The organism is Thermostichus sp. MS-CIW-15, from assembly GCF_054060575.1.
This window is the reverse complement of sequence record NZ_JBSSDI010000003.1, coordinates 56,680-112,421: the sequence shown is the minus strand read 5'-3', so window position 1 is coordinate 112,421 and position 55,742 is coordinate 56,680. Positions and strand designations below refer to the sequence as shown.

The 55,742-nt window shown below is 61.4% G+C and carries 52 protein-coding genes, 1 tRNA gene and 1 pseudogene; 28 read left to right on the top strand and 26 right to left on the bottom strand.

From position 1 onward, the window contains the following. Window positions 1–704: 704 nt before the first annotated feature. From ACVW0R_RS01975 to ACVW0R_RS01960, 4 genes are all read left to right on the top strand, one after another. Window positions 705–1,913, top strand: coding sequence for a methionine gamma-lyase family protein (locus ACVW0R_RS01975; protein WP_206336972.1), 1,209 nt, complete (start codon window positions 705–707; stop codon window positions 1,911–1,913). Between the two features lie 136 nt (window positions 1,914–2,049). After that, window positions 2,050–2,805, top strand: coding sequence for a hypothetical protein (locus ACVW0R_RS01970; RefSeq protein ID WP_099812830.1), 756 nt, complete (start codon window positions 2,050–2,052; stop codon window positions 2,803–2,805). A 321-nt stretch (window positions 2,806–3,126) separates the two neighbouring features. After that, complete coding sequence (locus tag ACVW0R_RS01965) at window positions 3,127–3,342, top strand: hypothetical protein (RefSeq protein WP_011431243.1); 216 nt, start codon at window positions 3,127–3,129, stop codon at window positions 3,340–3,342. Window positions 3,343–3,369: 27 nt separating this feature from the next. Further along, window positions 3,370–3,687, top strand: coding sequence for a TMEM14 family protein (locus tag ACVW0R_RS01960; protein WP_041438567.1), 318 nt, complete (start codon window positions 3,370–3,372; stop codon window positions 3,685–3,687). A gap of 83 nt (window positions 3,688–3,770) precedes the next feature. Here the strand turns inward: ACVW0R_RS01960 and ACVW0R_RS01955 are convergent, their stop codons facing one another. Next, window positions 3,771–4,400, bottom strand: a complete 630-nt coding sequence (locus tag ACVW0R_RS01955) for a DUF4384 domain-containing protein (RefSeq protein ID WP_240527818.1) — start codon at window positions 4,398–4,400, stop codon at window positions 3,771–3,773. Between the two features lie 218 nt (window positions 4,401–4,618). Here ACVW0R_RS01955 and ACVW0R_RS01950 point away from each other — a divergent pair, with 218 nt between their 5' ends. Further along, complete coding sequence (locus ACVW0R_RS01950; protein WP_011431247.1) at window positions 4,619–5,056, top strand: tetratricopeptide repeat protein; 438 nt, start codon at window positions 4,619–4,621, stop codon at window positions 5,054–5,056. Here ACVW0R_RS01950 and ACVW0R_RS01945 read toward each other — a convergent pair. The 3 genes from ACVW0R_RS01945 to ACVW0R_RS01935 form a co-directional block, all read right to left on the bottom strand. Then, window positions 5,037–5,231: a hypothetical protein gene (locus ACVW0R_RS01945; RefSeq protein WP_011431248.1), complete on the bottom strand. Its 195-nt coding sequence runs from the start codon at window positions 5,229–5,231 to the stop codon at window positions 5,037–5,039. The genes ACVW0R_RS01950 and ACVW0R_RS01945 overlap by 20 nt on opposite strands. Before the next feature lie 112 nt (window positions 5,232–5,343). Beyond that, window positions 5,344–6,456, bottom strand: a complete 1,113-nt coding sequence (gene thrC, locus ACVW0R_RS01940) for a threonine synthase (RefSeq protein ID WP_457501561.1) — start codon at window positions 6,454–6,456, stop codon at window positions 5,344–5,346. Window positions 6,457–6,555: 99 nt separating this feature from the next. Then, window positions 6,556–7,983, bottom strand: coding sequence for an isochorismate synthase (locus ACVW0R_RS01935; protein ID WP_240530367.1), 1,428 nt, complete (start codon window positions 7,981–7,983; stop codon window positions 6,556–6,558). A 464-nt stretch (window positions 7,984–8,447) separates the two neighbouring features. Here ACVW0R_RS01935 and menA point away from each other — a divergent pair, with 464 nt between their 5' ends. The 6 genes from menA (at window position 8,448) to ACVW0R_RS01905 (ending at window position 18,304) form a co-directional block, all read left to right on the top strand. Then, a complete protein-coding gene (gene menA, locus ACVW0R_RS01930; RefSeq protein ID WP_041438574.1) occupies window positions 8,448–9,314 on the top strand; it encodes a 2-carboxy-1,4-naphthoquinone phytyltransferase in 867 nt (288 codons plus the stop codon). A gap of 141 nt (window positions 9,315–9,455) precedes the next feature. Further along, on the top strand, window positions 9,456–11,294 hold the full coding sequence (locus tag ACVW0R_RS01925) for an LptA/OstA family protein (RefSeq protein WP_011431252.1): 1,839 nt from the start codon (window positions 9,456–9,458) through the stop codon (window positions 11,292–11,294). Between the two features lie 77 nt (window positions 11,295–11,371). Next, complete coding sequence (locus tag ACVW0R_RS01920; protein WP_099887344.1) at window positions 11,372–12,550, top strand: LptF/LptG family permease; 1,179 nt, start codon at window positions 11,372–11,374, stop codon at window positions 12,548–12,550. Between the two features lie 80 nt (window positions 12,551–12,630). Further along, window positions 12,631–15,882 carry a hypothetical protein gene (locus tag ACVW0R_RS01915; protein WP_457501560.1) on the top strand — a complete coding sequence of 1,084 codons (3,252 nt, stop codon included), beginning with the start codon at window positions 12,631–12,633 and terminating at the stop codon, window positions 15,880–15,882. Window positions 15,883–15,979: 97 nt separating this feature from the next. Then, window positions 15,980–17,215, top strand: a complete 1,236-nt coding sequence (locus ACVW0R_RS01910) for an LL-diaminopimelate aminotransferase (RefSeq protein ID WP_457501559.1) — start codon at window positions 15,980–15,982, stop codon at window positions 17,213–17,215. A gap of 120 nt (window positions 17,216–17,335) precedes the next feature. Then, entirely contained in the window at window positions 17,336–18,304 is a 969-nt protein-coding gene (locus ACVW0R_RS01905) for a Gfo/Idh/MocA family protein (protein WP_099812824.1), read from the top strand. A 28-nt stretch (window positions 18,305–18,332) separates the two neighbouring features. Here the strand turns inward: ACVW0R_RS01905 and ACVW0R_RS01900 are convergent, their stop codons facing one another. The 3 genes from ACVW0R_RS01900 to dpsA all read right to left on the bottom strand — a co-directional run bounded on the left by ACVW0R_RS01900 (window position 18,333) and on the right by dpsA (window position 19,844). Then, the gene (locus ACVW0R_RS01900; protein ID WP_041438576.1) at window positions 18,333–18,896 is read right to left on the bottom strand and encodes a (2Fe-2S) ferredoxin domain-containing protein; all 564 of its coding nucleotides are present in this window, start codon (window positions 18,894–18,896) and stop codon (window positions 18,333–18,335) included. Further along, window positions 18,880–19,146: an Asr1405/Asl0597 family protein gene (locus tag ACVW0R_RS01895; RefSeq protein ID WP_041438578.1), complete on the bottom strand. Its 267-nt coding sequence runs from the start codon at window positions 19,144–19,146 to the stop codon at window positions 18,880–18,882. Before ACVW0R_RS01895 ends, ACVW0R_RS01900 begins: the two co-directional genes overlap by 17 nt. 146 nt (window positions 19,147–19,292) lie before the next feature. Continuing rightward, window positions 19,293–19,844 (bottom strand): DNA starvation/stress protection protein DpsA, encoded by a 552-nt coding sequence (dpsA, locus tag ACVW0R_RS01890; RefSeq protein WP_457501558.1) that lies wholly within the window; start codon window positions 19,842–19,844, stop codon window positions 19,293–19,295. A gap of 248 nt (window positions 19,845–20,092) precedes the next feature. On the opposite strand from dpsA, the gene ACVW0R_RS01885 reads away from it, so the two are divergent. Beyond that, window positions 20,093–21,346: a YcjF family protein gene (locus tag ACVW0R_RS01885; RefSeq protein WP_457390674.1), complete on the top strand. Its 1,254-nt coding sequence runs from the start codon at window positions 20,093–20,095 to the stop codon at window positions 21,344–21,346. A 7-nt stretch (window positions 21,347–21,353) separates the two neighbouring features. Here the strand turns inward: ACVW0R_RS01885 and ACVW0R_RS01880 are convergent, their stop codons facing one another. Both ACVW0R_RS01880 and hslO read right to left on the bottom strand, forming a co-directional pair. After that, complete coding sequence (locus ACVW0R_RS01880) at window positions 21,354–22,376, bottom strand: glycosyltransferase family 2 protein (RefSeq protein ID WP_457501557.1); 1,023 nt, start codon at window positions 22,374–22,376, stop codon at window positions 21,354–21,356. A gap of 49 nt (window positions 22,377–22,425) precedes the next feature. Continuing rightward, the gene (hslO, locus tag ACVW0R_RS01875) at window positions 22,426–23,388 is read right to left on the bottom strand and encodes an Hsp33 family molecular chaperone HslO (protein WP_011431262.1); all 963 of its coding nucleotides are present in this window, start codon (window positions 23,386–23,388) and stop codon (window positions 22,426–22,428) included. A gap of 373 nt (window positions 23,389–23,761) precedes the next feature. Here hslO and ACVW0R_RS01870 point away from each other — a divergent pair, with 373 nt between their 5' ends. From ACVW0R_RS01870 to ribB, 5 genes are all read left to right on the top strand, one after another. After that, on the top strand, window positions 23,762–24,049 hold the full coding sequence (locus ACVW0R_RS01870) for a DUF6464 family protein (protein ID WP_011431263.1): 288 nt from the start codon (window positions 23,762–23,764) through the stop codon (window positions 24,047–24,049). Window positions 24,050–24,330: 281 nt separating this feature from the next. Further along, window positions 24,331–24,819: a M67 family metallopeptidase gene (locus ACVW0R_RS01865; RefSeq protein WP_011431264.1), complete on the top strand. Its 489-nt coding sequence runs from the start codon at window positions 24,331–24,333 to the stop codon at window positions 24,817–24,819. Window positions 24,820–25,029: 210 nt separating this feature from the next. After that, window positions 25,030–25,311: a MoaD/ThiS family protein gene (locus tag ACVW0R_RS01860; RefSeq protein ID WP_011431265.1), complete on the top strand. Its 282-nt coding sequence runs from the start codon at window positions 25,030–25,032 to the stop codon at window positions 25,309–25,311. Between the two features lie 2 nt (window positions 25,312–25,313). Then, entirely contained in the window at window positions 25,314–26,477 is a 1,164-nt protein-coding gene (gene moeB, locus ACVW0R_RS01855; protein WP_011431266.1) for a molybdopterin-synthase adenylyltransferase MoeB, read from the top strand. 183 nt (window positions 26,478–26,660) lie between these two features. Continuing rightward, on the top strand, window positions 26,661–27,902 hold the full coding sequence (gene ribB, locus ACVW0R_RS01850) for a 3,4-dihydroxy-2-butanone-4-phosphate synthase (RefSeq protein WP_099812823.1): 1,242 nt from the start codon (window positions 26,661–26,663) through the stop codon (window positions 27,900–27,902). Here the strand turns inward: ribB and ACVW0R_RS01845 are convergent. From ACVW0R_RS01845 to ACVW0R_RS01835, 3 genes and pseudogenes are all read right to left on the bottom strand, one after another. Further along, window positions 27,891–28,316 carry a hypothetical protein gene (locus ACVW0R_RS01845; protein WP_011431268.1) on the bottom strand — a complete coding sequence of 142 codons (426 nt, stop codon included), beginning with the start codon at window positions 28,314–28,316 and terminating at the stop codon, window positions 27,891–27,893. The genes ribB and ACVW0R_RS01845 overlap by 12 nt on opposite strands. Window positions 28,317–28,452: 136 nt before the next feature. Further along, complete coding sequence (locus tag ACVW0R_RS01840; protein ID WP_457390778.1) at window positions 28,453–29,439, bottom strand: GntR family transcriptional regulator; 987 nt, start codon at window positions 29,437–29,439, stop codon at window positions 28,453–28,455. Further along, window positions 29,439–30,440, bottom strand: a pseudogene (locus tag ACVW0R_RS01835) (RNA-guided endonuclease InsQ/TnpB family protein). Before ACVW0R_RS01835 ends, ACVW0R_RS01840 begins: the two are co-directional and overlap by 1 nt. Window positions 30,441–30,871: 431 nt before the next feature. Between ACVW0R_RS01835 and ACVW0R_RS01830 the strand changes: the two are divergent. Next, entirely contained in the window at window positions 30,872–31,450 is a 579-nt protein-coding gene (locus ACVW0R_RS01830; protein ID WP_041438584.1) for a DoxX family protein, read from the top strand. A 38-nt stretch (window positions 31,451–31,488) separates the two neighbouring features. Here the strand turns inward: ACVW0R_RS01830 and ACVW0R_RS01825 are convergent, their stop codons facing one another. From ACVW0R_RS01825 to ACVW0R_RS01815, 3 genes are read right to left on the bottom strand one after another with little or no spacing between them, the layout of a single operon-like run. Beyond that, window positions 31,489–33,720, bottom strand: coding sequence for an RNA degradosome polyphosphate kinase (locus ACVW0R_RS01825; RefSeq protein ID WP_457501556.1), 2,232 nt, complete (start codon window positions 33,718–33,720; stop codon window positions 31,489–31,491). 1 nt (window position 33,721) lies between these two features. After that, on the bottom strand, window positions 33,722–34,681 hold the full coding sequence (locus ACVW0R_RS01820; protein ID WP_011431272.1) for a branched-chain amino acid ABC transporter permease: 960 nt from the start codon (window positions 34,679–34,681) through the stop codon (window positions 33,722–33,724). Further along, window positions 34,681–35,538 carry a branched-chain amino acid ABC transporter permease gene (locus ACVW0R_RS01815; RefSeq protein ID WP_457501555.1) on the bottom strand — a complete coding sequence of 286 codons (858 nt, stop codon included), beginning with the start codon at window positions 35,536–35,538 and terminating at the stop codon, window positions 34,681–34,683. The genes ACVW0R_RS01820 and ACVW0R_RS01815 overlap by 1 nt, the downstream gene beginning before the upstream one ends. Window positions 35,539–35,643: 105 nt before the next feature. Here ACVW0R_RS01815 and lptC point away from each other — a divergent pair, with 105 nt between their 5' ends. After that, a complete protein-coding gene (gene lptC, locus ACVW0R_RS01810; protein WP_011431274.1) occupies window positions 35,644–36,645 on the top strand; it encodes an LPS export ABC transporter periplasmic protein LptC in 1,002 nt (333 codons plus the stop codon). A gap of 82 nt (window positions 36,646–36,727) precedes the next feature. After that, window positions 36,728–38,392 carry a sulfatase gene (locus ACVW0R_RS01805; RefSeq protein ID WP_099835766.1) on the top strand — a complete coding sequence of 555 codons (1,665 nt, stop codon included), beginning with the start codon at window positions 36,728–36,730 and terminating at the stop codon, window positions 38,390–38,392. A 3-nt stretch (window positions 38,393–38,395) separates the two neighbouring features. Here the strand turns inward: ACVW0R_RS01805 and ACVW0R_RS01800 are convergent, their stop codons facing one another. After that, window positions 38,396–38,884 (bottom strand): DUF3531 family protein, encoded by a 489-nt coding sequence (locus ACVW0R_RS01800; RefSeq protein WP_011431276.1) that lies wholly within the window; start codon window positions 38,882–38,884, stop codon window positions 38,396–38,398. Between the two features lie 413 nt (window positions 38,885–39,297). On the opposite strand from ACVW0R_RS01800, the gene fabG reads away from it, so the two are divergent. Continuing rightward, window positions 39,298–40,059, top strand: coding sequence for a 3-oxoacyl-[acyl-carrier-protein] reductase (gene fabG, locus ACVW0R_RS01795; protein ID WP_011431277.1), 762 nt, complete (start codon window positions 39,298–39,300; stop codon window positions 40,057–40,059). On the opposite strand, the gene ACVW0R_RS01790 is transcribed toward fabG, so the two are convergent. The 5 genes from ACVW0R_RS01790 to panB form a co-directional block, all read right to left on the bottom strand. After that, complete coding sequence (locus ACVW0R_RS01790; RefSeq protein WP_414402090.1) at window positions 40,056–40,757, bottom strand: HAD family hydrolase; 702 nt, start codon at window positions 40,755–40,757, stop codon at window positions 40,056–40,058. The two genes, fabG and ACVW0R_RS01790, sit on opposite strands and share 4 nt — an antisense overlap. A gap of 45 nt (window positions 40,758–40,802) precedes the next feature. Further along, window positions 40,803–41,465 (bottom strand): YqiA/YcfP family alpha/beta fold hydrolase, encoded by a 663-nt coding sequence (locus ACVW0R_RS01785; protein ID WP_414346160.1) that lies wholly within the window; start codon window positions 41,463–41,465, stop codon window positions 40,803–40,805. A 14-nt stretch (window positions 41,466–41,479) separates the two neighbouring features. Beyond that, on the bottom strand, window positions 41,480–41,719 hold the full coding sequence (gene secG / locus ACVW0R_RS01780; protein WP_011431281.1) for a preprotein translocase subunit SecG: 240 nt from the start codon (window positions 41,717–41,719) through the stop codon (window positions 41,480–41,482). Between the two features lie 566 nt (window positions 41,720–42,285). Further along, window positions 42,286–42,417, bottom strand: coding sequence for a hypothetical protein (locus ACVW0R_RS01775; protein WP_255322492.1), 132 nt, complete (start codon window positions 42,415–42,417; stop codon window positions 42,286–42,288). A 137-nt stretch (window positions 42,418–42,554) separates the two neighbouring features. Beyond that, complete coding sequence (panB, locus tag ACVW0R_RS01770; protein ID WP_457501554.1) at window positions 42,555–43,340, bottom strand: 3-methyl-2-oxobutanoate hydroxymethyltransferase; 786 nt, start codon at window positions 43,338–43,340, stop codon at window positions 42,555–42,557. Window positions 43,341–43,506: 166 nt separating this feature from the next. On the opposite strand from panB, the gene ACVW0R_RS01765 reads away from it, so the two are divergent. Both ACVW0R_RS01765 and ACVW0R_RS01760 read left to right on the top strand, forming a co-directional pair. Then, window positions 43,507–43,593 (top strand) — tRNA-Ser (locus tag ACVW0R_RS01765). A 227-nt stretch (window positions 43,594–43,820) separates the two neighbouring features. Beyond that, on the top strand, window positions 43,821–44,570 hold the full coding sequence (locus ACVW0R_RS01760) for a phycocyanobilin:ferredoxin oxidoreductase (RefSeq protein ID WP_099812816.1): 750 nt from the start codon (window positions 43,821–43,823) through the stop codon (window positions 44,568–44,570). Window positions 44,571–44,576: 6 nt separating this feature from the next. On the opposite strand, the gene ACVW0R_RS01755 is transcribed toward ACVW0R_RS01760, so the two are convergent. Further along, a complete protein-coding gene (locus ACVW0R_RS01755) occupies window positions 44,577–45,404 on the bottom strand; it encodes an ACT domain-containing protein (protein ID WP_206336831.1) in 828 nt (275 codons plus the stop codon). 425 nt (window positions 45,405–45,829) lie between these two features. Here ACVW0R_RS01755 and prmA point away from each other — a divergent pair, with 425 nt between their 5' ends. The 4 genes from prmA (at window position 45,830) to ACVW0R_RS01735 (ending at window position 50,427) form a co-directional block, all read left to right on the top strand. Further along, complete coding sequence (gene prmA, locus ACVW0R_RS01750) at window positions 45,830–46,762, top strand: 50S ribosomal protein L11 methyltransferase (RefSeq protein ID WP_457501553.1); 933 nt, start codon at window positions 45,830–45,832, stop codon at window positions 46,760–46,762. Further along, on the top strand, window positions 46,732–47,550 hold the full coding sequence (locus ACVW0R_RS01745) for a 16S rRNA (uracil(1498)-N(3))-methyltransferase (protein WP_011431287.1): 819 nt from the start codon (window positions 46,732–46,734) through the stop codon (window positions 47,548–47,550). The genes prmA and ACVW0R_RS01745 overlap by 31 nt, the downstream gene beginning before the upstream one ends. Before the next feature lie 80 nt (window positions 47,551–47,630). Next, window positions 47,631–48,890, top strand: a complete 1,260-nt coding sequence (gene hisS, locus ACVW0R_RS01740; protein WP_099812814.1) for a histidine--tRNA ligase — start codon at window positions 47,631–47,633, stop codon at window positions 48,888–48,890. 7 nt (window positions 48,891–48,897) lie between these two features. Next, window positions 48,898–50,427, top strand: a complete 1,530-nt coding sequence (locus ACVW0R_RS01735) for a hypothetical protein (protein WP_457501552.1) — start codon at window positions 48,898–48,900, stop codon at window positions 50,425–50,427. 14 nt (window positions 50,428–50,441) lie between these two features. Here ACVW0R_RS01735 and ACVW0R_RS01730 read toward each other — a convergent pair whose 3' ends face one another. The 4 genes from ACVW0R_RS01730 to ACVW0R_RS01715 all read right to left on the bottom strand — a co-directional run bounded on the left by ACVW0R_RS01730 (window position 50,442) and on the right by ACVW0R_RS01715 (window position 55,033). Next, on the bottom strand, window positions 50,442–51,278 hold the full coding sequence (locus ACVW0R_RS01730; RefSeq protein WP_457501551.1) for a universal stress protein: 837 nt from the start codon (window positions 51,276–51,278) through the stop codon (window positions 50,442–50,444). Between the two features lie 101 nt (window positions 51,279–51,379). Then, window positions 51,380–52,231 carry a hypothetical protein gene (locus tag ACVW0R_RS01725; protein WP_457501550.1) on the bottom strand — a complete coding sequence of 284 codons (852 nt, stop codon included), beginning with the start codon at window positions 52,229–52,231 and terminating at the stop codon, window positions 51,380–51,382. A 76-nt stretch (window positions 52,232–52,307) separates the two neighbouring features. After that, the gene (locus ACVW0R_RS01720; protein WP_457501549.1) at window positions 52,308–53,417 is read right to left on the bottom strand and encodes a hypothetical protein; all 1,110 of its coding nucleotides are present in this window, start codon (window positions 53,415–53,417) and stop codon (window positions 52,308–52,310) included. Then, on the bottom strand, window positions 53,414–55,033 hold the full coding sequence (locus tag ACVW0R_RS01715) for a hypothetical protein (RefSeq protein WP_457501548.1): 1,620 nt from the start codon (window positions 55,031–55,033) through the stop codon (window positions 53,414–53,416). Before ACVW0R_RS01715 ends, ACVW0R_RS01720 begins: the two co-directional genes overlap by 4 nt. A gap of 297 nt (window positions 55,034–55,330) precedes the next feature. Between ACVW0R_RS01715 and ACVW0R_RS01710 the strand changes: the two genes are divergently transcribed. Further along, a complete protein-coding gene (locus ACVW0R_RS01710; protein WP_457501566.1) occupies window positions 55,331–55,711 on the top strand; it encodes a cupin domain-containing protein in 381 nt (126 codons plus the stop codon). The last annotated feature ends 31 nt before the right edge of the window (window positions 55,712–55,742 follow it).

Below are 55,742 nucleotides of genomic sequence, written 5' to 3'. Positions count from 1 at the left end.
CCCTAGGAAACAGCCCCCACCTCAGGCATGATCGCGGCCCGGCAACTTGCAGAAAGGGCTACGCCAGAAGATGAAGATCGGCTTTGGCATCGGCACTAACCTCTTGGGTTAAGTCTAAGTTAACATCTCCCCCAGGGATCTGGTTCAGGGGTTAAGAATAAATTTAGGCCGTCTTCATTTTTAAGGGATTGGGAGCCAGCACCACTTCTCAGGCAAGGAGAGGTTCCCTGAATTCGGAACTCCAAATTCAAGTGGAGAAGGTCTCCAGACTGCTCGAAAAGGGCAAACTTAGTGGCAGAACTTACACAGATAGGTTCTGCCGAAAATGCTTTTACTAAACTTAAATTCAACAGAGAGAATCAGCACTTGCTGAATCGACCTCTGCTCTCAGGGCGAGCATCTCCTTATTGTTTATTGCTATCTTTTCTCTTTTCTCCTTACAGAACTTGTGGCCATTATACAACCTGGTGAGCCAGGGTGCTTTTTCCAGCTCAGACAGAGACTGAAAGGGAGAATGAAGAGATGTTGACTGAAGTTAAGCTTTTTATAAGATAGGGATCCCGTAGAAATATCGTTACCAAGAGCAGGTCTGAAAAGCCGTTTTTGGCCTCTGTGGCCGACCTGCTAGCCGGAAGGCCGGTTTGCTTAGAAGAAGTGGGGTGGACCCGGTGGTCAGAGAGATCTCTTGGAAAGCGAAGGAGCTTTTGGACAAAGCAGAAGCAGCTTTGCAGGATCAGTTTCAGGCGATAGATAGGGTCCTTAGGGAGAACCTGGCGCGGGTGCTGCAGGCCTTCCGCGACCAGCAGGTGGGATCCCATCACTTTGCCGGCGTATCGGGCTATGGTCACGACGACCGGGGACGAGAGGTTTTGGATCGGGTGTTTGCCCAGATCATGGGCTGTGAGGCGGCGCTGGTGCGGCTGCAAATGGTGTCTGGCACCCATGCCATTGCCTGTGCCCTGTTTGGCGTGCTGCGGCCGGGGGATGAGCTGTTGGCCATCACCGGCCCCCCCTACGACACTCTGGAGGAGGTGATCGGCCTGCGGGGATCGGGGCGGGGATCCCTGCGGGAGTTCGGCGTTACCTATCGTCAGTTGGATCTGCGGGAAGGAGATGTCGATTGGCAGGCCCTGAAAACGGCCCTCAAACCGCAAACCCGCCTGGTTCACATCCAGCGCTCCTGTGGCTATGACTGGCGTCCCAGCTTTTCCATCGCCCAGATTGCCGAGATGATCCAGATCGTCAAGGCACAAAACCCGGAGGTGGTGGTCTTGGTCGATAACTGCTATGGCGAGTTTGTGGAAACCCAAGAGCCCACCCACGTGGGCGCAGATTTGATTGCTGGATCCCTAATCAAAAATCCAGGCGGCACCCTGGCCCCGGCGGGGGGCTATGTGGCGGGGCGGGCCGAGCTGGTGGAGCAGGCTGCCTGCCGGCTGACAGCGCCAGGGATCGGCTCGGAAGGGGGAGCAACTTTCGATCTCAATCGCCTGCTGTTCCAGGGGCTGTTTTTGGCTCCACAGATGGTGGCCGAAGCGGTCAAGATCGCCCATCTGGCCGCCCAGGTGTTCCACGATCTGGGCTATCCTGTTTCCCCGTCACCCCAGGTGTCCCGCACCGACATCATCCAGGCCATTCAACTGGGATCCCCGCAGAAGTTGCAGGCCTTTTGCCGCGCTATCCAAAGCAGCTCGCCAGTGGATTCCTACCTCACCCCGATCCCAGAAGTGATGCCCGGCTATGCCGACCCGGTGGTGATGGCGGCGGGCACTTTTGTTGCCGGCAGCAGCGCCGAGCTCTCCGCCGATGGGCCAATGCGCGAGCCCTACATCGTCTACTTACAGGGGGGGACCCATCTCAGCCACGGGCGGTTGGCCCTAGAGGCCGTCTTGCAAGCTTGGGATGCTCTGTAAATTGCCGTCCCTGGCCGGGCTCCGCCCAAGGAGTAGAATTGAGTCTGTGGTCTCCATTCCCTCTAGACGGATCCTCGTCGATTGGATGTCGAGCTTATGTTCTAGTTCTGGGTTTTTCCTCGGTTGGGGATCCCGTTTGGCCCTTGCTTGGGTGGCTTTGGGGTTGGCCAGCGGCTGTCGGCTGTTGAACCCCGTGGGAGAGGGGAGCACACAAGTGGGAGCCGCCTTGACTCCCTCTCCCCTGTGGAGAGGCAGCCAAACCCTGACAGGAACTCTTGAAGGGGGGGACGAGGTCAGCCCCCAGTACGGCAGCTACTGGGATGGGATCCCTGTGGCCGCCGAGGCGGGCCAGATCCTGATCGCCGCCCTGGAGAGCGAAGACTTTGACCCTTACCTGGAGCTGGTGGACGGCCAAGGGCGGGTAATCGGCTTTGACGACGACTCCGGCCCAGATGTTAATGCCCTCTTGGCGGTGCGGCTGCTGCAGGAAGGCACCTACACCTTGCGGGCCACAAGCTTCAAGCCGGCATCCACTGGCACCTACCGGCTGACCTACCGGCTGGCCCAGGTCGATTGGCAGCAAACGGTGTCGGGCCGTCTGCAGAAGGGATCCGCCCAACACCCTGAAGACGGCAGTTGGATGGAAGAACACCCCATCGCTGCCCGGGCCGGCCAGATCCTACTCGCTTCGATGGCCAGCTCTGATTTCGATGCCTTTTTGCAACTGTTGGACCCGGAGGGAGAGGTGATGGCTTGGGATGACGACCAAGGCGGCGGCAGCGATGCCCTGATAATTGCCTTTTTGCCTCGCAGCGGCACCTACACCCTCCGGGCCAACACCCACAAACCAGGAGAAGAAGGAGCCTATGGGTTGCAGTACGCCCTGCACTAGCGTCCAGGCCTGCCAAGCTTCTGCGCCTTCCCTGAGAAGTTTTGGCCGGTCTGCCTGTAAGCCTTTTGATGCCGATGTCGAGATTGGGCAAGAGTCATTATTGCTTTATTTTATTAGCGCTGGAAGCTTCTGGTTCAGAGCCTTCTGAAGCAGGGTTGGTTGGGGTTTGCTGAGGTTTATGGGAAAGCATGACATCTTATCCTAAGTTGTGACGGAGCTGAAATGTTGCCTTCATGGACAGGGCGTTTTCCCTAGAATGGGATCGATGGCCTAGACCCCTCTTTCTCTTGCACTTTCGCAGTTCAGCCCTTACCCTACACAATGGATGCCATGACCCCTGAAATGGTACGCCAGTTCTGGTCTTTGGTCAGCGAGATCGGCAGGCCAGATTGGCTCAATCAGCGCGACGATGACTTGGTGAATCTGCTTCTGAGTGCTTGCCAAAAAAAACATGCCCTCAGCAACGTCGATGCCTCAATTCTCAACCGCTACATCAGCATCCGCCTGCCCTTGATTCGTGAAATTGTTGTCGACTAGACCGAGCTAGGGGGGTTTTTCCCAGCCATGATGGCCGCACAGATGACTTTGCTCGTCTATGGAGCGCTGCTTTTGCTAGGCGGGGTCGTCGGCTATGTGAAAGGCAGAAGCTCCAAGTCGTTAATTAGCGGCCTGGTGGGGGCCGCCCTCAGCGGCGTCAGCTACGGGCTACTGGGAACAGATCCCCGCTGGGGGCTGGGTCTGGGCTTGGGGACGGCGGTGCTGGGATCCCTTCTCTTTGCCCTGCGCTACCGCAAAACCGGCCAATTTCTGCCTGCTGGTCTAATGCTGGTGGTGAGCTTGGCGGCTGTTCTTCTCCTAGGCCTCAGCTTCGGCTCGGTCTAGGCCGGCAGCGGCAAGACAAGCCTGCTTGGCTGTCGGTTCCAGACTCTGGGATTAGGGCGGGTCTGGGATCTCCATTGCCGGGGTCACCACGGTGCAACCCGATAGAAGCGAGTGGTGGTCACCCACTCGGTGGCAGGGATCTCCTCGACGACGATGGCGCGGGCGATGGCATCGCCCAGTTGGGATCCCCGTACCCGTACATTGGCAAAGGAGCCACCCTGCTCAAAAGAGGCAATCTCCTGGAAGTTGAGGGGACGGAGGGAGGCCACCGCCAATACTTGGGCTTGGCCAAAGGGCGGGGCGATGGTCAGGCGGTAGCGGGCGCCAGGGGGCGGGAAGGTGCGCGCTTCGCCGGCCCGCAAAAACTCGTTTCCACCCGAGAAGCGGTTGGGCAAAATCAAATGGGTGCGGCCATCGGCTTGGATGCTGAAGAGGTAGACGTAAGCGTCGCGATTGGTGCTCACGGTAATGGCAATCGGCTCGCCGGGCCGGTAGATGGGGTTAGAGCCGCGCCGATCCAGCTCCAGGTTGACCTGCAAGTTGGAAGGCACTGGGTTGACGATGATGGAGCGGGTGCCGGTTTCCAGCCGATTGTCGGCCAGTTGTAGCCTTTGCAGCGGGGGGTAGAGGCCCAGGGTCTGCGGGAAAACGGCGGTGGCCGGAGCCATCGACAGCCCCAAAGCCAGCGGCAGGAAGACCAGTTTGGCGTTCATAGTTCACACCTGACAATCAGTGGCTATGTTCATCCTAGGAAGGGGCAGAGTTCGACCGGAGCAGGCTTCGCGCAGTCTCAGATCTCCTGCTGATGCAGTTTCCCCTGCCGCAGATGGCAGGCCCAGGGGGGAAAAGGCGCTGAGAAAACTGGGAGATCCTGTCTGGAAAGGGCTAAGCTGCAGATTGGGGATCCCTCGACTCGAGCCCAACCTTGCCTATGGCCGGCGACAGTTACCAAGAAGGCATTGCGGCGGTTCAGGCAGGCGATTTTCCGGCTGCCATCCAGGCCTTTCGCCGGGCAGTTGCCGAGGATCCCGCGCACACCGAAGCTCGCTACAAGCTGGCCTGGGTGCTGGGCATGAGTGGCTATCTGGATCCGGCACTGGCCGAGCTGGAGGCCGTGTTGGCGGCAGATCCCACCCATGTTGCAGCCCACTACAACCGGGGAGCCCTGCTGTTGCAAAAGGCTCAACTGGAAGCAGAGGTGGATGGACAACTCGATCTCGAGGTCCTGCGGCAGGCCGAAGCGGCTTTTCAAACCGTGATGCGCTTGGATCCCAACGATCAACGGGCCTATGCCTTTCTCACTTTGGTCAGGCGAGCCATCCGCAACTATCAGTCGCCCGCGCAGCCTTCTAGCCGCAGTGACGAGTAAACCCCTGCACCAGGACTTCCAGGGGGGGAACGCCGGGATCCCCCAGCTCGGCTGCCACTTCTTGAGAAACCTGTCTCACCACTTCCGCAGGCAGTTGCAGCTTGTCCACCAACTGCCAAAAGTCCTCTAGCTCTTCCCAATTCAGCCAAGGCTCCTCTACGGGCGCTGGCGGCAATTACCAGGTAGCCCACCTGAGAAGGAGACGCCTCTCGGCTTCGTCGCCAACTTGAGCCAGCACCCCATTTATCCAGGGGTACTACCAGGTGGCACAACCACGACCAGCGGCGCTAAAAGCCCATCAGGCGGGCTACAGCAGCCAAATCGGGGGCTACTCCTGTGTGGATGGCGGCGGATCCCTGTTGGGCGGCCGTGTCGGGATCCTTAAGGCCGTTGCCGGTGAGCACGCACACCACCTGGGCGCCGGCAGGCACCTGATCCCGCCATTTCAGCAATCCAGCCACTGCAGCGGCACTGGCCGGCTCGCAGAAGATCCCTTCCTCCGCCGCCAGCAGACGATAGGCGGCCAGGATCTCCTCGTCGGTTACACTATCCACCCGGCCACCGCTGGCCTGGACGGCCGCCTTGGCCTTCACCCAACTGGCAGGGTTGCCGATGCGGATGGCCGTAGCCACCGTTTCCGGGTGTTCCACCACCCGGCCCAGAACGATGGGAGCGGCGCCGGCAGCCTCAAAGCCGTAGAGACGCGGGCGGCGGCTAGCCTTGCCCTGCTGATGGTACTGACAAAACCCCATCCAGTAGGCGGTGATGTTGCCGGCATTGCCCACGGGGATACAGAGCCAGTCGGGGGCATCCCCCAAGGCATCCACCACCTCGAAGGCGGCGGTCTTCTGCCCCTCCAGCCGAAAGCGGTTGACAGAATTGACCAGGGCCACTGGGTAAGCTTCCGCCAGTTGCCGCACCATAGCCAGCGCCTGGTCGAAGTTGCCCTGGATGGCGATGATCTCGGCCCCGTACATCAGGGTCTGGGCCAGCTTGCCCTTGGCCACGTAGCCATCTGGGATCAGCACGTAGGCCCGCAGGCCCCCTTTGGCCGCATAGGCAGCGGCTGCTGCCGACGTGTTGCCGGTGCTGGCGCAGATGACCGCTTCCGCCCCCGCCTCTTTGGCTTTGGACACTGCCATGGTCATGCCCCGATCCTTGAAGCTGCCGGTGGGGTTGAGGCCCTCCAGCTTCAGGTAAACCTGGCAGTCTCGCCCCAGCCGTTGGCTCAGCGCGGGAGAGGGGATCAAAGGAGTATTGCCCTCATGCAGCGTCACTACGGGGGTGCTGGAGCTGACGGGGAGCCAGTCCCGGTAGTGCTGGATCAGGCCGGGCCAGAGCCCCACTTGCGCGCGGGATCCGGCCGTACGAGAGGAATGGGTGGGATTCAGGGTCACCATGCTGCCGAGCAGTCGAGGCCAACGGAAGGGCCAGCTTCTTAACTGTAACCGTTTGCGAAGCAGTTGGAGCAGCTCTCTCCCCTGCCGGATCGAGAGGATCTAGTCGGGCAAGGGCTGCAAGGCCAGCGCCTGGGCCAGAGAATGCAACTTGAGGCGGATCTCGGCCAGCTCCTGGGCGGGGTTGGAATCGGCCACGATGCCGGCGCCGGCATACAGGCGGGCCCGCTTCCCCGCGATCAAAGCCGAGCGGATCCCAACCACCAACTCGCCATTGCCCTGCAAGTCCACCCAGCCCAGCGGGGCGGCATAGCTCGAGCGGTCAAAGGGCTCCCACTGCTCCAGCCACTGCAGCGCCGCCTGCTGCGGATAGCCTCCCACCGCTGCGGTGGGGTGGAGCTGGGCCAACAGGTCGAACAGATGCACCTCCGTAGGGAGTTCGGCCTCGATCACCGTTTGCAGATGCTGGATGTTGGCCAAACGGCGCAGCCGTGGCTGAGGGGAGATCCGGGGCTCCATCCCCAGCCGGCCCAGAGCCTCTTGGATCGAGCGCACCACCCACTGGTGTTCGCGGCGGTCTTTGGGGCTGCGGAGCAGTTGCTCGGCCAACATGCGATCCTGGTGGCCGTTGGCGCCGCGGGCGACGGAGCCGGCCAGCGCATCGATCTGCACCCGGCCCTGCCACACCGACAGTAGCCGTTCTGGGCTGGCTCCCAAGAAGATCTGGGGAGGAAAATCCCTCTGGCTTTCCAGGGCAAAGGCGAAGACGCTGCAATCGGGGTGATGGGCCTCCAGATAGGCCAGCAGCGAAGGGATCGGGGGAGGGGAGGGCAACGCCAGATCCACAGCCTCTGCCAGCACCACTTTTTCCAGGGATCCCGCCTGAATCGCTTGCAGGGCTTTTTGAATGCGAGCCAAGAGAGGTGTTTCCGCTACCGCTACCGGTAGAGGGGGCTGCAGCTCCCAACCGGGCAAGGGAGCCTGGGAAAGACGCTGCATGCGGGCAAAAAAAGCGGCAATCTGGCCAGCCAAGGCCGCCGGGTCGCTTTCGGGGCCGACTTCTAGGTTAAGCCGCGCCACCGTCAGCTCCCCCCCCACCTGCAACAGTTGCCAGCGCGGCAGGACCAGTGCTGCCCCCCCGCCGCTCCTGGGGGCAAAGCCAAAACGGCAGAAGCACAAAGGGCGCTCCTGACGGCTGCTTGGGGACTCTAGGTTGCCAGGAGCGGTGTGGACATGGGGCTGTAGGGCTTGCACAAAGGCCCGTGCCGCCTGAAATCTCCCCTCTCCTGAAAGGTCGAGCTGCCGCAGGGATCCCCACCCCAGCACCCGCACCCTTTCCCCTTGCGCCTGGTGGGAGAGATAGCAATAGCTAGAGGAGCGGTTGGGGGGGAGCGAGCCCAACTGCCGGGTCAGCACTGCCAGCGGATCTAGCCCTGAGATGGGCTGCGATAGGCTGAGAATCTGGGGGATCCCCCGCGCTCGCGCCATCTCTTGGCAGGTCGCTAGCAGGGGATCCCAGGCGTGTTCCACCTCTGCTGGCCCAGCAGAGGCGTGAATGGGCGGCCAGGCTCTGGGCCATTTCGTGCGTCCGGACCCACCCTTCCAGGGGAAAAGAGAAGAAGTCATGCGCAAGCAAAAGAGAACGATCCTACCTTGGCCGAAAACAGGACAACCGTCATCTCAACCGGCAAGGGAAGCTGCAGAAAGGCGTTTCAGGATATGAGATTAGGGGGGCAGCCGGCAGCTCAGGCTCGCCAGCGCCGGATCCCAGGCGTTTCTTTACGGATTGCAAGGTTTCTTAGCATCCTTGGGGATGGGAACAGAAGCCCCCTAACCTAACAAATACAGAGCAAACACAGAACCCAGAGAGAGCTAGATCCAACATGCTCGCACAGCCGGAACCGTCAAAGAGAACGCGCAGGAGTCCAAAGGCCAGCCCAGTACAGCTTGCGGAAAAGGGCACTTGGGAGGGCCGCTCTCGGCGACAGTTGTGGATGGCCGCCCTTAAGCCCCCCATGTACAGCGTGGCGATCATGCCCATCTGGGTGGGATCCGCCATCGCCTACGCCCAGTCAGGGGCGATGGATGTGGGGGTTTTGGCGGTGTTTCTGGGGGCCGCCATCTGTCTTTTGGCTTGGGTCAACATCAGCAACGACGTGTTTGATGCCCAGACGGGGGTGGACAAAAACAAGCTCCACTCGCTGGTCAGCTTGACGGGCAGGCCGGTTCAGGTGTTTTGGGTGGGCAACGCCTTTTTGGCTTTGGGGCTGGCGGGGATCCTGTGGCTGAGCTGGCGGCAATCGGATCCGACGGTGCTGCTATTGGTGCTGCTGGCCTGCGGGCTGGGCTACGCCTACCAGGGGCCGCCCCTGCGCCTGGGCTACTACGGCCTGGGGGAGCTCCTCTGTTTTTTGAGCTTCGGGCCGCTGGCGGTTTTGGCCGCCCACTACAGCCAAAGCCAAAGCTGGTCGCTGCCAGCCCTGGCGGCCTCACTGGTGGTGGGGATGGTCACCAGCTTAATTTTGTTTTGCTCCCATTTCCATCAGGTGGAGGACGATCTGGCTGCCGGCAAGCGCTCGCCGGTGGCCCGCCTGGGCACTCGGCGCTCCGCCCGTCTCATCCCCTGGATCTGCGGCAGCATTTTTGGCCTGCTGCTGCTGTTTGTCGGGCTGGGGGCTTTTCCGGCTTGGACGTTGCTGGGTTTTGCCGGGATCCCCTTTGCGGTGCGGCTATCCCGCCTGCTGGGGGCCTATCACGACCAGCCGCAGCGGATCAGCCATTCTAAGTTCATCGCCGTCGGCCTCCACTTTTGGCTGGGGCTGTTTCTGGGGCTGGGCTTTATCCTCAGCCGTCTGGGATAAGCCAGAACCCTAGAGGTGATCGGGATCCCGCCGAGGCGGCCCGCAAATTGCGATAAGCTACAGCCTAGTGTGCCGGCTTGGGTGTTGGCCCCGCTGGGGCTCATGGGTTAGGGATCAACGTAAGGCAGCGGCGAGAACAGGATGCGGCGATTTTTCAATTCCAACCTGGGGGTGGCGCTCTTGGGAACCGGCCTCTTGGCTGCTCTGGTTGCCTGGGCCTTGTCCATCGACATCGAAGAGGTAAAGGTGGAGCCCCTTCCCCCGGATCAGCCCCTTTCCGTCAGCCGCAGGGTAGATATCTTGGGTCGTCGAGGGGGCCAGCGGCGTTGGCGTCTCATCGCCGACCAGGTGGAGCTAAGAGCTGGGCAACAGGTGTTTGAGCAGGGGGCGCACGGCTACTTCTACGGAGATGGCGCCGACCGCCAAGAAGAGGTGCCGGATCCCTTTTTTGCCAGCAGCGAGCGGATGATTTGGCAGGCCAAGCGTGCCCGCTACAACGCCACCGCCGACGCGTTGTATCTGGATGAGGGGGTGGAGGTGAGAAGCGAGGATGGCAGCCTGCTTCTGACCCGTGCTCTGCGAATCACCCCCGAAGAGCGCATCGAGGTGCCGGAGGCCTTCACCCTCAAAGGGCAAGAAATGATCCTAGAGGGCCGCTCCGGCTCGTTTAACTTCCAATTTGCCCTCCTCAGCGCCCAGCAGGGCAAGCTAACGGTGTTGCCCTTGGATTCGGAGTCCTCACGCCCAGCAGCCGCGCCCATGAGCGACCCGACCAGCGCTGGGGCGGATCCCACTTCTACCATCATCACCGCTGACCAGCTCACCTACGACCGGGCCAACCAGGTGGCCGAAGGGAAAGGGAACCTGCGCATTCGCGAAGGCGGCCTCGAGATTCGCGCCCCTCAGGGCACCTACCTGCGCCGACAGGCCCAGAGCATTCTCTCCGGCGGCGTGGTGTTGCAGGAGGTGGCCGATGTCGGCAGCCGGGATCCCCTCTTGGCGGATCTGCGCTTGGCCCAGGCTGATCCCCAGGCGACCCCAGCCCAGCAGGATCAGGAGGTCACCATCGTCGCCGACCGCCTCACCTACGACCGCAACACGCAAATTGCTCGCGGGGAAGGCAACCTGGAAATCCGCCAGGGGGAAACCATCATCCAGTCGGCCCAGGGCACCTACCGCCGCCGCGAATCCCAAAGCCTGCTGACGGGGGGGGTTACCCTGCGCGAGCCTGGGCGGGTGCTCACCTCCGCCCGCTTGGAGGGCAACCACCGCGACAAGATCTTCTTTTTTGAAGAAAACGTCCTCTACCGGCAGATGGCCACCTCTACCCCAGCTCCTGGCGGCGGATCCCTGACGGAGGAGCTGCGCCAAGCCGAAACGGAAGTGCGGGCCGCCCGCCTGGTTTACAACTCTCGTACCGGCACCTCGGAGTTTAGCGAGGCCGTCGAGTTCATCCAGCGGGGGCGCAAGGCCAAGGCCAACCAGGCCACCATTACCCCTGAGAAGGTGGAGCTGCGGGGAGAGGTGGTGATCGAGCAGATCGAGGGGGACTGGCTGGCGCGGCGTCTGCAAAACCCCCAGACCCAGGCCGATGTGGACCAGCCGACGGTGATCTACGCCGACCGGGTGGAGATCGATCAGGCCAGCGGCGATGCCCGCTTCTTCGGCAATGTGGTTATCGTGCAGGCCAACCGCGCCATCGAAGGGGATCGCGCCGAGTACTCCGACCAAGGGCAGATTTTCAGGATCACCGCCGACCAGGCTCCCGTCCTCCTCTGCGATCGCGGCGAGCTCAATCCGATTCCCCGCGAGAGCACTGCACCGCTGCCCGGTCGCGATGCTCTGGATCAGATGTGCCGGGGCGCCAACCGCCTCAGCGGCAGGCTGGTCACCCTGAACTTGGAGCGGGATGAGTACACCGTGGAAGGGGACGAGCAGCAGCAGGGGATGTTTCAATTCCGCATCACCGACGCCCTCTGACGGGATCCCAGCGGAGCTGGGGGTCGTCTGGATCTCTAGAGCTGGCTGAGCTTGTGCACCTGAGGTAACAGAGCCACATGACCATCCCACTGGCCAAGGGTCAACGGCGCCGAACTTCTGCCCAGACGGGGAGCTTTTGGGGATCCCTGAAGTTGGGGGGCTTTTTTTTGGAGTTTTATCTCTGCAAAGAGATGATCCGACCCTTCTTTTTGGGGGTGGCGGGGGGCACGGTGATGATGCTGGGCAACCAGCTTTTTATCTACGCCGATTTGCTGGTGAAAAAAGGCGCCCCTCCCCTGACAATTTTGCACATTCTCCTCCTCAACTTGCCCGCCATTTTGGTGGTCACCTTCCCCATTGCCGGCCTCTTTGCCACCCTACTTACTCTGGGCAGGATGGGAGCTGACAGCGAGATCACCGCCCTGCGGGCCGCCGGGATCCCCTACCGCAAGGTGTTGATTCCGGTGCTCTGCATCGGCCTGCTGGTCAGCGGCCTGGCGCTGTTGACCAACGAGGTGATCGTGCCAGAGACCAACCAAAAGGTGAAAACCCTGAACACCAACCTCATCCTGGCCCAGGATGCCCTTCCGTTTGACTCGGAGGAAATTGTGCGGGTGGACGACGACCTCTGGTTTCATGTGGGATCCATCGACCCGAAGACCGGCTGGATGCACGATCTGCTGATTTTGGATCGCAAGGCCGAGACCGGCCACCTGCGCTACCCACAGGTGATCTCGGCCCAAACGGCGCAGCAGGTGGGCCAAGCCTGGCACCTGCAAGACGTGGTGATCCGTCGCTACGACGAGCGGGGGCGCACCTACTACGAGGGCCAGGTGGCGGAGATGGAGCTGAACATCGTCAACAAGTTGGTGGGCCTGGTGTACGCCGAGAAGGTGCCCCAGGAGCAACGGGCGGCAGAGCTGTGGGAGCAGTGCCAGCGATATCGAGCGGAGCAACGTCCTTCTGCTGATGTGGCCCGCTGCCTGACGGAGTACCACCTCAAGTTCGCCATTCCCTTGGCCAGCTTTTTTGCCATTTTGGTGGCTGCGCCCTTGGGCCTGCAGACGGTGCGCCAGACCGGCCGCTACGGCAGTGTGGCGCTGGCGATTGTCCTGGTGTTTATTTACTATGTACTGATGAGCCTGGGACGCGCCATGGGCCGAGTTGAGCATATCGATCCCTGGCTGGCCGCCTGGTTGCCGAATATGATTTTCGGTGGGGTGGGCTTCTCTCTACTGTGGCGGTTTTTACGGTGAGATCCGGCAACTTCCCGCAGGGCTTCAGCCCTTGGGCAAAATGGTTGGCCCTGTGCTGGGGCAGCTCCTTGTGGTTGGGGATGGGGGAGGCCGTCTTTGCCCAGTTGGATCCCCTGCCCACCAATCTGGAGGGCTATCAGCGCTTTTGGGCGGCCCAGCGGAGCCGCGATCCTGGCTCAGAGCCGGTTGCTCCCACCGGCGCCAGCCTGTTGGGGGATCCCATCACCTTGGCCGAGGCCCAATCCTCCTCGCGCCTGGCAGCAACAGCGGCTCCCTCCGTTCCCCCTCTTCCCGCCTCGGCCCCTGTTGAAGGATCCCCTCCCGAAAAAGCGCTCACACCGGAAGAGCTAAACCGGCAGCGGCTGCAGCCGCTCTTGGCCGAAGGGGCGGCGGCCCATGCACGGCGGCAGGCGCAGCAGGCCCAAGCTCAGGCAACACCGTCCTCCCGGTCTGCTTCATCGACAACGCCCACGGCAGCTGTTCCTACTCTGGACTCCCTTCGCTCCTCCCAGCCTGCAACTTCCCAAGCTGCTGACTTGCAGGTAGAAGAGCAACCTGGGCAGCACCCCAACGAAGCGAGGCGCTTGCCTGTTCCCCCCCCAGGGTCCACCGTCGAGAGCCTGGCCGCTGCTCAAGGGCAAGAGAGGCCTGGTTCGGAAGCGGTGGCGCAGCAAGTCCCGACCTGGATCCCGCAAGCCGGCGGGAACTGGAATTGGGGCGGCGCCCCTTCTTCCACCGGCACTCAGAGGGCAGCTCAAACCGGAACTGAGGCATTCACCCCCACTGCCGGATCCCTCCTTGCTCCTCAGTTGTTGGAGCGGTTCCCCCTGTTGCGAGATCTGGGCGATCCCGCCACCGGCCCAGAAGCCGCTCCGCCTGCCAGCCAGGGATCCCAGATTCGCCAGCAGCTGGCGGCCACCGCCACCGCCCAGATCCCCCTCGACCCGGCTCAGATCAACGTCAGTGGGGATGTGCTCAGCTACCTTGCCGAGCAAGACCTGGGCATTGCCGAGGGGAACGCCCAGATCCAGTTGGCCGACGGCACCCGCATCAGCGGCGAGCGGCTGTTGTTTTACCGACGGGAACGGCGCCTGCGCAGCGACGGCCCCTTCCGGATGGAACAGCCCCCTGGACCCCAGGGGCGCGGCATCCGGCAAATTGAGGGGCGCAACCTGGATCTGGACATCCCCGGTCGCAGCGCTCAATTTGAAAGCTCGCTGGTGATCTTGCCGGGGGAGGAGCCGGGCACCAAGGTTTTTGTGCGCAGCCAAGAGACCACCGCCCTGTTGGGGGATCAGATCTTTTTCGAGAGGGCCACCGTCACCACCTCGCCGGAGCCGCCCATTACCCACTACGTACAAGGGGATCGGGTGGAAGTGTTTCCCGATAACCGGGTCATCGTTTACGACGCCCGCGTCTTTGCCGGCGGCGAGCTCACCCCAGAGGGCGAACTGCGGGCGGGGCTGCAGATTGCCTACCTGCCCCTTTTCATTTACAGCCTGCGAGATCACCAGTGGGTGCTGCCGGGACGCAGCGAGGCGGAAGGGGTGTTTGTCAAGTCCAGTTGGGCCTACCGCTTTGACGAGTACAACTTCGGCGGCCTGCGGCTAGATGTCCTGCAGAAGAAAGGCCTGGGCATCGGCTTTCTGCACGACTACATCCTCCCCATCCCCGACAGCGTCAACTACGGGCGGGCCCAGTTTTACCTGGTAACCGAGGCCGACCAGCGGCGCTTTTCCAGCCGCCTCCGCCTCGACCACAACTTCGACTTCTACGCCGCCAACATCCTCGGCCAAGAAGGCCAACTGTGGGGCCAGCTCAACCTCAACCTGGACAACACCTACCGCCCTGCCGGCGGGCGCAACGACAACGCCGACCTGCGCCTCAACACCACCTTTCAGGGGGATCTCTCCACCACCACCCTCAACATCAGCCGCAGCGGATCCCAGGAGAACGGCACCTATAGCTTTCCCCTCACCCTCAGCCACCTCCAGCGCTATGGGGGCGTGCCTTGGCTGCAATCGGATCTGCGGCTGGACTACAACCAGCGGGTGAGCGTCAAAGATGGCCCCGACTTTGCCGATGCGCGGTTGACGCTGGGCACTCAAGTGACCCCACCCGGTTGGGGAGGTACCTATCGCCTGGCCTACCGTGCCTACAGCAGTTCCAATGGCGACAACGAGCCGCGTCGCAACTTCGAGCTGGCCTTTAACCCCGACCTCATTCGCATCACGCCTGATATTGCCCTCAGCAGCGCCCTCACCCTGACTCAAGAGCAACAGCCGGATCAAGAGGTGGGGGCGGGCCTCCACTTTTTCAATCGCTACGAGCTGCGCTCCAGCCTCCAGTTCAACGATATTCAACCGGCTCCCTGGATCACCTTCATGCCGGGTTCTATCGATTACACCCAAGTCCTCTACTCCACTCCTGACCAGGAGTCTACCGTCAGCCTCAACCCTCGCCTCAGTCTCAGACCTGCCGACTGGAATACCATCGACCTGCGCTACAGCCGCACCTTCTACGGCAACAATTCTGTGCCCTTCCAAACCCTCTCCACCAGCCCTAAAGATGTGGATCGCATCAATGCCAACATCAGCTTCTTTACGCCCCGCGATCCCCTACCCGATGTGCCCCCAGGCTACATTGCCTTTGAAGATGACCTGCCCGGCGAGCTGCCGATAGCCCTGACCTTCCCCGACGATACCCCCGAGGATTTGGCAGCGATTGCCTCCCGCAACTTGCAGGAGCTGCAGGCAGAGGTGAAAAACCTGGTGCGCCTGGACACCAGCCTTGGCTACGACTTCATCACCCAGAAGTGGGATACCCTCAACGCCAACTTCACCTGGAGCACCGCCCCTGATCTGTTCAACATTCAGTTGCAGACGGCCTACGACCTGAACCAGGGACAGCTCCAACCCGTTCGTCTGGAATATCGAGGGCGCAGCAGCACCACCTTCAACCGGGAGCAGCGCTCCGGTCTAGATAGCTATGAGCCGGGGATCAGCTATGCGCTGCAGGCGGTTTACGATCCCCGGTTGGGCCAGATCTCTACCTATGGTCTGGAGCTGGATGCCACCCTCGGCACGCAGTGGCAAAACCACTGGCGGCTCCGCCTGGGCCTGACGGAGGCAGGGATCCGCCGCATTGAGGTGCGCCGCGACCTGCGGGATTTCGAGCTGCGCCTGGCCTACGATCCGCTGGCAGAGTCCCTGCGCCTGGAAGGGATCCTGGTGGCCTTTCCCAGCCGCCCGGTGGGCCTGACCCAAGAGCGGGGAGAGTTTCACCTAACCTCGCCGGTGGGCGCCTTCAGCCTGGATAGCCTGGGGCGCTAGGGCTGGCTCTGCCCTGCAGTCGGGAGGGCGGGTTGGGGCCGGCTTCGGCTACACTAAAGGGCCGACGCTCCTTTTTGCTCAGCAGCGCTGAACTCCTATGGCCAGGATCAACGACCACTTCCTCAAGCTGAAGGCTGGCTATCTCTTTCCCGAGATTGCCCGGCGGGTGCAGGCCTTTGCCGCCGCCCATCCCGAAGCTCAGATCATCAAGATGGGCATTGGCGATGTCACCGAGCCGCTGCCGGAAGCCTGCCGAACAGCCATGATCCGGGCCGTGGAGGAGATGGGGGAGCGGGCCACCTTCCGCGGCTATGGGCCGGAACAGGGCTACGAGTGGCTGCGCCAGGCCATTGCCCGCCACGATTTCCAGGCCCGCGGCTGCGACATCGACGCCTCTGAGATCTTCATCTCCGACGGCTCCAAGTGCGACTGCGGCAACATCCTGGATATTCTCGGCCACGACAACACCATTGCCATCACGGATCCCGTCTACCCGGTTTATGTAGACACCAATGTGATGGCCGGCCATACGGGGCCGGCCAACGAGCGGGGCGAATACGAGGGCCTGGTCTATCTGCCGCTGACGGCAGAAAACCACTTCACCGCCAGCTTGCCCCAGCAAAAGGTGGATGTCATCTACCTCTGCTTTCCCAACAACCCCACCGGCGCAGTGGCCACGCGGGAGCATTTGCAGGCCTGGGTGGACTATGCCCGCGCCCACAACTCGCTCATCCTCTTCGATGCCGCCTACGAGGCCTACATTACCGAGCCTGGGATCCCCCACTCCATCTACGAGATCCCAGGGGCAAGGGAATGCGCCATCGAGTTCCGCTCCTTTTCCAAAACGGCTGGCTTTACCGGCACCCGCTGCGCCTTTACCGTGGTGCCCAAGTCGCTGCGAGGCCAGGCTGCCGACGGCTCCTGGGTGGATCTGTGGAGCCTGTGGTATCGCCGCCAGTCCACCAAGTTCAACGGTGTGGCCTACATTGTGCAGCGAGGGGCCGAGGCTGTCTACTCTGAGGAGGGGCAGGCGCAGGTGCGGGCTCTGGTGCAGTTTTACCTGGAGAATGCCCGCATCATTCGTGAGCAGTTGGCCAAAGCCGGCCTCCAGGCCTACGGCGGCGTCAACGCTCCCTACGTTTGGGTAAAAGCCCCGGAGGGGCTAAGTAGCTGGGAGTTTTTCGACAAGCTGCTGCACACCTGCCATGTGGTGGGCACCCCCGGATCTGGCTTTGGCAGCGCTGGCGAGGGCTATCTGCGCCTGTCGGCTTTTAACAGCCGCGCCAACGTGGAGGAGGCGATGCGCCGCATTGTCAGCGTGTTTGGAAGCTAAGGGGCTAGAGCTTTGGCGGGGGAGCAGGGATCTTCCCGGACAAGCTGGAGAGGGAAAGATCCCTGGTGTGGGGCTCCATGGGATGCTACAGACAGAACAGGCTACGAGAGGAGACAGACCTTGCGGGTGGGGATCATCGGCACTGGCTACGCAGCTCGCTCACGGGCAGAAGCCTTGCGCAAAGATGGGCAGGTGCAGATTGTGGCAGTTGCTGGCCGAACCCCTGAGCGAAGTGCTGCTTTTGCCGCCGAGTTTGGGGCGGCGGCCTATTCCGACTGGTCTTCCCTGTTCTGCGAGCAGCCGCTGGATTTGGTGTTTGTTAGCACCATCAATCGGGATCATGCGGCCATCGCCCGTGCCGCCCTGGAGGCCGGGATCCACACCGTTGTGGAATATCCCCTGGCCCTGAGCGTTGCCGAAGCTCGCTCCCTGGTGCAATTGGCAGCGGAACGGCAGTTGCTGTTGCACGTAGAGCACATAGAGCTCCTCAGCGGCGTTCACCAGTTGCTGAGACGGGAGCTGGCAGGGCTGGGCAAGTTGTTTGCCGTTCGCTACATTACCCTCACTGCCGCCCACCCTGCCCCCGACCGCTGGACTTATCGGCCCGACCAGTTTGGCTTCCCCCTCACAGGGGCTGTCTCCCGCATCCACCGCCTGGTGGACTTGTTGGGAAAGGTAGAGCGGGTGAGCTGTCAACTGCGCTACGACGGTCCAGACTTGCCCCACCGCTACAGCAGTTGCTACTGCACAGCCCACCTAAGTTTTGCCAGTGGGCTGCTGGCGGTGTTGACCTATGGCAAAGGGGACTCCCTGTGGTGCTCCCAGCGCCTATTGGAGTTCCATGGCCAGCGGGGGGGCCTGCTGATCAACGGCGAAGAGGCGACCCTGTTGCGCCCTGGCAGCGCCCATCCCCTGGAGACCGGATCTCGCCACGGCCTGTTTGAGCAAGATACCCGCATGGTGCTGGCTCACCTGCGCTGCGGCAGCCCTCTCTACGTGGATCCGGAGAAGATGCTCCACGCCCTAGCTGTGGCCGAGGCCGCCGAGCGGTCTGCCCAAACCCAGCAGGTTGTCTGCGTCCAGGATTAGATCCCTTAGCAGCAGGCGACGTTGCCGCTCAAGGAGAAGGAACTGGGTCTGCCAGCGGAAAGTGCCGCTGCAACAAAGCCGGGATCCCTTGCGGAGAAACGCCGCTGTAGCGAGCCTTGTCGGGCAGGAACACCACGTTGGGCCCCCGTTTGCAATCTTTCATGCAGCCCACTCCCTGCACCCGGATGGTCTCCGGGTAGGCCGCCAAGTGGGCCTGCAGAGCCTGCATCACCGCCATCGCCCCCCGCCGACAGCAATCAGACTTCTGACAGACCAAGACAACGCCTTTCCTCCCTTCCTCCGCTCCGGGAGCGGCCTTGGGGGAAGCCTGGACAGGAACCACGCGGCAGAGCACCCATTTCTCTCGCCCCTTGAATGGATCCACCTCCCGCTCCCCGGCGATCTGAAGCCTATCTCCGGGTTTGAGGCTGCGGTAGAGCTCAGAACGCAGCGGCTTGGGGATCTTGCCAGCAAACACTTCTGCCCCGGCCTGCCAGCGCAAGTACTTGAGCTTGCCATCCTTATCGGGAAGAAATCCCAGGAACTGGCCCTCTGCCTCAAACGGGATCCTTTGCTTAGCCAACTTGCTCATCTTGTCCCCCAGCGTTGAGCTGCCAACATATCTCTAGGCTGTCCAATAACTCCCGCCGCCGCGCCGTGTATTGGCGGATCACGCTGCGCACCTGCACCAGAGCCAAAGGCGTGTCCACCTGCACCTGCAAATGACCCTCTCCCGTACAAACCGCTGGGATCCCCAACTCCACCAGCCGCCGCCCAATGCGCCAGCGCTCCCCCAAGGGGATCTGCAAACAATAGCCGCTCCCAGAAGATACAAAGTTCATGGCCAGAAGCAACGCCTCATCAGTAAGAGTAGACCTGGAAAGCTACTAGGGAGAGTAATTCTCAATAAATGCTTACAAGAAAAACAAAAGCCAGCGCAGAGAGGGTAGCAGGCTCGCCGACCTGACGGGCCTGCCCTGGATCCCGACTAGGCTCTGCCGTCCATCAAGCCAAACACCAGGCTGTCGTTGGCCAGGAAGTGGCTGAGGTGGAAGGCCCGGTCTTCCGTCTTCAGCAAGATCTGCTCGTAGAGGTAGCGGGTGGCGCGATCCCCTAGGCTTTCCGCTTGAGCGGCCTGACGCCGCAGCAGATCAATGATGGCCTGCTCCGCGGCCAGATCGTTCTTCAGCATTTGCCGCGCCTCAAAAGCGCCATCCGGCTCAGGGGTAAAGCAGCAGAGGCGAGCCAAGGTGGCAAAGGTGGCTACCGGCACACCCCCTAGACCTTCAAGGCGTTCTCCCAGGTCGTGAACATGTTCCCTCACCTGCTCGTAGTGATCCTTGAATAACTGGTGCAGCGGGTAGAACTCGGTGCCCTCCACTACGAAGTGATGCTTCTGGTATTGCAAGTACAACCCTTGGAAGCTGGCCAGAAGGGCGTTCATCCCCTCGCAGATCGGCTGGGTCACCTCCAGGCCGAGGGAGACAGGGTTGTTGCGCACGCTGTTGAAGACCTGGCGCAAGGTTGCGGTTTCAGACATAGGGCAAGGTTCTCCAAGGTAAAGAGGACACAGCTATCTACCCAGTCTACTTGATTGAGTCGATCCAGGAGATCTTGGGGCTGTCCCCACCCCAGCATAGTCCAACTCGGCGCTTCTTGTGAACAGCTCTCAATAAAGTGCTGGTTGTAGCAGAACCGGTGGGCCGGTCAGGGAGGAGTCGCATCCCTTCGCGATTTACACTAGACTGGGAGCGTTAGCCCAGTTGATCCCGTACTTGGGGATGGAGCATGTCTCAAACGGAGCCGGAAAGCCGCTCCTGGATAGAAAAACTGATTCGCCTAACCCATCAAACGGTTGCGCGAGCTCGGGGGCAACAGGGAGATCTAGAAGATTCGGCCGGCCACCTGTTCAAACGCCACCTGTTCAAACAGAGCCTGCTGGAAGCGGAGGCCGAAATGGGCCATTGCAACGTCCTGGTGATCGGCAAAAGCGGGGTGGGCAAGAGCACTTTGGTCAACGCGGTGTTTAAAGATGAGCTGGCCCGCACCGGCGTCGGCAGCCCCGTCACCCGCCACATTCGCCAATATTCCAAGCAAGGTTGCCCGATCACCATCTACGATACGCCTGGCATGGAGTTGGCCGGCGAGCAGAATACTCAGATCCGCCTCGAGGTGGCCCAACTAATCGACGAGCTGCGCCTCAAGGATCCTGAACATCACATTCACATTGTTTGGTATTGCATCCACCACGAGCTGAAGCGGCTGGAGGAAACCGAGCGCAGGTGGCTGAGGGAACTGGAACTCAAAGATGTGCCGGTCATCTTGGTTTTAACTCAATGCCTGGAATACCCCAATCCGGAAGAGAGCGAGTTTTTCCAGTATTTGCAGCGCCAAAATCTCCCTGTTCGCTACATTGTTCCTCTTTTGGCTAAGGACAAGGTCATTAACCGGCAACTCACCATCCCCGCCCACGGGCTGGAGCATCTGATCGGCTGCACCTTGGAGCTGCTGCCGGAAGTGGCTCGCCTTGCCTTTATCCGCCAGCAATTGCTGCGGGTAGATCTCAAAGCCGATGCTGCTTTTAAGTATGTATCGGGCTATGTGGCCAGCGCGGCCTTTATTGGGGCAACCCCCCTTCCTTTTGCCGATGCCCCTCTGTTGGTGGCTGCTCAGATTGGCATGATTGCCAATATCAGCTTTATCTTCGGCTACAAAGCTTCCCCTTCTTTTTATTACTCTTTGATGGCGGCTTTGGCAGGCGTTGGGGGCGCAGTGGTGACCGGGCGGGCCATTGTCTCGAACCTGCTGAAGCTGATCCCCGGCGTGGGATCCCTGGCAGGCGGCATCATCCAATCCACCACAGCCGCTACCCTGACCCTTTCCCTTGGCCTGGCCTATATTGAGCTGATGAAGGCCATCGCCCGCGCCGAAATCCAAGGAATCCAGCTTTCCCAGAAAGAGATGCAGGAGATCCTTGTGCGCGAGTACCAAGAATATGCCGGACGCAGAACCCAGAAAAATGAGGTGGGAATAAGAGCATAAGAGCTTTTCATCCCGGCTTTTGAGTGGGCAGCGAGCCCGAGCTGCAAACAGGATAGGATCCTGGAGAAGGCGAATGTCCTGAGGTCTCGAACCCAAAGGCGCCTTGGACTAGGTACAGTGGCCGGCCTTTCACCTCTTCAAAAACGCGGCCCAGATACTCTCCAATTACGCCCAGGCTGATCAACTGGATCCCGCCCAAAAACAAGGTCATCACCGCCAAAGAGGCGTAGCCGGGCACATCAGCGCCAAACAGCAAAGTGCGGATGATCAGAAAAAGGCCGTACAGCAAAGCCAGCACGGAAATCCCCAAGCCCAGATAGCTCCACACCCGCAACGGCCAAGAGCTAAAAGAGGTAATGCCTTCTATGGCCAGGTTCCACAACCGCCAGTAGTTCCACTGGCTTTTGCCGCGAAAACGGGGGGCGCGGTCGTAAAAAATGGCCACCTGACGATAGCCCACCCAGGCAAAGATCCCTTTCATAAAGCGGGTGCGCTCCCGCAGTTGCCTGATGGCGTCCACCACCTGCCGATCCAATAGCCGAAAGTCCCCGGTATTGCGCGGGATCCGCACCTGGCTGAGCTGGTCGATGACCCAATAAAACCCGTTGGCCGTCAAGCGCTTGAGCCAGCTCTCTCCCCGGCGGCTGCGGCGCACCGCATACACCACCTGATACCCCTGCCGCCACTGCTGCAGCATCTCCGGGATCAACTCCGGGGGATCCTGCAGGTCGGCGTCGATGGGCACAACGGCTCTGCCCGCAGCGTAGTCCAAGCCGGCGGTGAGGGCAATTTCCTTGCCAAAACCGCGGGAGAGGTTCACCACCTTGATGCGGGGATCCTGACGATGGAAAGCGATCAGCTTTTCCAGCGTGTCGTCCTCGCTGCCGTCGTTGACACAGATGATCTCGTAGGGGATCCCCAACGGATCCAAGGTTAGGCGCAGGCGCTCGAACAAATGTTCCAGGTTGTCCGCCTCATTTTTGCAGGGGATGACAACCGAGAGCTCAGGGGCAGCAGGCTCAGAGGACATAGGAGAGCAGGGATCCCGTACCTGGCGATTATTCTGCCATCACGGGGTGCTATGGGTTTGCCGACATCTCCGCCACAATCGAGCGCAGCTCATCCTCTGAGATGCGGTAGACCTCGTTGCAGAACTGGCAAACCGCCTCTGCTCCCTTATCGGTGCGGATCATGTCGATGAGCTCGTCCCGCCCCAACATGCGCAGCGCCCCCTTCACCCGGTCGGAATTGCACTGGCAATAGAAGCGGATGGTGCGCACCTCCGGCGCGATCTTGAGATCCAAGTCGCCCAGGCAAATTTGCAACAGCTCCCGCAAACCGCCGCCGTAGGCCAGCATTGGGCTGAATTCCTCTACTTTGGCCAAACGGGCCTCCATCTCCGGGATCAGACTGGCTGGCGCTCCCGGCATGAGCTGCATCAGCACTCCACCGGCGGCGCGCACCCGCTGGGAATCGAGGTTCACCCCCAAAAGAACTGCCGAAGGGATCTGCTCCGAGGAGGAGAGGTAGTAGCTGATATCATCTCCCACCTCTCCCGAAACCAGTTCCACAGCACTGGTGTAAGGCTGGCCGTAGCCCAAGTCCCGCAGCACATGGAGGTAGCCGTAACGCCCAACGGCCTGACCCACATCCAACTTGCTCTCAGGGGTGAGAGGAAGTTCAATGGCAGGGTTGCTCACATAGCCGCGTACCGTGCCGTCCATGCCGGCATCTACGTAGATGCCGCCCAAGGGGCCATTTCCCTTCAGTTGCAGGTTGATCCGCGCCTGGCGTCGCTTCAGGTTGGCCGCCAGCAACAGGGCTGCACTCATAGCCCGCCCCAGCGCCACTGTCGCCACATAGGAGAGCTTGTGCCGCTCCCGCGCTTCCTGGACTGCCTGGGTGGACACCAAGCCCACCACCCGAATCTTGCCCTCCGCCGCCGTAGCCCGGATCAGGTGATCCGGAAGAGATGAAGGCGGTGTACTCTCAGAAATATCCTTGGTTCGCTTCAATCGTTCTGACCCAGAGGCATCCGTCATCACAACCTCAACTCCTGCCTCGAAAGCAAGCCTGCAGGGATCCCCTGGCGACTTACTTCTTTCCCCGTAGGCTCGCTGCCACTTCGCTATAAGTCGGAGCCAGCCTCTACTATACCATCATAGGCGGCTTATCCCCCTGCCCACTAGCCAGCAGCTTGCTCCGCTAGTTTTTCGGCTCAAAGCCAATCACCTTGCCCATGCTGCCGCTCTGCCCTCCGGTTGGCAAAGCGGTTCTTCATCCCAAGTAAGATAGGGAGCGTTTGCAATTCTTCTGCAATTTTTCCCTCTCCTACCAGAGTGTGCCATCCTGAGGATCTAGGCTGATCCAACGCGACCCCCAGCCTGTTGGCCTTACTCTCTGGGTGACTGCTTCATGTTGGATAACCTCACTGCCTACGTCTCGGAACATGCGGCCAAGCGTCGCTGGCGGGAACGCGCCTACAGCCGCTTTTTGCAGGATTGGCGGCGACAAGTGGTGCTGCTGCGCCGCCAACGGGCCGGTGAATTCGGCCAGCCGCTGGGGGATCCCTCCTGTATTTTCAGCGCCCAGTCGACCTGGTTGCGCTGTGCCGTCAACCCGCGAGGGCCCTGCCAGGGCTGCCCCCACTATTCCCCGCTTGCCTCTCCGCTGCCGGATCCTCACCCTGATGTGCTCGGTTAGTTCGCCGGATCCAAATCTGTTCAGACTCCCACTCATGCCAAAGGAAAACCGGCGGCGAAAGAAGGGATCCCATCCCCAGTCAACCTTCGACACTCCCCCTGCCGACCGGCTGGTTAAACGCCAAGGCAACGGCATAGCTGTTTCCCCGGAGCGCTGGGGACTCTGCGCAGTTCCCCAGCTCATCAGCCCAGAGCTCTGCCCGCACCAAAGTACGGGGCTACCAAGCTATCCCTCTGTGTCAAAATGAAAGAACGGTAACTCCATCGGCAAAGGTGAGATTCATGGCCCTTCACCTCTCGGCAGAGCACCTCCGCGCCATCCGCCAGCATGGCGAGCAAGCCTTTCCCTACGAGGGCTGCGGCATTTTGATCGGCGAGCTCAAGGGAGCGGACAAAATCGTCCATGAACTCTGGGCGGTGGCCAACACCTGGGATCAAGCCGAAAACCCCTTGGCAGACGGCGAATCCAGCCGCCGCCGCTTCTTGATCGACCCGGCGGATTTCAAGCGGGCCAACGACCATGCCGTGCGCAAAGGCCTGGGGATCCTGGGCACCTACCATTCCCACCCCAACCACGCGGCTGTTCCCTCCGAGTTCGATCGCCAGCACGCTTTTCCCTGGGGCTTTTCCTGTGTGATCGTCAGCGTGCGCGAGGGCAAAGCAGAGGAGGTGGCCAGTTGGGTTTTGGATGAGCAGGAGCAGCCCCAACGGGAGCCGATGCAGATTTGGGAAGACAAATCTCTGCCCTCGCTTGTGGCTCGGGCTGGCTAGAGAAGCTGACTGCTGTTTTCCCGCCAACCTTCCTTCCAAAAATGAGGCTTATGGCTGAGAAGCTTTGGGATCCCTGGTGGGCAATGACTGGGGTGAGGGTTGTCGGAAAAAGCGGTACTCTGAACTTGATGAGGTGACACTTGGAATAGTTCAGCTCAGAACCTCAAGGTGTAGATCAACCAGATCGCTAGAACCCTTCCCCGAACTCCCATGGCAACCAAAGTCTTGATTCCCTCCCCCTTGCGTCCCTACACCGACAACCTGGAAGCTGTCGAGATCGAGGGCAGCAATGTCGGCGAAGTGATGAGCAACCTGATCGCCCGCTATGGCGAGCTAAAGCGCCACCTCTACACAGAAGACGGCAAGTTGCGCAATTTCGTCAACGTTTACCTCAATGACGAGGACGTGCGCACGTTGGCCCAAGGCGACAACACGCCGGTGGGAGAACAAGCCGTCATCAGCATCGTTCCTGCTATTGCCGGAGGGCGTTGACCATGTTGAACCTGGACACCAGCCAAGTCAGCCTCTCCCGCGAGGAGATGGAGCGCTTTTCTCGCCACCTTATCCTGCCAGAGGTGGGCCTGGAAGGGCAGAAGCGGCTGAAAGCGGGCAAGGTGCTGTGCATTGGCACCGGCGGGCTGGGCTCGCCCCTGTTGCTGTATTTGGCGGCAGCCGGTGTGGGGCGGATCGGCATCGTCGATTTCGATGTGGTGGATGTGTCGAACCTGCAGCGGCAGGTGATCCACGGCACCTCCTGGGTGGGCAAGCCCAAGGTGGAATCGGCCAAAAACCGCATCCTGGAGATCAACCCCTATTGCCAGGTGGACGTTTACAACACCGCTCTGAAGGCCCACAATGCCCTGGAGCTGTTTGCCAACTACGACGTGATCGTGGATGGCACCGACAACTTCCCCACCCGCTACCTGGTCAACGATGCCTGTGTGCTGACGGGCAAGCCCAATGTCTACGGCTCGATCTTCCGCTTCGAGGGGCAGGCGACGGTTTTCAACTACGAGGATGGGCCCAACTACCGCGATCTCTACCCCGAGCCACCGCCACCGGGGCTGGTTCCCTCCTGTGCCGAGGGGGGCGTGCTGGGGATCCTGCCCGGCATCATCGGCCTGATCCAGGCCACCGAGACGGTGAAAATCCTGCTGGGCATCGGCACGACCCTGAGCGGGCGGCTGCTGCTTTACGATGCTCTAAAAATGAGCTTCCGCGAGCTGAAGCTGCGCAAAAACCCCGCCACTCCCCCCATCACCCAGCTCATCGACTACGAGCAGTTCTGTGGGATCCCGCAAGCCACAGAACAAGCCAGCCAAGCGGAGATCCCCGAGATCAGCGTGGCTGAGCTGAAGGCGCGGATGGATGCTGGCCAAGACTTTGTGTTGGTCGATGTGCGCAACCCCAACGAGTGGGAGATCGGCCGGATCCCTGGCGCTCACCTGATCCCGTTGCCGCAAATCGAAAACGGCGATGGGGTGGAGCAGGTGCGAAAACTCCTCAACGGCTCGGAGCTAATCGTCCACTGCAAGAGCGGGGTGCGCTCGGCCAAGGCCTTGAAGATTCTGCAAGCAGCCGGGATCCAAGGGAAAAACCTGCGCGGGGGGATCCTGGCCTGGGCTGAGGCTTACGATCCCTCCATTCCCAAGTACTAGTTCAAAGCCCTGGCTGTCCCTTGCCCTGCAGTTGAAGGCACAAGCGGCCTGCCGCTGCGCGGAAGCCAGCCCAGTAGCAGTGCGGTCAAGGGCGGCTGTCTGTTTCGGCTTCTCTCCTGCCCTTTGTCCTGCTCTAGCATAGATCTTCGAGGGTTCCTCTCCCTTTTTCGCCTCCCCTTTTCCATGAGTGCCACTTTGCCGGCAGAGACAGAAACCATCTTTCACTCCATCCCCGAAGCCCTGGAGGACCTCAAGTGTGGTCGCATGGTCATCGTGGTCGATGACGAAAACCGGGAAAATGAAGGGGATCTGATCTGTGCTGCCCAGTTTGCCACGCCAGAGGTGATCAACTTCATGGCCACCTATGGGCGGGGCCTTATCTGTCTGGCCATGCAGGGATCCCGCCTCGACGAGCTGAAGATCCCGCTGATGGTGGGGCAAAACACCGACAGCAACCAGACAGCTTTTACCGTCAGCATTGATGCCGGGCCAGAGTTAGGGGTTTCTACAGGCATTTCCGCTGCCGACCGCGCTCGCACCATCCAGGCGGCCATCCATCCCCATACCCGACCGGAAGATCTGCGCCGCCCTGGGCATGTCTTTCCGCTGCGGGCGCGGGAGGGCGGGGTGCTCAAACGGGCCGGCCACACGGAAGCGGCGGTGGATCTGGCCATGTTGGCCGGGCTGTACCCGGCAGGGGTGATCTGCGAGATCCAAAACCCGGATGGCTCGATGGCCCGCCTGCCCCAGTTGATCGAATTTGCCCGTCAGCACAATTTGAAAATTATCACCATCGCCCATCTGATCGAGTACCGCCTGCGCACCGAACGGCTGGTGCACCGGGGGGCTATCGCCACTTTGCCGACGGAGTTTGGCCAGTTTCAGGTCTACGGCTACCGCGACACCCTTAACCAGGTAGAACACCTGGCGCTGGTGAAGGGGGATCCGACCCAATTTGCCGCCAAGCCCGTCCTGGTGCGGGTGCATGTGGAATGCCCCCTGGGGGATGCGCTGGGATCCCTGCGCTGCGACTGTCGCCGCCAATTGACCGCCGCCCTGAAGATGATCGACCACCAGGGCCAGGGGGTGCTGGTGTACCTGCGCCGGCAAGAGCTCAGCCTTATCGAGCAAATCAAGTCCTATGCTCGCCAAGATCTGGGGCTAGCTGAAACTGCGCCGCCAGCAGCGATGGATCTGCGGGATTACGGCATTGGCGCCCAGATCCTACGCGATGTGGGGGTGCGGAAGATGCGCCTGATCAGCAATACCTCTCGCCACATCAGCGGCCTGAAGGGATTTGGCCTGGAAGTGGCCGAGCGGGTGCCCCTACTGCTGGAAGAGGAGGACGTGAATTTGCACTTGAAGCCCTCCTGCCCCCTCAGCGGGAAATCCGAGCCGCAACTCTACTCCGGCTTAGGCCTGTAGAGCGTTGTAAGGCCGAGCGCCCCGGTAGAAGAGGGATCGCGCTGAAGGCAGCTCGGCATCGACCCTAGAGACCTCAGCAGCTCGCTCCCAGAAGCGCCAGAAGACTCGCCTGCGGGGGGAGGGAGACGGTGCCGCTGGCTGAGAAGAACCCCCCTGCAACAGTTGCTTCGGCAAAACCGGCACTTCCGATCCCACCCGCGACCACACCTCAAACCTAGGAGGGCGCACCACCACAATGCTGATCAAGGAGCCGCGATCCATCTCGCGGCGGCAACTGGCGATAGCGTCCTGCAGCCGAGCAAAGCTGCGGTTAAAAGCGTAGAAATAATCCTGAAAGCGGATGGCCTCCCAAAACCCTTCCTTTGTCACCGCCACATGGTCGTGGTCGGCGGAGGCGTAGTCGAGGATCACCATACGTGTAAAGACTGATTAGTGATGAATCAAATCAGGATGGTTTTTTACCGTATTTCCACTTAAGCACGACATTGCACAGCCCGTCATCCGCGAAATGGCTTGCTTGCAACAAAAGGAGTTTTCTCGCCCTTGCTGCTCATGGGATCCCGCCCAATTCCTGTTGCAGCTTGGCCATGGCTGCTTCTCCGATGTGAGGGGAAGCACAGACCAGGTTGGGCGTGCGGATCAGGTCGGATCGGGCTTGGCGCACCAGAGCGCGCAGGGTAGAGTAGCTGGCCTCGTCGCAGATGAGGGTGTGGGCGCGGCGAATCAGGGATCCCACCCGTTCCGTATCGGAAATCACCGCTGTCAGCACCAGCAGGTCTGCTCGCAAGCTTTGGACGATCACCTCGGCAACTTCTAGTAGGGCAGTGCTGATGCTCACCAGCCCCAGACAAGCGTGGGAAGGCAATTGGCGGATCAGGGCAATTTCGCGGGCGTAATCCGACACCTCCACCGGGAGCACACGGGCCCCCCGCGGCTGGGCAATGGCCTCGACAGCGCTGAGAAAATAGTGCAGCGTCACCACAGTGCCGGAATGGATCTGATCCAGCACGGCGGCCAGGTCTTCCAACAGCACCAACTGGACCCGGATGCCCAAAGTCTGTTGGATTTGTTGAGCCATGAGTTGTCCTGTGCCCAAGTCTCGGCGGGGCACGCACACCAGCACCTGAGCACTGCAGCGCAGCCGCCAGTCGATCTCGGCCAGCAGCAGATCCCGCACCTGCTCCAGAGAAAAGCCTTGCTGCTGAAGCTGATCGATGCCCTGACGCACCTGCTCCAGCGCCTGTTTGGATCGATCCAGGTTCTTGCTGAGACCGCGAGAACGGTTAACCGCCTGGCGAGCAGTGCCGCTCACGTAAATGCCGGAGGCGGCGCGAGTTTCCACCAGGCCCATGGCCTCCAGTTGGCGGTAAACCTTGTGGATGGTGTTGCGATGCAGGCCCGTCTGCATGGCCAACTGACGGGTGCTGGGCAGGCGACAGCCGGGAGGAAATTGCCCGCAGGCAATGCCAAAACAGAGCAAGTTGAAGAGCTGGACTGAGCCAGGGATCCCGCTCTCCGGCTGAATAGAAATGCGCATCATGGCCTGCTTTTCTCCGTGACGTACTCCCGCACCCATGCTGACGCATAGAGTGCAGGCTTCCCAGTGACTCCTGCCCGATAGCAGGACATTTCCTGAGCTTGAAGAACGGGACGCCCCACCGCTCTGGATTTGATGACCCTCGCCGAGTTGTGATCCCTGCCAATACTCAGCCCACAGTGCGGACAATCGTGCCACCGCTCATGCAGCTTTTTGGGCACATCTCGACCACACCCCGAGCGCTCTTGACTCGTGCCATTTGGATCCCCTGCAATCGTCAACAGCCCAGCTCTTTCAGCCTTGGCTGCCAAGATTTGCAGGAACTCACCCCAACCGGTGTCATGGATAGATTTGGCCAACCTTGTCCTTGCCAGACCTTTGATGTTCAGCGCCTCATGGGCTATATGTCTTGCAAAAGCTGATGAGCAACTTTGTGGTGAAAATCCCGGCGCTGGTTGGCTACTTTCTGATGCGCCTTGCTCAACCTCTTGACCGCTTTCTGGTAGCGGTTTGACCCCTTCTGCTTGCGCGATACAGACCGTTGCAGCCGCTTGAGGGGCTTTTGCGCTTTACGGTAATACTGAGGAACCTCGATAACCTCACCCTCATCGGTGACCAAGAAAGAGCTTAGCCCCAGGTCTATCCCCATCGTGTTTTCCCACGTTGGCGGGTCAGGGCTCCATTCCGGGACAGACGGATCCTGCAGGCTCAAGGTGAAGTACCACCCATCCACCTTGCGGGTGATGGTGGCCGTTTTAATCACGAAGCCGTCCGGCAAAGGACGGTGTTGGATGAGCTTGACCGGCCCAATCTTGGGCAGATGGATAAACTTTCCCCGGATACAGTCCTGCTTCATCTGAGGGAAAGCGATTTTGCTCCCACCCGTTGAACCGTTCTGCCAAGCGATAGTTGTACTGCTTACGCAGCAGCTCCAGCCACTCACCCATCAGGGCGACTTGGCTAGCAGTGGGCCGCAAGCGGTACTGGTAAGCGGTTCTCATGATGAATGCATTGTACCTGTTGAACGCTCCCGCCTCTCATCCCGACTCTGACCGGCCCGCCCCATATATCCCCTCGCCCCCCTATATCCCCCCGTATACGGGGGGACTGGGGGGCTGGGATATAGGGGGGTACAGAGCGGGGCTTCCAGGACTACGTCCCGCTAGCGCGAACGGCGGATTAGCTAAAGACAGGGATCGTCTGCCAGAAGAATTGCGCCAACACTTCACAAGGATAGGCACTCGAGAACGGCTCGGGCGCATCTTGTCCAAGCGACGCTGCGGGGGCAGGGATCCCCTCTGTTGCTGCGCCCACCCCCAACCCAATGGCCGACGATCCGGCCTCCGAAGGACAGGGGATCCCGCCCTGGTCTTGTTACAGAAATTTAGAATCGTTACAATAGTTAGCATCTTTGCATTGCAGGTTGCATCTCATGGCACTCACTCAGCAGTTTCCCGTGCTGCTCGTCTCGGTTTTGCGTCACGACAGCGTTCCTCCGCGGTGGTCCCAGTTGGGGTGGACCGTCTTGCGGGTGGTGGCGGGGCTATTCATGATTCACAACGGCCTCGACAAGCTGGCCGATATCGAAGGGTTTGCGGCGGCCTATGTGGAAGTGATCGGCTTGCCGTTCCCCATCTTTTTCTCCTATGTAGCCGCCTACACTGAACTGATCGCAGCTCCCCTGGTGGCCCTGGGCCTGTTCACGCGGCCCGCCGCATTGAGCCTGGTGGCCACGATGGCGGTGGCCATGTTTCACCACATCAAGGTGGCCGGCTTCAGCATTCCTTACCTGGAGCTATCGGCCATCTACGCGGCCATCTTCTTGGCCTTTGCCGTCAATGGCGGCGGTTGGTTCTCTCTGGATCAGCTCTTGGTGAACGGCATTGAGGCGGGGCTGAACCGCTCCAGCCGACAAAAGTTGGAGAGCTTGCAGTCTTCGCTGCAGGCCACCGAGCAGGTGATCGCCCTGGGCGAGCAAGAGGCCGAAGCTGCCCAAACCCCTCGCTCCTAAGCCAACTTCCCAGAGGGAGAGGGGACCGGGGGTGAGGGCTAAAGGCGGCTGGCGGCCCGCTCCATCAGGCGTTGGTGGGTGGAGCGTACCGGCTCTCCCGGCTTGGGCTGTCGCTGTACGTAGGTGCCATCGGGACGCAATTCCCAAGCTTGCCGGTTATCCGTCAGACAGATCTCCAAGATCGCCTTCAGCTCTTGCTGCAACAGGGGATCCTCTACAGGGGTTACCACCTCGACGCGGCGATCCAGGTTGCGGGTCATGTAGTCGGCGCTGCCGATGAAGTACTCTTCCTGGCCGCCGTTGTAGAAGTAGAAGATGCGGGAGTGCTCCAAGAAGCGCCCGATGATGCTGATGACACGGATGCGCTCGCTCAGGCCCGGGATCCCTGGCTTCAGGCAGCACATGCCACGCACAATGAGGTCGATCTCCACCCCTGCCTGGCTGGCCTCGTAGAGCACTTGGATCATGCGCGGGTCGGTGAGGGAGTTGACCTTGACGATGATGCGTCCCCGCTGGCCGGCTTGGGCATGGCGCATCTCTCTCCGGATCAAGGCTTCCATCCCCTGGCGCAGGGTGCGAGGGGCCACCAGCAGCTTGCGGAAGTGCCGTTGCCGCGAATAGCCCGTCAGCAGGTTAAACAATTCTGTTACATCGTTACAGAGAGTCTCATCGCAGGTAAACAGGCCCAAGTCAGTGTAGATGCGGGCGGTCTTGGGGTTGTAGTTGCCGGTGCCGATGTGGACATAGCGGCGCAGGGATCCCCCCTCTTCCCGCACCACCAGCGCCAGTTTGCAGTGGATCTTCAGCCCCGGCAGGCCGTAGGCCACGTGCACCCCAGCTTTTTCCAGCTTCTTGGCCCAGAGGATGTTGTTTTCTTCGTCGAAACGGGCTTTGAGTTCCACCAGGGCGGCCACCTGCTTGCCGTTCTCGGCAGCCTGGATGAGGGATCCCACCACCGAGGAGTCGCCGGAGGTGCGGTAGAGGGTTTGCTTGATGGTGAGCACCTGGGGATCGTTGGCCGCCTCCTCCAAAAACCGTTCCACACTGGCAGCAAAGGAATCGTAGGGGTGGTGCACCAGCAGATCCCCTTCCCGGATGACGGAGAAGATATCCACCGGCTCATCGCTGACCGAGGCAGTACGCAAGCGGGGAGGGGTGACGGGCCCCCAAGGGGGATCTTTTAAATCAGGGCGGTTGAGGTTGAGAAACGCCATCAGCCCCCCCATGTTGAGGAGCCCATCCACCTCGTAAACGGAGTCGGCATCCAGATGCAGCTCTTCGCACAGCCGTTGGCGAATGGCAGAGGGCATCGACTTGGCGATCTCCATGCGCACCACCGAGCCAAAGCGCCGTTTGCGCAGCTCTTCTTGAATGGCTGCCAGCAGATCGTCGGCCTCGTCCTCTTGGATCTCCAGATCGGCGTCGCGAGTGATGCGGAAGGAGTAGTACTCCAGCACTTCCATGCCCACGAACAGGGCCTCCAGGTGATGGGCGATCACCTGATCCAGCGGCACGAAGCTCACCCCGTCCCGCAGCGGCACAAAGCGGGGCAGGGTGTTGGGCACCTTGACGCGGGCAAAGTGTTCCTTGCCGGTCTCCGGATCCCGCACCACCACCGCCAAGCTGAGGCTGAGGTTGGAGATATAGGGAAAAGGATGGCCCGGATCCACCGCCAAGGGGGTGAGCACGGGAAACAGGCGGCGGTCGAAATACTCCCGCAGCTCCTGCCGCTCCGGTTCGGCCAGCTCGGAAAAATCGCGGATGTGAATGCCCTGTTCCGCCAGCTTAGGCACCAGTTCCTGCCGAAAACACTCGTGTAACTTTTGAATCAGGGGGCGCAGGCGATTGGAGATCTGCCGCAACTGCTGCTGCGGTGTGAGGCCATCTGGAGTCAGCACCAACACACCCGTCTCCAACTGACGGCGAATCACCGCCACTCGCACCATGAAGAATTCGTCCAGGTTGCTCTCGAAGATGGCCAGAAACTTCAGCCGCTCCAACAGGGGAGTGCGCTCGTCCAGAGCCTCGTGCAACACTCGGGCGTTGAACTCGATCCAGCTCAGCTCGCGGTTGAAATACTGCTCCGGCAAGGCATAGCCCTCCTGGATGGGCGCAGTCGGGATCCCGGGCTGTCCGGCATCGGGATGGCAGCCTGTCGCGTCGGGGTTGTGGGGCGACAAGGGAGAGTCCGTTTCCTGGGGGCGCGGAGTCATGGTGGCAGAGGTCTGGGTTGTCTCAAACACGTCAACAACGGCTGCAGCCGACCCCATCCTATCCTGCTGGGTTCTGCTTAGACGAAACGGAAGTAGCCACAACAGGCTTGGGCGGACGTTCTGGCAACAGCCCTTGGGAGCGCGTGAGAAGAATCACCTGCAGCAAGATCCCGATCAACAAAATGCGCAAGGGGCCGGCCCGGGTGGCCCATTGGGGCGGCAGACGGTTGGTCAACCATTCGCTGCCCGACCACACGCCCCAAATCACCAGCGCCCCCAGCAGGGCGCCGCGGTTGTTGCCGCTGCCCCCGGCAATCAACATCACCCAGACGATGAAGGTGGCAAACTCCGGCTGGAAGGCTTCCGGGCTGATGAAGTTGACAAAATGGGCATAGAGCGCCCCCGCCAGCCCCATGAGCATGGATCCCAGGACAAATGCCTGCAAACGAAACTGGAGCACATCTTTGCCAGCGGCTAGGGCTGCCGGCTCGTCCTCGCGGATAGCCCGCAGCACCCGTCCCCAAGGAGAGCGATAGGCCCGCTCGCTCAGCCAGTAAACCACCGCCAAGACCAGCAGCACCAAGCCCAAGTACAGCAGCGTATCCTGTCCTGGGATCCAGCCGCGAAAGGGCCGCGGAATGCGGGTGATGCCACGCACGCCGTTGGTCAGCCAGCCCTCGTTTTTCAGGATTTGGCTGATGATCTCGGCAATGCCGATGGTGGCGATGGCCAAGTAGTCGGAGCGCAGCTTGAGGGTGATCAAGCCGATCAAGAAGGCGATCGCCCCGGCGGCGACCACCGCCATGGCAAAGCCCACCCAGAACGGCAGATCGAACCCGCCCAGGTGCTCAGGGGTGGGCGGCGTCGTGGCAATGGCGCTGGCGTAGGCCCCCACAGCAAAAAAGGCCCCCACCCCAATGTTGAACATGCCGGCGTAGCCCCACTGGATATTGAGGCCCAGCACCAGCACGCCGTAGATCCCCACCAAAACCAAAAAGAAAATGGCGTAGCTCAACATCAGGCCCGTCCTCCCAACAGCCCTGTGGGCCGCAAGATCAGCAACAGCACCAGAATGGCAAAGGCCACCCCCGTCTTGTAGGCTGGGCTGAGCACCAAAGTAGAAAACTCCTCCGCCAGGCCAATCACCAGCCCCCCGGCGATGGCCCCGTAAGGGCGACCAATGCCGCCGAGGATGGCTGCAGCGAAAACGGGCAACAGCAGCCGCCAGCCCATGGTGGGGTGCAGCCGCGTATCCAGGCCCAGGAAGATGCCCGCCACACAGGCCAAGGCGGCGCCAATGGCCCAAGTCCAGAGAATGATCCGCTCCGTATCGATGCCGGTCACCTTGGCCAAGTCAAAATTGTCGGCCATGGCCCGCATGGCTTTCCCCACCCGCGTGTGCTGCAAAAACAGGTGCAGCGCCACCACCAACAGCGCCGTTCCCACCAGAATCGCTACCCAATCCGGCTTGACACGCAGCCCCCAAAACTGCCAGGGCAACTGGATGCCGCTGCGGTACACCTGGTTGTTGGGCCCCCAGAGAATCTGCACCAAGCTGCGCAAGATCAGGGCCGTGCCAAAAGAAGAGATCAGCAAAATCACCGGCGCTTCCCGGCGCAGGCGGCGATAGACCAGTTGGTCGATCCCCACCGCACACAGTGCTGTCGCCAAGGCCCCCGGGATCCAGCTCACCTCTAGCGGCCAACCCCAGCCGACAAACGTCAGGGCAAAGTAGGCCCCCAAGGTCATCAGATCCCCGTGGGCAAAGTTGGCAAAGCGCAAAATGCCAAACGTGAGAGACACCCCAATCGCCCCCAAAGCATAGATGCTGCCCAGGACGAGGCCGTAGATGAACAGTTGCAACAGTTGGGTCACACCTGCCCCCGCAATACCCTGCCCTGATGATGCCACAGCGGGATCCCATCCGGCCCAGCGGCAGGGTAAAGCTAGGGTAGGAGAAAGCGCGCAAGAGAGAGAGCCATGCAGCCCAGTTCTTCTCGGATCCTAGGTTGGCTAGTGGTTTTGGCCCTGCTGAGCGCTGCCTGTGGTGGGCCGGAGCCACCCCCGGCCAGGGATCCCGAGGCTCCTTCCGCACCCATCTCCACCCCCCAGTTGATCTACGAAGACATCACCCTCACCCAGGCCAAACCCGATGGTGGCCTGCTCTGGCGCCTCCAGGCTCGCCTGGCCGAATACGAGTCCCCCCCAGAAAATGGCACCACTCCCGTGCAGTTGGGATCCGCCCATTTGCAGTCTATCGAGGGAGAGTTTTTCGACGCAGAGGATCGCGCCATTCGCGTCCGGGCCGAGCGGGGATCCGCCTACCCCGGCGAGCGGCGGCTGGAACTGACGGGCCAGGTGGAGGTGGAATCGGAGCGGGACAACCTGCGCCTGCAGGCAGAGCGGCTGCAGTGGTTGCCGGAACAGCGCCTCCTCGAAGCCGAGGGCCAGGTGCAGGTGGAGCTGTTGGACGGCCGGGGATCTCTGGAGGGGGATCGCTTGCGCATCGACTTTGGCCAAGCCCAGATGCAACTGGAGAATCGGGATCCGAGCCAACCGGTGCGGGCCAAGTATCGGGATCCGGAGCTGGAGCTGGCCGCCCGCCGTTTCTTGTGGGAATTTGGCGCCGGCGAGGTGCAGGCGCTGGGAGCAGTCGAGGTGGATGCCCCCCAGCAAAGGGTGCGCCTCAGCGGCGAGCAGTTGCGGGCTCCGCTGCCCCTAACCGAGCTGCGCCTGCTGGGCAACGTGAAAGCCAAAGCCGTTCGCGTTGGCGGGACGGAGTCCCTGCAAACCGGCCAAGAGTTGCAGGCCCAAGAGATCCGCTGGCGCATCGGCTCCACCCAACTGCAGGCCCTGGGCAATGTGCGCTACCGCCAGCCCGGACAAGCCCTGACCGTGAGCGGCGACAGCGGCATCCTAGACTGGCAGGCCAACACCGCCCGGATCCAGGGCAACAGCCAAACCCAGCTCACTTTGCCCTAGGAGCCGGCGACAAAGGGCCGACAGGAGCATGTCAAGATAGTTTAAGAACCGTGTTGGGTGGGTTGTGGTGAGGAGTTCAGCAATGGCAGAGGCCGCCTTGGGGGAACGCCCCAACATTCTGTTGATCGTGCTCGATACCCAACGGGCGGATCGCCTTTCCTGCTACTGGTCAGAGGAAGAGCGGGCCCGCCAGGTGCCCACCAGCCCCAACCTGGATCGGCTGGCGGCAGAATCCACCCTCTTCGAGCGGGCCATCGCCCCCGCCCAGTGGACGATCCCCTCCCACGCCTCCCTGTTTACGGGGGAATATCCCAGCACCCACCAGACTGTCCAGGCAGACCTGGAGCTGAGCCCCGCCCTGCCCACCCTGGCGGAGCTGTTGAAACTGGGCGGCTACACCACCGTGGGCTTTTGCAACAACCCCCTGGTCGGGATCCTGAAAAACGGACTGCGGCGCGGCTTTGACACCTTCTACAACTACGGCGGGGCCCTGCCCACCCGCCCCCCCGAAGGCAATCCCTTGCCCACCCCCCTCAACCGCTGGCTGGCCGCCTACACCCAGTTTTGGCGCCGCCTCTCCTACCCGGTGCAAAACGCCTTTGCCCGCTCTGATACTCTCTTCCAACTGGCGCTGCACCCCTGGTTTGCCTCCCTCTGGACCCGGCTGATGAACTTCAAGGGCAACACGGCTGCCTCCATTGCTGACCTCAACGGTTACTTGCAGCAGATGGCCCGCCGCCAGTTGGATGGGCAAGCGCCGCCCTTCTTTTGCTTTGTCAACCTGATGGAGCCCCACCTGCCCTACTGGCCGCCGGAGCCCTTTGTGCAGAAATATGCTCCCTACTTCAAGACCAACCGCGAGGCGCGCGACTTTTTGCGGGAGTATAACGCCCAGCCCTACCGCTGGATGGCGCCCCTGCCCCAGCCGCTTTCCCCGCTGCAGGCCCAGGTGCTCAGGGACATCTACGATGCCGAGGTGGCCTACCAGGATCACCTGCTGGGATCCGTCTTCGAGACCCTGCGCCACACCGGCCTAGAGCAGAACACCCTGGTGGCCATCGTCGCCGATCACGGCGAAGGCTTAGGGGAACACGACTTTGTCGGCCACGCCTTTGTGGTTTACGAAGAGCTGATCCGCGTCCCCCTGATCCTGCACTACCCCGGCTACTTTCCAGCAGGAAAGCGCGTGGCCACCCCCGTTTCCACCCGCCGCCTCTTCCATACTCTCTTGGAAGCAGCCGGCTTCCGCCCCAGCCTTTCTCTAGCCAACGGCGCCCCCCGCGTCAGCCTCCAGCTTCGCCGCGAGATCGCCCGCCTCAGCCTGAGCCGCACCCTGGCCGGCGAGGATCCGGAGCAGGGAGTGGTGCTCAGCGAAGCCTTCCCGCCCCAGATTCTCCTGCGCGCCATGGAAAACCGCAACGACAACCTGCTGCAGGCGCGCGCCTGTTACGACACCCGCCGCGCTCTCTACGAAGGGGTGACCAAGCTGATCCAAACCGGAGATCGCCCCAGCCTCTACAACCTGGAGCAGGATCCGGCGGAACTGCAGGACTTGCTGGCGGCCGGGATCCCTTCTGAGCCGGGATCCCTTTCCCCCCAGGCTTGGCTAGACCGCCTGCGGCAAGGGCTGAGGCAGTGGTTGGAGTGGGCAGAATCGCGCCGGCCCAGCACCGCTCCTCGCCGAGTTGACATGGAAAGCAACACAGACTTGGTGCGGCGGATGCAAGAGCTGGGCTACCTGGAGTAGGAGCTATTCCAGCTCTCCCTCTTCCCCCCAATGATCCCGCAGGTAGCCGTTGAGATCATCATAGACATCGGTCTCCTCGGGATCCGGTGTTGGCCAGTCCTCGTTCTGCCCGCCGATGATGACGCGGCTGAGGTTAATGTACTCGAGGCTGAGGGTGCGCAGGGCGTTGATCAGCACATCCAGCGCCAAGGCATCGGCCGTGCCCAGGTCAAACCAGCAGCGGGCCCAGTTGCCCTTTTCTTCCAAGGATCCCATGTTGTGCATCAGGGAGGTCAAGGGAGCTGAGTCGCTGGGGTACTCCAAATAGCTCAGATCCACCTCCGCCTCTTGGGCCACCAGGCGCTCGGCGTTGAATCCCCCCAGCTTGCCCAGCACATACCAGGATTCCAGCACCTCCTTGAGGTACTCCAGCTCCGCTGGAACCGGCGGCTCCGCAAACTCAAACCAGATCCAGAGATTTCCCGGATCGCACTCGCGAAACTCCACTTGCATGGACGGTTCCTCGGCTAGGCCTAGCCATCGATCTTAATCTGGCCCAGCTTACTGGTTTCTCCCCAGAGGGCAAGGATCCTCCTGGCGTCAGCGCTTAGGGAACACCGTTCCGCTTGCGCGAGCAGCGACAGCACCTACCGTTGGGGCCTGCGGCCCGCTGACGCGAGGGGGTCTCCCCAGCCAGTTGCTCAAACGCTCCGCGCTGCTGATGCGACCAGCCGCGGCCCCTCTCCCAAGAGGAGCTAGCCCTCACCCCCAGCCCCTCTCCCAAGAGGAGAGGGGAGTTTGGGATCGAGGCGACAGGCGGTCTCATCGCTGTTGGAACGGCCATAGGGGGGAGTCTCCCCGCCCCAGACAAGGCCAAAGCATCCTATACTGTTGCGGCGGTAGAAATAAGCGGGAAGCTGCTGCCTATGTCTGAACTTCTCCCCTTGCCCTCGCTCCATAACCAGGTGGCGGTGGTCACCGGAGCCAGCCGGGGCATTGGCCGGGCCATTGCCCTTCACTTGGGGGCGATTGGCGCCAAGGTGGTCGTCAACTACGCTCGCTCCGCCGCCGAGGCCGAGTCGCTGCTGCAGGAGATCGCCGCCCTGGGGGGCGAAGGGATGGCTGTGGCCGCCGATGTCTCCCAGCCGCAGGCGGTGGAACAACTCTTCGAGCAGGTGATGGGGCGCTGGGGCCGGGTGGACGTGCTGGTGAACAATGCCGGCATGGCCCGCGACACCTTGCTGCTGCGCATGAAGCCGGAAGACTGGCAGGCGGTGCTGGATCTCAATCTCACCGGCGTCTTTCTGTGTCTGAAGGCGGCCGCCAAGATCATGGTCAAGCAGCGGCAGGGACGCATCATCAACATCACCTCGGTGGTGGGCCTGGTGGGCAATCCCGGCCAGGCCAACTACAGCGCCGCCAAAGCAGGGGTGGTGGGCCTGACCAAGACGGCAGCCCGCGAGCTGGCCAGCCGCAACATCACCGTCAACGCCGTCGCCCCCGGCTTTATCACCACCCAGATGACCGAGAAGCTGGATCCCGGCCCCATCCTGGCCCAGATCCCCCTGGGGCGACTGGGATCCCCGGCAGAGGTGGCGGGGCTGGTGCGCTTTTTGGCGGCCGACCCGGCGGCAGCCTACATCACCGGGCAGGTCTTCGCCATCGACGGCGGCATGGTGATGAGCTAGAGCTGTTTCCCCTTACCCCCCAGGTCTAGAAGTGCTGCCAGCTCGGCAAAGCTGTCCACCACGGCATCGGCCCCCGCCCGGCGCAGTTCCTCGGCGGTGAAAGCAGTGGTCAGGCCAACCGCCCAACAGCCGGCCCTCTTGGCGGCGCGGATCCCGTGGGTGGAGTCTTCGACCACCAAACACAGACTGGGATCCAAGCCCACCTTGGCAGCCGTTTTCAAGTAGGGCTCGGGGTCGGGCTTGGCCCGCCGGATATCTTCGGCAGTAACCACGGCGTCGAACCAGCGGCCCAGGTTAAAGCGCTGAAAGATCTGCTCTTGATCCCGACGGGTGGCTGAGGTGGTGAGGGCCAGGGCTGAGAAGCGGCGGCGGCTGGCCGCCAAAAACTCCAGCACCCCCGGCACCAGCGGCACCTCCCCCAGCAGCTCGCCAAAAGCCTTGGCCTTTTCCTCGATCAAACGCTGCACCAGCAGGGATCGTTCCGCAGGCGGGGTGTCCGTCAGGTGTTCCACAAGATACTCGAACATGTCCCGGTCGGTGCGCCCCTTAAACTGCAGGGAGATGGGGGCCAGATCCAGAGAGATCTGACAGCGCTGCAGGGCGATAGTCCCGGCGCGGGCGTGGATCGGCTCCGAATCCACGATCACCCCGTCCATATCCAAAAGCAGGCCGGCAGTCGCGTCAGCGGCGCGGAGCATTTTGGGCGGCATAGACCGTTGGGCAAGCGCGGGACAGGGATCCCCTCACCAGCAAGGCTGCTCTGTCGCCATCCCCCAGCCACAAAAGCGGCTGGCAACCTGCCAGATGGGATCCAACACGTCGGTGAGGGCGTGGTCGCTCTCTACAGATACCAGTTGCGCCCAGGGGCGACGGGCCACGTAGTCACGGCTGGACTGGATGGGAATGATCTCGTCCCGGATCCCATGCACAATCAGGGTGGGCACAGGCCGGCGCAACGCCCCATCCGGGTAGCGTTGGGCATCGGTGACAAAACCGTACTCCAACGGCAGCGGACGGCCTTCTCCGTAGTGAAATACTGGCATTTGGCCGGTGCGTTGCCAGCTTTCCACCGCTTCCGTCCCCAGCCGCGGCAGCCAATGGCCCAGAAAGCCAAAGGCCGGTGCCAAGAGCACCAGACGCTGCACGCAGGGTTGCTGCTCGGCCACCCAGGCGGCCACCAGTCCCCCCAAGCTCGAACCAATAAGGGTAACGGGAGGATGGCCCATTTGCGCCAACTGCTCAGAAACCTGCCGGATCTGGCGGGTCAAGGTAAGCTGGGCAAAGTTGCCCTGGTTGAGATCGGGCACCTGCAGAGGGATCCCAAGCTGCTGCAGCCGCTGCCGGAAAAAAGTAGCCTTAGCCGATTGAGGCCCAGAGCCGAATCCGTGCAAGTAGATGACCGCCACGATGACAGGGATCCCTAGGGGCCTGTGGCTGCCGAGAGCCAGCCTGCCCCCAACACCACGCTGATGGAGAGGAAGAGGGTGGCCACCGTCCAGGTGATGCGGTTGAGGTTCTGCTCGGCACTTTTGGAGCTGGAGAACAATTGGGCCTGGCCGCCAATGCCCGCCAGCCCATCCCCTTTGGGGCTATGCAACAACACCAGTATCACCAGCAAAACGGCCGAGGCAGACCAAAGGAACTCGAAGAAGGCTTCCATCGCAGAGGATCCCACTAGGGCACGTTGCTGAAGCTATTATCGCCTGTATCTCCACCCTGGCACACCCTGCGCTCCCCTTCCAAAATCCATTAGATTGGAGTTTCAGCGTGGGATCTCTCACTGCCAACTTTTCCCTCTCTGGGGGACGTTATACAGCCGAGCCTGACCCCGTCTTGACACTTCCCCGACTAAGGGGGGGGATTCTTACGCAGTTCAAAAACGAACTTGTAAAGGCGTTGCCAAACCGCCTCTAGACAGTTCTTTCAGTCAAAGCCCCAAGGTTCTGCTTACTTGTCTGATCGCGTCAGCGGGACGGAGTCCTTGCAGGTTGGCCGAGAGGTTGGCATCTCGCAGACGCTTGCCACCGGTCGGGTTTTTCACCGTGATTAGAGGCTCGCCTGGGAACGGTACGCCTCGTCTACACTATTGGCAAGTAACTAAAGCTGCTTACGGGCTTTTCCGCTCCGCACTAAAGTACGGGGCTAGCAAGCTATCCTTCTGTATTGCTGGTGTCCTGTATGAGCTCTCTTCCGCCTCCTCTGAGCGGGGCCATCGCGTGGCTATTGCTACTCTTGCCGTTGTGGACGGTGGCCAGAGCAGTCGCGGACTTCTTGCATCAAGCTCAACAGATGCACCGCATCCCCTGCCACAAGTGCAGGTTTTACAGCGGCGATCCCCACCTCAAGTGCGCTGTCCATCCTCAGCAAGCTCTGACAGAGGCGGCAATCGGCTGCCCCGACTGGCTTCCAATTTCTGGAGATCCTCGCCAGGGGAGCGCAGTAACCAACAACTGAGCTGCCAGAAGGTGATACTTGCGAGTTTCCCAGGGGATCCCCTAAGTGGGGGGAAACAGTCTCTGATGAACATCGCCGACAAAGGCTTCCACCGCTTCTCGGATCACCTCTCGCAGGTTGGCGTAGGCTTTGGCGAAGGGCGGGATCCGCTCGCTGAGGCCGAGCAGGTCGTGGGTGACGAGAATTTGGCCGTCGCAGGCCGGGCCAGCCCCAATCCCCAGAGTCGGGATCCCGACTTGCTGGGTGATCTGGGCAGCCAATTCCGCCGGCATGTGTTCCAAAACCAGGGCAAAGGCTCCTGCTCGCTCTAGGCTCAGGGCTTCCTGGCGCAGCCGCTCCGCCTCCGAGGGGGTTTTCCCCTGCTGGCGATACCCCCCCAGTTGATGTTTGGCCTGTGGGGTGAGGCCGATGTGGCCCAAGACCGGGATCCCTCGCTGGACCAGAAAGGCCACTGTTTCCACCATGTCTTGGTAGCCCCCCTCCAGCTTCACCCCATTCACCCCTGCCTCCTTCATCAGACGTCCTGCCGAGAGGAGGGCCTGCTCTTTGCAGACTTGGTAGCTCAAGAAAGGCAAGTCGGCCACCAAAAAGGCTCGTTCTACGCCGCGGCGCACTGCCTGGGCGTGGTGGATCATCTGTTCCAGAGTCAGGGGCAAGGTGCTGCTGTGCCCCAAGCTGGTCATGGCCAGGCTGTCGCCTACTAAGATCAAGTCGATCCCGGCCCGATCCAAGATCTGCGCTGTGGCGTAGTCAGCAGCCGTGAGGGCCACCAACGGTTGACCCGCCTGTTTGGCCTGGCGAAAGTGGTGAATGGAAAGGGCAGCCATACCTCTATGATCTCATTTGCCCCGCCATTTCCGGCTGGTCGGGCCGTACCCCCCAAGGGCTTTGGCCCTGGGGTGCTTGGCCAGCTTGCATCTGCCCCATTCCACGAGAGGGGATCCGGGCAGGATAGCCCGTTTGCCGCTAAGATGGTAAAGCCCTATGCAGACTGGAAGGGTGACAGAGTGGTTGATTGTGACGCTCTCGAAAAGCGTTGTGGCCGCAAGGTCACCGTGGGTTCGAATCCCACCCCTTCCGTCCTCGATCAATCCAATGGCGCTCAACGCTGCCAACGCCCGCTAGGGTCAGCATCCGGCCCTCTCCACCTCCGCCAAAGCCCCCGGCAGCCCTGGACTGGCTGGGATCCCTCGCTTTATTAAGTCCCACCTCAGCTTCCTGAAACCTGGATCTCAGGAGGGCACCTTTGCGGATTGGCCCGGCAGGGCTTTCGAGGACTTGTCGCTTAACCGGTCTTCTTGGCTCCCATGTTCACCGCCCCTGCTCTGCAAGCGCAACTGCATCCCCTCATCCAGCGCCTTTCGGAGGCGATTCTGAGCATTTGGGGATCCCACCTCAGCCTGGCTCCCTATGCCCTGCCGGCGGAGCTGGGCTATGTGGAGGGCCGCCTGGAAGGCGAGAAACTGCAGATCGAAAACCGCTGCTACCAAGGGGATCCCTTTCGCAAGCTGCACCTGGAGCTGGCCCAGGCCGGGCAAAGCCTGGATATCCTCCACTGCGTCATGTTTCCGCAGCCGCAGTACCCGCTGCCGCTGTTTGGCTGTGACATTGTGGCCGGCCGCGGCCAGGTGAGCGCTGCCATCGTCGATCTCTCGCCGGTCACCCCCACTTTGCCGGATCCCTACATTCAAGAGCTGGAAGCCTTGGGAGCTCATCTCGCCCCTTTCCAAAACCGGCGCCAGTTGCCGCCGTGGGGGACGATTTTTTCTCCCTACTGCCTGTTCATCCGGCCCGGCGATGAGGCGGAAGCCGACCGCTTTTTGTATTTTGCCTGCCGTTACCTGGAAATCCACTGCCGGCTGGCGCAACAGATCCCCCCGCAGACAGATCCTGTCCAGATCCTGGCCCACTACCAAGGGCAGCAGCGCTACTGCAGCCAACAACAGCAAAACGACCGCACCCGCCGCGTTTTGGAAAAAGCTTTTGGCCCCGCCTGGGCCGAGCGCTACCTGAGCACCGTCCTTTTCGATTTGCCCCCCAGTCCTATGCAGATCTAGTGCCGATTAGACGGGATCCCCTTGCAGCCGCTGCTGGATGCTCAACGCCAATTTTTGCCCTAGGAACTCCGGCAGGGTTGGAGTTGCATCCGGCCCCAGCAAGTAGAAAATGAAGCGCGTCTGCTTGCGGCGGAGCATCAGATTGAGGTGAACAACGGTCAACTCCTCCTGCGCCAGAGCGGTCATCACCCGGTAAAACACGCCCGGCTGGTTGTCCACATCCACCAACAGCGTGGGCAGATGAAACACCGGGTCAAAATAAAAAGAAACCTGGGTGTCTTTCAAGCCGGCCTTGAGATCAAACTCCAGCGCCAAGGTTTCGTGAACGGGAAACACCCCCGCCAAGCACTCGTGAATAGCCCGTTCTAGGTTGAGCTTGGTCTGGGCAGAAAGGCTGTGGCCATCGCGCGAGACGGTGACGCGGATAAACACCAAGTGCGGTGAGTAGATCTGCCCGTAAAGGTGGATGCCGTGCACCGAGAGATTGAAAGCGGTGAGCACCCCAAACAGGTCGCTGAGCAGAGAAGGGCGGTTGCGATAGGCCAGACAAACCACCGTCTTGCTGCGCTCGTCCCGCATCTGTACCACGGCCTTGCGGGTTTGGTAGAGGGCATAGGCCAAGCGCAGATTTTGAGCCTGCACCTCGCTGCTGACGAACTGGCTATAAAAAGGCGGAAAGCTGCGGTTAAAGCGCTGCATGAGAGCCGTTCGCGCCAGCGGGACGGAGTGCTTGCGAGTGCTGACTGCGAGCGGCTGGGGATCCTCGTGGCCAGCCCTTTCCCCTCTGGCAAGAGGAGCCACCTTCGGCTGCTGCGCTGACTGCTCGGTTGACATCGACTTTGCCGCCTGCATTGCTTCCTCTCCATCGTTACTCAGCATGCCCCGGCCAAACCTCATCTATCAGTAAAATCACTGAGGCTGGAAAGCACGTCAACGCTGTACCCAATTCTTGTTCAATGCTTTTGGATTTAATCTATCTCACAAGGCCGAGCTGGGCATCCAAGGAACCGCTGAGGGCCATCCCCCAATTGGGGGGAAGTCCATCCCTGCGTCGCTGCCAAGCCGACGGGTGTGCGCCTTCAAATCCCAGACCAACCAGGAACAGTGGGGCAGGCTCTTAAAGCCTAAACTATGAATTGAGGGGAGAACTGCAATTTTTGATATAGAGTGCTGGATTAAGTGCTAGCCTGCTGGCAACTTGGAGCGCTATTCTGTTAGCCAAAACTTCGGTTTTCCTTAGGTTTGTTGAAGGGATCCCCGTGAGCACAACCGTTGCCGACCCCAGCCTGCTCTCGCCTGCCCAAGCGCCGGATCCCGGTGGGGCCTGGTGGGCTCTCAACATCATCGCTTCCCCTGCCCAGGAGGATCAGATCTTTTGGCGGCTGGAGAGCTTTGGCTGTCAGGGCATGGCCAGCCAGGCTCATGGCGAAGATCGAATCAGCATTCACGCCTATTTGCCCTGGTTCCGCGCCACCCTTTTGGATTTGGCCGCTCTGGCGCTGCGCCTGCGGCAAGACGCCCTTGTGGCTGGCCAGCCCATCCCCAAACTGCGCTGGGAACGCATAGAAGCGGAGGATTGGAGCAACAGTTGGAAGCAGCACTGGCAGCCCGAGCCAGTTGGGGACAAGCTGCTCATCTGTCCGGCCTGGCTGGATCCCCCCCCCCATCCCGGTCGTCTCCTGTTGCGGCTGGATCCGGGCATGGCCTTTGGCACGGGCACGCACCCCACCACCCAGCTCTGCCTGGAGGCTTTGGAGATGCGCCTGGGGGCGGGCACAGAGGGGGTAACAGTGGCCGATGTGGGCTGTGGATCGGGCATTTTGTCGGTGGCGGCGGCTCTTTTGGGGGCAAAGCGGGTGTTTGCGGTGGACATCGACCCGCTGGCGGTGCAGGCCACGCTCCACAACCGCGACCTCAACGGCCTCACCGATCGCATTGTGGTGGCCCAGGGGAGCCTGGAGAACATTCCCGAGATGGTGGACGGGCTGGTGTGCAACATTCTGACGGACGTGATCCTGGATATGATCCCAGAGTTTGGCCTGGTGGTGAAAAAGGGGGGGTGGCTGATCCTCAGCGGTATCCTCCTCGAGCAGGCCAAGTTGGTGGCGGAGATGTTGGAGGCCAACGAATGGGCGGTGGCAGCCCTCTGGCGACGGGGAGAATGGTGCTGTCTGAACGCACGCATGACCTGAGTTCTCTGCCCCGCCTGGCCATCGACCCGGCTCAACGGGATGCCGGCGGTGTTCTCCGTTTAACCGGCCCGCAAGAGCACTACTTGCAGCGGGTGCGCCGCCTCAAGCCGGGGGATCCGTTCTTGGTTTTGGATGGCTCCGGCAAGCTGTGGCTGGCCCATTGGCAGCCGCAGGGATCCCAGGTTATGGGCGAGGTGGAGGCGCTGCCGCGGGAGCTGCCCGTTTATTTGCATCTGGGCTTGGCAGTGGTCAAGGGGCCGGGGTTTGACGAGGTGTTTCGCCAGGTCACCGAGCTGGGAGCGGCGCGCATTACCCCTCTGCTGACGGAGCGCACCGTGGTGGAGCCGGGATGGGGCCGGCGGGAACGCTGGCAGAAAATTGTGCAGGAGGCCGCCGAACAATGTGAGCGGCTGCGCTGGCCCCAGGTTGATCCCCCTACCCCTTGGACAAGTTGGCTGGCCGAGCTCAAAGCCGATTGGTGGGGCATTGCTGTGGCGCGGGAGAACGCTCCCCTCCTGCTGCAAGCCCTGCCGAAGCTGAGGCTCTCGGAGAGGGATCCCGTCTTGGCGGTGGCCATCGGCCCAGAAGGCGGCTGGACGGAGGCCGAGCGCCGTCAGGCGGAAGCCCATGGCGGAGTGCCGGTTTCCCTGGGCACCACCATTTTGCGCTCCACCACCGCCGCTGTGGCTGCCAGCAGCCAAGTGGCCGCCACCTACTCCTGTTGGGGTTTAGCTCAGGCTCAGCTTGCCCCGTCGGCAATGGGGAACGCGGCTGCCGATAGCCGATAATCGATAATTGAGTTGATAGGAAAAAACTGACGCCGACCATTGGCGCAGCAAGCCGTGGTTCTGGGCGGGGGAGAACAGGCATGGAGATGATCCAGGCGGTGCGCGGCACCCGAGATATCCTGCCGCAGGAGGTACGGCTTTGGCAGCAGGTGGAAGCCAGCGCCCGCGAGATCTTGGGGCGAGCCAACTACCAGGAGATCCGCACCCCGATTCTGGAGCTGACAGAACTCTTTGCCCGCAGCATTGGCAGCGCCACCGACGTGGTGGGCAAGGAGATGTACTCCTTTAGCACCCGCGGCGAGCAGGAGGTGAGCCTGCGCCCCGAGAACACCGCCGGCGTGGTGCGGGCCTACATCCAGCATGGGTTGCAGGTGGCCGGCGATGTGCAGCGCCTCTGGTACTGTGGGCCGATGTTTCGCTATGAGCGTCCCCAGGCGGGGCGGCAGCGCCAATTCCACCAGTTGGGGGTGGAGCTGCTGGGCAGCCGCGATCCCCGCGCCGATGCCGAGGTCATCGCCTTGGCCTGGGATCTGCTGCGGGCAGTGGGGGCGGAAAACCTCACCTTGCGGCTCAACTCCCTCGGGGATCCGCAGGATCGGCGGGCCTATCGCCAAGCCCTGGTGGACTACCTTACCCCTTTGAAGGAAGAGCTGGATCCGGACTCCCAGGAGCGCCTTGTCCGCAACCCGTTGCGCATCCTCGACAGCAAGGATCCCCATACCCGCACCATTGCTGAACAAGGGCCCAAGCTGCCCGATTACCTCAGTGCTGACTCGCGGGCCTTCTTCGAGCAAGTGCAGGCCCATCTCCAAGCCCTAGACATTCCCTATGAGCTGGATCCCTACCTGGTGCGCGGCCTGGACTACTACACCCACACCGCCTTTGAGATCGTCTCGCCGGAGCTGGGATCCCAGAGCACCGTCTGTGGGGGTGGCCGCTACGACGGTCTGGTGGAGGAGCTGGGCGGGCCTCCCACCCCGGCGGTGGGCTGGGCCATCGGCCTGGAGCGGCTGGTTTTGCTGCTGCAGAAGAAACAACAGGAGATTCCGCCAACATCGGTCGAGGTTTACGTGATCTCCCGCGGCGCCAAAGCGGAGGCCCAATCCCTTCAGATTGCCCAAGCTCTGCGCCAAGCCGGCTTCTGCACCGAGCTGGATCTGAGCGGCAGCGCTTTCAGCAAGCAGTTCAAGCGGGCCAGCCGCAGCGGTGCGACCTGGGCTGTCGCGCTGGGGGATGCGGAAGCTGCGGCCGGGGAGGTGCAGCTCAAGCACTTGCCCACGGGGCAGCAGCAAACCCTCTTGCAAGCTGACCTGGTGAAGTATTTGGTGTCCCAGAGGTGAGGGAGCGATGTTGAGTTTTTGGGTGCGGCGCAACGGCCGAGAAGACTGGCAGCCGGTACCAGCCGAGGGAGCCATTCTGGAAGAGGACACCTACACCATCGTTGCCCGTTCTCCCCAGCCCCACTTCACCATCACAGTGGAAGTCCGCCAGCGCCCTCTGCCGACCGAAAATAGCGGATCCCCAGCGGTAGCCAACCCCAAGACAGCCGCCTCGCTCATGCAAACCCGTTCTGTTCGCACCAACGAGGAGGGGATCGGCGTCATCCTGCCGGCCACCCACCTCGCCCCTGGTTTTTGGGAGTTGCACTGCCGAGATGCCGATTTGATCGCCGAGTTATTTGGCGAGGCGGAGCTGAACAATTGCCTGCGCTTCCAGGTTGTGCCCGCCCCGGTGCAGCGGAAACAGGCACTATCCCCGGCGGCCCAAGAAGTCGCGTCTGAACCTCCTGAGCTGGCTCAGAAAAAAGAGGTTGCCATCCCGCCAGAGCTGTTTTCCCTGATGCACAGCGAATTGGAGGGATCTCCGGGGGAAGTGCTGGTGGTGACGGGGCGGATTGGCTGTAGTGGCGAGCTGCGGGTACGAGTTTGGCAAGAAGATGAAGGGGAGCAGAGCCCGGTTTTCGAGGGGCAACGGCTGATTCAATTTCCGACTGAAGCCCGGACGGCAGTGTTCAGCATTCCCATCACCCTGCCGAGCCATACCTGGAGCCGTCCGCTGCGGGGGGAACTGCGCCTCACTCCCTCTTCCTGGTCGGATCCAGAGCCGCTGCAGATCTCCTTTTCCGTTCGCTGTCGCGGCCAGGGGGAAGTCCTCCCACCCTCCCCAGGGATCCCTGCCGGTCAGCAGCGGCAAGAAGAAACGCCAGCCGCAGCCGGCAGTTCTTCCCCGCCCTCACCCTTGCTGTCCCCCGAACGCACCCTGCAGAAGTTGTTGCGCATCTCGCAGCGCAGCGCCCCTGCGGAAAAAGAGGAGGCTGGAGAAGTTTTGGGCCCGCTTCAGCCAGAAGAGCTCCCAGCCTCCCTAGCAGACACCGCGCCCGAACCTGCCGCCCAACCTGAGGTTGGGCCAGTGCCCATCTCATCCTCTTCTCCACCACCCCAACCTGAGCCACCTCGCGAGGAGGCGGTTCCGCCGCCACCGCTCGCCGCCGCCAGTCCGGGAACCTCGCCTCTTTCCCCGCAGGTGCCGGGAGCTTGCCCGGCGCCGCAACTGGTGGTGCCTGAGCAACTGCGGGCAGGTGACAACTTCGATGTAGTGCTGCGTTTGCCGGCTTCCGTCAATTCTGCCAGTAGCTCCACCGCTCAGCCTCCTTTGTGGATTAAGTTTTGGGTCAAGCACGGTCACACCCGCTCTTTGGTGGATGGCCCCCGGTGGTTGTTGGACTTCTCCCGCGACGAGCAGGGGCGGTGGCAAGCCCTCACCCGCATGACCATCCCCCCTGGCGTCCCTGAGCTCATCTTCGAGGCTTGGGCCGTCAGCCCGGATCGCCAGCAGCAAAGCGACCGCGTGACGGAGCGCCGTTCTATCCTGCCTTAGGGAGTGACCAGTCTCTAGTCTTGAGCAGACCGCACCATCAGCACGGGGCAGCCGATGTGCACCCGCACATAGTCGGAGATGGAGCGCCCCAGCAGGCGATCCAAATCGGGGATGCTGCGGGCAATGCTGGGCCGGCGATCTGGGGATCCCATCACCAGCAGGTCGGCCTTGCTCTCTTCCGCCAGGCGCACGATCTCGGCGCCGGGATCGCCGACGGCAGTTAACACTCGGTGGGGGATTTGGCGGCTTTTGAGGGTGGCAATGGCCTTATCCAAAGCCTCGTCCCGGCCTTGGGCATCGGCATCCAGTTGCACCGAGGCCAAAAAGATCTGGGCCCCTGGGATGCCGGCAACCAGATCCAGGGCCGTGGCAAAGGCGGCCTGGGCGGCGGGGGAGTTGTTGAGGGCCACCATGACGTGGCTGGGGTATTTGACGTAGGCGTCGTCTTTGACCAGCAGCATGGGGCAGGAGGCGAGCTGGAACACGTATTGGCTCACCGAGTTCTGCAAAATGGCCATGATGCGGTTGCGCCCCCGCGATCCCATGACAATCAGGGGATCGGGCAGGGACTCGGCCACCTGCAGCACCACCACCTTGGGATCCCCTTCCACCAGTTGGGTGGTGATTTTGACGCCGGGCTGGGCGGGAAAACTCTGCAGGGTTTTGGCCAGCAGCTCCTGCCCCTTTTGCCAGGCAGCTCGCATCTCCTCGGCAGAGGTCTGGGAAGGCACCGCATGCAGCAATGTCACGTGGCACTGGGCAAAGGCCGGCAGAGACAGAAGGGTATGCACCATTTGCTCGGTGGGGCCGCTGCCGTCGATGGCGGCAATGATGTTTTCAAAGCGAGGCATGGGATCCGTTCTCCTGGCCAACAGCTGCCAAGACTCATCCTAGATCTGGCGCTGCGGATCCCTGTTACCGAGGCGGATATCCCGCAACATTTTGTTGGGTTTTAGTAACTCAGCCACACATAGCCGGTGAAGCCGCCGCCGGCATTGGTGTTGCGACCAGTCAAGAATTGAAACCCTCCTAGGCCCAGCGTTAACCCTCCCTCTAGTCGCCAGTTGAGCTGGCCGGAGAGCTTGAGGCTGTCGTAGTTGGGATCCTGAACGGCCAAATCCCCGAACAACAAAGGCGCACCGTTGCCCAGGGTGAAATCTCCATCCAAAGCCAGGATGGCCTGCAGCTCAGGAGTCAAATCAGCCCCAAGGGTTAAGTTGGCCTTGAGGCGATCGCCGGGATAGCCCAGGTAGTCCCGGAACGTAAGACAAGAGTCGAAAAAGGCGGGCAGGGATCCCAGCTCGACATTGGCTGCCGCTCCTAAGCTGAAGTCGTAGCCAAAGACTCCGTACCCCAAGGGCAGGGGGGTATTTTCGGTGGCGTATCCAGGCGGGATGAGGGCCGTCAACTGAGCTGAGAAAAAGGGATCCCCGTTCCCCCAAGTATGGCGCAGGCCCAGTTCCAGATCCCGCAGGCCCTGGTTGCGCTGGGTTACAAGCTGGTCGCCGCTAGCAAAGCGATTTTCCAAAAAAACATAGCTGGTGTTGAGGTTGAGAGTGAGGCGATCGCTGAGGCCAGTTTCGCCAAACAGGTTAAGGCGGGTCTCGCCGTACTCGGAAAGGGCCTGCTGCAGGCGTCCTCCCTGGTCAAAGCGGGTGCGGGGTTGGTACACCTCAGGCTGCAGCGAGAAAAACGTCTTCCCTTCTCCGCGAGGAAAGCCACAGCCTGCCCAGGCTGGCAGCTCCAGACCCAAGACAAGGCTTAGGCCCAGCAGCCAGCTTCTTGCTATGGCAAAAGGCTTCATCTGGGGATCCCCAACAACAGCGCCGCCAAGGGGGATTGTATCTGCCAAAGGCCGTTTTGGGTCCTCGTCTCCACGGCTACACCCTCCTGGCAACAGCCGGCAAACCTACCCGGGCCCGGAATTGCCGCGCTGCTGTCAGCGCCCCATAGGGATCCCCCTTGTAGAGGCCGTAGTGCATGAGAGACATGCGCCGCAGCCCCAGTTGCGACACCTCCTGCAGCCACTCCCGCCGGCTCATGATGGCAAAGTCCACCTGGACCGTGTCGGCCCGACCGCCGTTGGGATGTTTGTCCTTAATCGAGGGCTCGTAGTGGGCCAGCATCAAGTTGCGGTGGATGGGGGCAAAGAGGCGGCAGCAGAGACGGATCTGCTCCGGGTTGCCCGGATCCGGCCCGTTCAGCTCTGGGTTAAACTCCCCTGGCCGCCGCTGGCGCATCGACTGGAAGGCGATCCCGTCCATCCGGCTCAGGGTCTCGGCAAAGGGCTCCACCATGCTGCGCCCCGACCCGCGCTGGGGATCGTCAAAGGTGGCAATCCACCCGCCCCAACAGAGGGCCACTTCGGCCTCTGGCAAACGCTCCTTGATGGCCTGGCGAGCTCTTAGGACGTTGCGCATGAGAGCCTGGTAGTAGGGGGCAGTGTCGGCGTTGTAGGTATCGGCAGGGATCCGCCAATAGGAAAACTCCGTGGCCAGGCTCCAATAGGTAGGGCGGCCTTGGGGGTTGGCTTGAGCGATATAGCCGGCCAATTCGGCTACATCCTGGACAAACTGCTTGGAGATGTGGTAATCGCCGCAGGGGCGGTGGGTGTCGTCTTCCCAGGTGATGATGTGGAGGGTATAGCCCCGCTCAAACCACTGCCGCAGAAGCCCGGCCTGGTGCCAGTTGCGCCAGAAGGAGAGATCCCCCTGGCGGTGATCAAAGCTGTTGAGCCAGCCACTCAGGAAATGGGGATCCCACCCCTGCGCCACCGCCGCCACCTGAGGATCCGACTCAATCTCCCAGAGAAAGCGACCGGGATCTGCCCCGATGCCCACTTCCCAGCGGGCCAGCAGCTTTGACAAGTTCAGGTTCCCAGGGGCAACGTTTTCGGAGCCTTGACCACAGCCGGCAACTCCATAGGCAGCTAGCAGCGCTCCGCCCATCTGCAGCACCTGTCGCCTCGGCCATTGTCGTCCCCAGCTCATCCCTTCTCCTCCTCAAGCTCTAGCTGGCGGGCCCACAGCCGCACTTTGGGGGAGCTATAAACCTCCCTGAAGCCCGGCAGCCCCTCAAAATTGAGCTCAGGCCAAAATTGCAGGATGCGATCGGCGCTCCGCAAGGGATCCGCCAGCCCCGCTACCAAGAGGTAGTCCACCCTTTCCTGGGGATGCTGAAGGGCCAGGGCAAACTCGTACTGGTGAGGAGTAAGGAAAGAGCGGGGATCCCTTGCCCAAAAGATAGCCTCAAAGTGGATGTCGTCGTCCACCAGCACTTTTTGTCCGGGCAACAGGTGGCGATAGAGATACTGCCCAACCTGGCGCTTTTCCTGCCGCAGCCTCCGCCAGTCTTCTAGGGCTTGCCCAGCAGAGGTTACTCCATACAGGTTTTGGGCAGCTTCCAACTCGCCACTAAGGGGCACTACCCCTGCCACCAGCCGCTCCCAGAGATCCCGCTCCTCAGCCACCAGGGGCATGAGGAAACCCGGCTCTTGGCTCACCCCATAACCGGCAGTGAGGCAGTTCAGCCCCAAGAGAGCGGTGATCAACAGGCACTTAGCCCAACGGGAACCAGCTCCACGAGCGAGGTAGGCGCTCATCCCAAGAGGCAAGGGTACCCAGAAAACAGCAAAACGGCATAGCTCTGGCAGAAACAGCCCTTGCCCCAGAGAAGCTAAGAGGATCACCAGCGGCATCCCCCAGATCAAGATCCAGACGCGACGGCCCAAACCGTGACCCAACAGGGATCCCATCCCCAACAGCAAATAGGCAGGAGCCAGCACCGCCAGCCATTTCCCAGCCTCCAGCACCCCCCGCCAGCCACCCGCCTGCTGCAAGTCTTCCCGCAATTGCGGCAGCCGCAGACCGCTGCCCACCTGGTAGGTGAAAGCCCAGGGATCCCCTACCGACAGCCAGTTGACGTACAGCCAGCTCAGGATCAAGGCCAGACTGACAAAGCCTGCCACCAAAAGCGAAGTCCAGCGAAAGCCCCAGGATTCGCGGCGAAAAGCCAATAGCAGTGCTATCGCCAGCCAGGGCAGCAGCCAGCTACTTTCCCAGCGCAGCACCATCAGAGGCCCCAAGGTCAGGCCAATGAGCAGCAGCCGCAGCGTAACGGGCAGCTCATCCTTCTCCACTGCTTGTTTCTCATCGGCCAGGGGAAACAACAAGGCCATGTTCACCCCCAGCAAAAGCGAGGTAGCTGTCCAGGTGGGGCTACGCAGCAGCATCAGGATCAAAGCCGGCTGCAGTAGCAGCAACAAGCCCCACAGCCAGCGCCACCCCAGGCCGGCGGGCAGACGGCGCAACTGTTGCCCCATCCAGCCCAACAACAGGGCTCCCAAAATGGCCTGCAGCAACAGCGGCGATCGCCCCAAAATGGCCGTGGCCAGCACCAGGGAGGGGGGGAAAGTGGTGCCGACAATGGGCAGGCGCGGATCCGGCCCCAGGGCGGCTACGGATCCCTTGTAGCCAAGAAACTGCATCTCCAGGCTTACCCAGCCCCAGCCTTCCTTGAGCCCCCACAAAAGGCCAGCTAGGAGCAGCAACGGGATCCCGATGGGCGCAAAGAGCCTCCAGAAGGCTTTAAGCTGAGTTGCAAACATAGATGCTTCGTAAACAAATTCAACTACTAAACTTAACAATTGAGCTGGGAGACTTGGATCCTCTAGAGAATCCCAAAAGCGACTGGATGCCAACAAGCTTCAGAAAAACCATTGGGTGATGGGTGGGTGTTTTTGGGGATCCCTGCAGAGCCGTATTTTCGAGGCGTTTCTTCTACGCATTTTGGCGTATTGGGTTCAGCAAAATGGTCGATGAAAAGTTGCTGGGCTGCAGGTGAAGATAGGAAGGTCTTTGAACGGGAACAGGGTGTGACCTCAATGCTACAGTCTGCGCGGGACATGAACGACGCGGCAATTCCGGCGCTGGAGCTTTTGCCCTCCCAGGCTGAGACCCGCCCCTGGGGCTCCTTCTGCGTCTTGGATGAAGGCCCGATGTATAAGATCAAGCGCATCGAGGTCAAGCCCGGCCATCGCCTCAGCCTGCAGATGCACTACCACCGCAGCGAGCACTGGATCGTGGTCAGGGGCACAGCGAAGGTTACCCGTGGAGAAGAGGTGATGCTGCTGAGCTCCAACGAATCCACCTACATTCCCCCCTGCACCAAGCACCGCCTGGAAAACCCTGGCACTACCCCTTTGGTCGTCATCGAGGTGCAAAACGGGGAATATTTGGGAGAGGACGATATTGTACGCTTCGAGGACGACTACGCTCGCACATAGGGTAGGCCCAAGACAGAAGGGCTCTCTTGTG

Coding starts and splice junctions, on each gene's coding strand:
- ACVW0R_RS01965 (WP_011431243.1), top strand. CDS start 3,127: ATGGATGCCATGACCCCTGAAATGGTACGCCAGTTCTGGTCTTTGGTC.
- ACVW0R_RS01960 (WP_041438567.1), top strand. CDS start 3,370: ATGATGGCCGCACAGATGACTTTGCTCGTCTATGGAGCGCTGCTTTTG.
- ACVW0R_RS01955 (WP_240527818.1), bottom strand. CDS start 4,400: ATGAACGCCAAACTGGTCTTCCTGCCGCTGGCTTTGGGGCTGTCGATG.
- ACVW0R_RS01950 (WP_011431247.1), top strand. CDS start 4,619: ATGGCCGGCGACAGTTACCAAGAAGGCATTGCGGCGGTTCAGGCAGGC.
- thrC (WP_457501561.1), bottom strand. CDS start 6,456: ATGGTGACCCTGAATCCCACCCATTCCTCTCGTACGGCCGGATCCCGC.
- menA (WP_041438574.1), top strand. CDS start 8,448: ATGGCCGCCCTTAAGCCCCCCATGTACAGCGTGGCGATCATGCCCATC.
- ACVW0R_RS01925 (WP_011431252.1), top strand. CDS start 9,456: ATGCGGCGATTTTTCAATTCCAACCTGGGGGTGGCGCTCTTGGGAACC.
- ACVW0R_RS01920 (WP_099887344.1), top strand. CDS start 11,372: ATGACCATCCCACTGGCCAAGGGTCAACGGCGCCGAACTTCTGCCCAG.
- ACVW0R_RS01915 (WP_457501560.1), top strand. CDS start 12,631: ATGGGGGAGGCCGTCTTTGCCCAGTTGGATCCCCTGCCCACCAATCTG.
- ACVW0R_RS01910 (WP_457501559.1), top strand. CDS start 15,980: ATGGCCAGGATCAACGACCACTTCCTCAAGCTGAAGGCTGGCTATCTC.
- ACVW0R_RS01900 (WP_041438576.1), bottom strand. CDS start 18,896: ATGAGCAAGTTGGCTAAGCAAAGGATCCCGTTTGAGGCAGAGGGCCAG.
- ACVW0R_RS01895 (WP_041438578.1), bottom strand. CDS start 19,146: ATGAACTTTGTATCTTCTGGGAGCGGCTATTGTTTGCAGATCCCCTTG.
- dpsA (WP_457501558.1), bottom strand. CDS start 19,844: ATGTCTGAAACCGCAACCTTGCGCCAGGTCTTCAACAGCGTGCGCAAC.
- ACVW0R_RS01885 (WP_457390674.1), top strand. CDS start 20,093: ATGTCTCAAACGGAGCCGGAAAGCCGCTCCTGGATAGAAAAACTGATT.
- ACVW0R_RS01880 (WP_457501557.1), bottom strand. CDS start 22,376: ATGTCCTCTGAGCCTGCTGCCCCTGAGCTCTCGGTTGTCATCCCCTGC.
- hslO (WP_011431262.1), bottom strand. CDS start 23,388: ATGACGGATGCCTCTGGGTCAGAACGATTGAAGCGAACCAAGGATATT.
- ACVW0R_RS01870 (WP_011431263.1), top strand. CDS start 23,762: ATGTTGGATAACCTCACTGCCTACGTCTCGGAACATGCGGCCAAGCGT.
- ACVW0R_RS01865 (WP_011431264.1), top strand. CDS start 24,331: ATGGCCCTTCACCTCTCGGCAGAGCACCTCCGCGCCATCCGCCAGCAT.
- ACVW0R_RS01860 (WP_011431265.1), top strand. CDS start 25,030: ATGGCAACCAAAGTCTTGATTCCCTCCCCCTTGCGTCCCTACACCGAC.
- moeB (WP_011431266.1), top strand. CDS start 25,314: ATGTTGAACCTGGACACCAGCCAAGTCAGCCTCTCCCGCGAGGAGATG.
- ribB (WP_099812823.1), top strand. CDS start 26,661: ATGAGTGCCACTTTGCCGGCAGAGACAGAAACCATCTTTCACTCCATC.
- ACVW0R_RS01845 (WP_011431268.1), bottom strand. CDS start 28,316: ATGGTGATCCTCGACTACGCCTCCGCCGACCACGACCATGTGGCGGTG.
- ACVW0R_RS01840 (WP_457390778.1), bottom strand. CDS start 29,439: ATGCGCATTTCTATTCAGCCGGAGAGCGGGATCCCTGGCTCAGTCCAG.
- ACVW0R_RS01830 (WP_041438584.1), top strand. CDS start 30,872: ATGGCACTCACTCAGCAGTTTCCCGTGCTGCTCGTCTCGGTTTTGCGT.
- ACVW0R_RS01825 (WP_457501556.1), bottom strand. CDS start 33,720: ATGGGGTCGGCTGCAGCCGTTGTTGACGTGTTTGAGACAACCCAGACC.
- ACVW0R_RS01820 (WP_011431272.1), bottom strand. CDS start 34,681: ATGTTGAGCTACGCCATTTTCTTTTTGGTTTTGGTGGGGATCTACGGC.
- lptC (WP_011431274.1), top strand. CDS start 35,644: ATGCAGCCCAGTTCTTCTCGGATCCTAGGTTGGCTAGTGGTTTTGGCC.
- ACVW0R_RS01805 (WP_099835766.1), top strand. CDS start 36,728: ATGGCAGAGGCCGCCTTGGGGGAACGCCCCAACATTCTGTTGATCGTG.
- ACVW0R_RS01800 (WP_011431276.1), bottom strand. CDS start 38,884: ATGCAAGTGGAGTTTCGCGAGTGCGATCCGGGAAATCTCTGGATCTGG.
- fabG (WP_011431277.1), top strand. CDS start 39,298: ATGTCTGAACTTCTCCCCTTGCCCTCGCTCCATAACCAGGTGGCGGTG.
- ACVW0R_RS01790 (WP_414402090.1), bottom strand. CDS start 40,757: ATGCTCCGCGCCGCTGACGCGACTGCCGGCCTGCTTTTGGATATGGAC.
- secG (WP_011431281.1), bottom strand. CDS start 41,719: ATGGAAGCCTTCTTCGAGTTCCTTTGGTCTGCCTCGGCCGTTTTGCTG.
- ACVW0R_RS01775 (WP_255322492.1), bottom strand. CDS start 42,417: ATGGACAGCGCACTTGAGGTGGGGATCGCCGCTGTAAAACCTGCACTT.
- panB (WP_457501554.1), bottom strand. CDS start 43,340: ATGGCTGCCCTTTCCATTCACCACTTTCGCCAGGCCAAACAGGCGGGT.
- ACVW0R_RS01760 (WP_099812816.1), top strand. CDS start 43,821: ATGTTCACCGCCCCTGCTCTGCAAGCGCAACTGCATCCCCTCATCCAG.
- ACVW0R_RS01755 (WP_206336831.1), bottom strand. CDS start 45,404: ATGTCAACCGAGCAGTCAGCGCAGCAGCCGAAGGTGGCTCCTCTTGCC.
- ACVW0R_RS01745 (WP_011431287.1), top strand. CDS start 46,732: ATGGTGCTGTCTGAACGCACGCATGACCTGAGTTCTCTGCCCCGCCTG.
- hisS (WP_099812814.1), top strand. CDS start 47,631: ATGGAGATGATCCAGGCGGTGCGCGGCACCCGAGATATCCTGCCGCAG.
- ACVW0R_RS01735 (WP_457501552.1), top strand. CDS start 48,898: ATGTTGAGTTTTTGGGTGCGGCGCAACGGCCGAGAAGACTGGCAGCCG.
- ACVW0R_RS01730 (WP_457501551.1), bottom strand. CDS start 51,278: ATGCCTCGCTTTGAAAACATCATTGCCGCCATCGACGGCAGCGGCCCC.
- ACVW0R_RS01725 (WP_457501550.1), bottom strand. CDS start 52,231: ATGAAGCCTTTTGCCATAGCAAGAAGCTGGCTGCTGGGCCTAAGCCTT.
- ACVW0R_RS01720 (WP_457501549.1), bottom strand. CDS start 53,417: ATGAGCTGGGGACGACAATGGCCGAGGCGACAGGTGCTGCAGATGGGC.
- ACVW0R_RS01715 (WP_457501548.1), bottom strand. CDS start 55,033: ATGTTTGCAACTCAGCTTAAAGCCTTCTGGAGGCTCTTTGCGCCCATC.
- ACVW0R_RS01710 (WP_457501566.1), top strand. CDS start 55,331: ATGAACGACGCGGCAATTCCGGCGCTGGAGCTTTTGCCCTCCCAGGCT.